We start from the raw sequence: 56255 nt of genomic DNA, 5'->3' as shown, positions 1-56255 counted from the left end.
GTGGCCCGGGTCGCCGCACCGCCGTTAGAGCTTGCGAAGTCCACTGAGCACCCTTTCGAGCAGTGTCACATCCGGCGCGCCGCCGGCCTCTCCATTGCCCGGCTGGTGGATGGCCACCATGCCGGCTTCCGCCAGGTCCGCGACGAGAATCCGCGCCACACCGAGGGGCATCGACAGCAGGGCCGAGACCTCGGCCACCGACTTGACCTCGCGGCACAGATGGCAGATCCGCTGGTGCTCGGGAAGCAGGGTCCCCAGATGCGCGGGATCGGCCGTGGTGCTGACCAGTGCTTCTATCGCTAGCTGATAGCGCGGCCGGGTGCGTCCACCGGTCATGGCGTACGGACGGACCAGCGGCTGGTCGCCCTCACCTTCGTACGACGCGTGGCTGGACGCGCCGTACGGATCGGGTGAGGCGGGTGGCGGGGTCATGAATCCTCCGGGCGTGACAGCAGGGTGTCGGCTTGCCGTCTGAAGGGGCCGGTGGGGGGCTGTAAGCGGCCGGACGGTCGAGGGTTGGTTTTCGGGTTGATCGTCTGTGTCACTGGTTCACGGCCGCCTAGTGGAGCAGGCTGCCCTGGAGCTCCGCGCGGAGGTCCGGGGTCAGGACGGTGCCTGCCCGGTCCACCAGCAGGGCCATCTCGTAGCCGACCAGACCGATGTCGGCGTCCGGGTGGGCCAGCACGGCCAGCGAGGAGCCGTCCGAGATGGACATCAGGAACAGGAAACCCCGCTCCATTTCCACGACGGTCTGGCTGACGGCGCCGCCCTCGAAGATCCGGGAGGCGCCGGCCGTCAGCGAGGTCAGCCCGGACGCGACGGCCGCCAGCTGGTCGGCGCGGTCGCGCGGGAAACCTTCGGACATCGCCAGCAGCAGCCCGTCCGCCGAGACCACCACCGTGTGCGACACCCCTGGGGTGTTGTCCACGAAATTGGTGATCAGCCAGTTCAGATTCTGTGCGGCCTGACTCATCGGGCTCAACTAACGCTCCTGCTGGTGAGTGGGGCCGAGGGGGAAACTGCCGGTCTGACCGCTGCCCGCCTGACGCCCCTGCTGGATGCCCCGGCGGAGATTGGTCAGACGCCCGCGCACATCATCGGGCGCACGCGAGACCTGCGGACCGGACTGGTTGCTCTGCTGCTGGGCGGTACCCGGCACCAGGTTGGCGCGCGGGACCCGGCGCGGCAGACCGGACGTGGTGATACCACCCGCCGCGGGCTTCTTCACCCGCTCCGCCTGCCGGACGATCTCATCGTTCGGCGACGCCCGCCAGGCGCTCTGCGCACCGCTGTCGCCGAGGGTCCGCTGCGGCGCGGGAGCCACGGGCTCCTGGGCCGGCTGCCGCGGGAAGTCCTGCGCCGGGGCCGCCGGAGGCTGTTGCGGGGCACCGGGCTGCGGACCGCGGAACCAGTTGGTCTCCAGCGTGTCGTACAGCGGGGTGCGGCCGTCGCCGGGCCCGGCCGGCGGCAGCGCCTCGGGCTGCTGCGGCTGCTCGGGCAGGACGGGGCGGTACGGAGCCTCGGGTGCCTGGCCGCCCATGGGCGGACGCGGCGCGCCGAAGTCCTGGTTGTCGCGCTGCTGGGGCGCCGGCTGCTGCGGGGCACCGAAGTCCGGACGGGCGAACTGCGAGGTGCTCGTCACGTCCGGGTTCTGCGGGCCGTTGCCGTAGGCGCCGTTGTGCTGCGGTCCGTTGTGCTGCGGTACGCCGCGCTGCGGGAGACCGGGCTGCGATCCGTTGTGCTGCGGTGCGCCGCCCTGCGGCAGACCGGGCTGCTGCGCGTGCGGCGCGGGCGCCGAGAAGTCGGGCCGGGCGAACTCCGCCGTGGAGCCGGGCCCCTGGCGGTCGTCGGCCGGAAGCTGCGGCGCCCGGGGCTGCGGGAAGCGGCCCGTGGTCTCCGACTCCTCGTGACCGCGCGGCGCGTCGAGCGGGGCGCGCCGGGGCGCGGACGGCTCGTCGGTGCCCCAGCTCGTCGTCTGCGGACGCTGCGGGGCGGGGAAGCCGCCGGGCCCACCCTGGCCCTGATTCGGGGCCGGGGAGCCACCGGGCAGCTCGGCGCGCGGACCGCCGACCGGCGGCAGCTGGCGCTCGCCGCGCCCCGGGCCGCGCGGCGGCTCGAAGGCGTTGCGCTCGCCCTGGCCGGGCTGGCCGCCCTGGCCGGGCTGGTCGAACCGGGCCTGCTGGGGCTGCGGGGCCTGCGGAGCGGCGGGGCCGTTCTGCTCGGGACGCCGCTGGTCGAAGAGGCTGGGCCGGTTCGTGTCCGTACCGCCGTCGCCCTGACCCCGGGCGCCGAGCCGGGCCCCGCCGAACGCACCGGCCAGGCCGCCGCCCTGACGGGGGCCGTCCTGGGCCGGGCGGCCCTGCGGGTTCTGGAACGCCGAGTCCTGCGCGCCGGGTCCGCCCTGCGGGTTCTGCGGGCGGTTGCCGTCGCGGGCGGGCAGCGCGGCCCGGGGACCGGAGCCGGCGCCGACCTGGCCGCGCTGGGGAGCGGGGCCCGCGGCGGGGCGTCCCGCCTGGGCCTCGTTGCCGCCGGAGAGCAGGCCGCCGGGGGACTGCTGACCGGGCGCCTGCTTCGGGGCCGGCTGCCGGCCGCCGTGCGCGACGTCCACCGGGAGCATGACCAGCGCCGTGGTGCCGCCGGAGTCCGAGGGGCGCAGCTGGATGCGGATGCCGTGGCGCAGGGAGAGCCGGCCGACCACGAACAGGCCCATGCGGCGGGAGACCGAGACGTCCACGGTGGGCGGCGAGGCGAGCCGCTCGTTGATCGCCGCCAGGTCCTCCGGGGAGAGCCCGATGCCGGTGTCGTGGATCTCGACGAGCACCCGGCCGTCGGGCAGGGCGTGGCCGGTGACCCGGACCTTCGTCTGCGGCGAGGAGAACGAGGTGGCGTTCTCCAGCAGCTCGGCGAGCAGGTGCACGAGGTCGTTGACGACCCGGCCCGCGACCTCGGTGGCGGGCACCGCGGCCAGTTCGATGCGCTCGTACTGCTCCACCTCGGACGCGGCGGCGCGGAGCACGTCGACCAGCGGCACGGGGCGGGTCCACCGGCGGCCCGGCTCCTCACCGGCGAGGACGAGGAGGTTCTCGCCGTTCCGGCGCATACGGGTCGCGAGGTGGTCGAGCTTGAAGAGCGAGGAGAGCTGGTCCGGGTCGGCCTCGCGCGACTCCAGCTCGGAGATGAGCGACAGCTGGCGCTGGATGAGGCCCTGCGAGCGGCGCGAGAGGTTGGTGAACATCGCGTTGACGTTGCCCCGCAGAAGGGCCTGCTCGGCGGCGAGACGGACCGCCTCGCGGTGCACGTCGTCGAAGGCCGCGGCCACCTTGCCGATCTCGTCACGGGAGTGCACACCGACGGACTCGACCGAGGTGTCGACGTCCTGCGGGTCGGACTCGGAGAGCTGCTTGACCAGCTCGGGCAGACGGTCCTGGGCGACGCGGGTCGCGGTGTCCTGGAGCCGGCGCAGCGAGCGGATCATGGACCGGGCGACGACGAAGGCGCCGACCAGCGAGACACCGAGCACCAGCAGGATCAGCGCACCGGAGATGATCGCCTCGCGCTGGGACTCCTCGCGCAGTTCGCGCGCCTTGCCCTCCATGTCGCTGAGGAGGGTCTCCTCGATGCGCTTCATGGTGTTGAGCTTGGTGGTGTCCTGGTCATACCAGTTCATGTACGAGCGGCGGGCCTTGGAGCCGCCCATGGCGAGCGGGTTCTCCAGGAGCTTCTGCGCGTACGTGTCCGCGGCCTTGATGTCCGGGTTGCCCTCGTCCAGCGTCGAGGTCAGCTCGGAGGCGTCGTTGCCGGTGGAGGTGTAGATCGCCTCGAACGACGTACGGGCCGCCTGCTCCTTGCTCCGGGCTGCCAGGCCGAACTGCTGGTCGTTGCGGTCGAGGTCGGGCTTCATCTCGTCGCTGGTGGGCAGCGCGGCGGCGATGATCGCGCGCTGGATCGAGGCGTACTCCTTGGCGGAGGAGAACGCCGCCAGCGCACGGGTCCGCTTGATCATCTCGGGGCTGCTGGTCGCCTGGGCCATGTCCTGGGACAGGCTCAGCAGCGAGGTGATCAGCTGGCTGTAGGCGTCGACCGTCTGGAGGGCCGGACTGCCCTTCTCATACGCGTGCTTGCGGGTGTCGCGGATGGAGCTGAGCCGCGTGGCGATCTGCTGGATGCTGGTGTGGATGCTCTCCAGCGTGTCGTCACCGGCGGTGTCGCCGATCTCGCTGGTGCTCGCGAGGAACGCCAGCTGCGCCTTGTCGGTCTTCTCCCGGGGCGTGGTGATCTTGAAGTCGGTCGCGGGCACGTTGTTCGACAGCGGACCGGCCGTCTGGTCGCGCTCCTCCTGGAGCGCCTGCGCCAGCGAGGTCGCCTGCTTCGTCATCTCGGTCAGCAGCTGCATGTGCTCCAGCTGCTGGATGTCGTTCAGGGAGTCGTTGATGCGCAGACCACCCAGCGTGGTCGCGGCGACCACGGGGAGGGCGAGCAGGGACACCAGGCGGGTGCTGATGCGCCAGTTGCGGAGAGCTACCCGCGAGCCCGTGTTGACGGGGCCCCGGGGCTTGGGCGCGGCGGCCTGCTCGGGCTCGCCGCCGGCCGGTGCGGCGCCGGGGCGCCGGTCGCGGTCGCCCTGGTCATCGGCCGCGGCCGATCCGGGGTTCTGGGCGTGCTGGGGCGAGGAACCGCGGTCGGTCCCGCCGCGCGGCTCCTGTTCCGCCGCAGCGCTGCCATCCCTCTTGAAACGTCCCTGCACTAGCGTCGCAACCTCTGGACCAGGCGTTCCTCCGTCGTGAACGGAGAAAACGGTGTCGGCGTGGTGGGGCGTTGTCCCGCCCCATGGTGGTCGTTGAGTGACCGGCGCTCTTCCCCTTCCCGCCGCCACTCGGCGCTGCGTTGCGCCCCCTGCGCGCCGGCTTGAAACCGCGGCGGTGCGTGGAATTTCAGCACAGTGCCGGATCTCCAACAAGGGCCAGGTACCGGGCTGTGACCTGCGTGACACGGTGTGATGGACGTGTAACAAGCGGTGGGGGCGGTTCGCGGACATTCCGGACCATTGGGGGTGAGTTCGAACGGGGGAAGGGGTGTCCCAGTCGCCATGATCAGGAGCGGAATGGATGGTTCAGGGGTGACATGTCCGTTTCGAAGGTTCGGACCACGTGTCCGCATTGAGGGAATTATCCCGGTGTTCGTGAGCAAACTCACATGAAGATCGCCGTCTTTTCCGGGCCGCCGGAGGGAATTGAATGTTTAGCCTGACGCTTTACTGGGATGGCAACCGAACACCGGCGCTCCCTCGTGCGGGCGGCGCCCCGACGACAGGGCCGTACGGCAGATGAACACGACTCCGCTCCGCAACCTCGCCAACCCCCGCCGCACCACGCTGGCGCACCTCAAGGACGCCGAGGCGCTGCGGACGGTGGAACTCCCGGAGCACGCGGTCCAGCTGCCGACGCAGACCGCCAACCCGCGCCGCACGATCCTGATGACCGCCCCCGCCGCCGTCACCGCCGCCGCGGAGTAATCCCGCACGGAAGCGCCCCTCACCCGCGTCAGCGCTTCGCCCGGCGGGTATTGCCCCGTCGCGCCGCCCGGCACGCGCGCTCGCTGCGTTGGCCAAAAGTCCTGGTAGCTCCGCTACAAGGACTTCCGGCCGCCTTGCGATCGCACGCACCGGACGGCGCTCCTTCTCGGGCAATACCCACCGGGCGAAGCGCTAGCCTGGAGCGTCAGTCTTTTCAGGCACCCAGCAAGCAGTGAGGGGCGACAGCAACCCGTGCGCATCGCCAGGTTCTCCATCGACGGCAATGTCGCCTTCGGCGCGGTCGAGGGCGACGGGCCCGACGGTCTCGTCCTCGACATCATCAAGGGCATCCCGTACTCCGAGTTCGAGCTCTCCGGGACCAAGGTCCCGCTGAACAAGGTGCGGCTGCTGCCGCCAGTGCTCCCCAACAAGGTCGTGGCCATCGGCCGCAACTACGCGGAGCACGCCGCCGAACTCGGCAACGAGGTCCCCGACGTCCCCGTCGCCTTCTTCAAGCCCACCACCTCGGTGATCGGCTCCGGCGACGCCATCGAGTACCCCTCCTTCTCCGACGAGGTCCACCACGAGGCCGAGCTGGCCGTGGTCATCGGCCGGATGTGCCGCGAAGTGCCGCGCGAGCGGGTCAAGGACGTCATCTTCGGCTACACCTGCGCCAACGACGTCACCGCCCGCGACGCCCAGAAGCGGGAGAAGCAGTGGGCCCGGGCCAAGGGCTTCGACACCTCCTGCCCCCTCGGCCCCTGGGTGGAGACCGACCTCGACCCCCGCGACCTCGCCATCCAGGCCACGGTCAACGGCGAGCAACGCCAGCTCGGCCGGACGAGCGACATGATCCGGTCCATCGAGGACCTGGTCGTCCACATCACGGAAGCCATGACGCTGCTCCCGGGCGATGTGATCCTCACCGGCACCCCCGCGGGGGTCGGACCCCTCCATGTCGGCGACGAGGTCGCCGTCACCATCGAAGGCATCGGCACTCTCACCAACAAGGTGATCAAGCGTGGCTAACGCAGCAGTACGTGTACGTTTCTGTCCCTCCCCGACCGGCAACCCGCACGTCGGCCTGGTCCGGACGGCTCTCTTCAACTGGGCCTTCGCCCGGCACCACCAGGGCACCCTGGTCTTCCGCATCGAGGACACCGACGCGGCGCGCGACTCCGAGGAGTCGTACGAGCAGCTCCTCGACGCGATGCGCTGGCTCGGCCTGGACTGGGACGAGGGCCCCGAGGTCGGCGGCCCGCACGCCCCGTACCGCCAGTCGCAGCGGATGGACATCTACCAGGACGTCGCGGAGAAGCTGCTCGCCGGCGGTTACGCGTACCACTGCTACTGCACCACGGAGGAGCTGGACACCCGGCGCGACGCCGCCCGCGCCGCCGGCCGCCCGTCCGGCTACGACGGCCACTGCCGTGAGCTGACCGACGAGCAGAAGGCCGCGTACGAGGCCGAGGGGCGCACGTCGATCGTCCGCTTCCGGATGCCCGACGAGGCCATCACCTTCACGGACCTGGTCCGCGGCGACATCACCGTCCAGCCGGAGAACGTCCCGGACTACGGCATCGTCCGCGCCAACGGCGCCCCGCTCTACACCCTGGTCAACCCGGTGGACGACGCGCTGATGGAGATCACCCACGTCCTGCGCGGCGAGGACCTGCTCTCCTCCACCCCGCGCCAGATCGCCCTGTACCGGGCGCTCATCGAGCTGGGCATCGCCAAGGACACCCCCGCCTTCGGGCACCTGCCGTACGTGATGGGCGAGGGCAACAAGAAGCTCTCCAAGCGTGACCCGCAGGCCTCGCTCAACCTCTACCGCGAGCGCGGCTTCGTCCGCGAGGGGCTGCTCAACTACCTCTCGCTGCTGGGCTGGTCGATCGCCGAGGACCGCGACATCTTCGACATCGAGGAGATGGTCGCCGCCTTCGACATCAAGGACGTCAACGCCAACCCGGCCCGCTTCGACCTCAAGAAGTGCGAGCACGTCAACGCGGAGCACATCCGCCGCCTCGACGTGAAGACCTTCACCGAGGCGTGCGGCCCCTGGCTCCAGGCGCCGTTCGCCCCCTGGGCCCCGGAGTCCTTCGACGCGGCGGTCTTTGCCGAGATCGCCCCGCACGCCCAGACCCGGGTCACGGTGCTCTCCGAGATCACCGCCAACGTGGACTTCCTGTTCCTGGACGAGCCGGTGCACGACGAGGCGTCCTGGGCCAAGGCGATGAAGGAGGGCTCCGACGCCCTCCTGGTCACCGCCCGTGCCCAGCTCATCGCCGCCGACTGGAACGCGGACGCCCTCAAGGCCGCCGTCCTCGCCGCCGGCGAGCAGCACGGCCTCAAGCTCGGCAAGGCCCAGGCCCCGGTCCGGGTGGCGGTCACCGGCCGGACGATCGGCCTCCCGCTCTTCGAGTCCCTGGAGATCCTGGGCCGCGAGAAGACGATCGCCCGCATCGACGCGGCCCTGGCCAGGCTGGCCGCGTAACACCGCACCGACGCACAGGACGGGCCCGGCGGCCGCACAGCGCGGCCGCCGGGCCCGTCCCGTCGTACGGGGCCGCGCGTAGAGTCGGGCCATGCCCATCAGAGCCGTCCTCTGGGACATCGATGACACGTTGTTCGATCACACGGCGGCCTCGGCCACCGGGATGACCCGGCACCTCGCGGCGGAGGGGCTGCCTCCGGGGTACGCGTCGGCCGAGGAGGCCGTCGAGGCGTGGCAGCGGGTCACGCGGCGGCACTGGGCGCGGTACTCCGCCGGGGAGACCGACTGGCAGGGGCAGCGGCGGGACCGGGCCCGGGAGTTCCTGGGGCGGGCACTGGACGACGACGAGGCCGATGCCTGGTTCGGCCGCCACGTCTCGCACTACGAGTCCGCCTGGGCGCTCTTCCCGGACGCCGTCCCGGCGCTCGACGCACTGGCGGGGACGTACCGGCACGCCGTGCTGTCCAACTCGGCCCAGGAGCCGCAGCACCGGAAGCTGACCGTGCTCGGGGTGCGCGACCGGTTCGAGTCCCTGCTGTGCGCGGCCGAGCTGGGCGTCTCCAAGCCCGACCCGGGGGCGTTCCTGGCCTCCTGCGAGGCGCTGGGGCTCGCCGCGCACGAGGTGTTGTACGTCGGGGACGAACCCGACATCGACGCCGCCGGGGCCACCGCCGCCGGCCTCGCGGGCGTCTGGCTGGACCGGCACGGCCGGGGAGGACGGCCCGAGCTGGTCCGGATCACGGGGCTCGGCCGGCTGCCGGGGCTGCTCGCGGGCCATACCCGTTTTGGAGCGTCGGACACCTTCGGGTAATGTTCTTTCTGCGCCGCCCGAGCGGGCCGAAAGATCCGGCGGGAAGCGCAGACAGGAACAAGGCCCTCAGGGGTTGCGTTTCAGTGGGCTATGGTGTAATTGGCAACACTACGGTTTCTGGTACCGTCATTCTAGGTTCGAGTCCTGGTAGCCCAGCGCAGTACAGAGCAAGTTGCAGGACAAGCCCCCGTTGTGTAGCGGCCTAGCACGCTGCCCTCTCACGGCAGTAGCGCCGGTTCGAATCCGGTCGGGGGTACAGATCCTTCCCGCGAGATCATCTGGGTCGCACCCACGGTCTCGATGCAGGATCGCTAGGGCCCCCGTTGTGTAGCGGCCTAGCACGCTGCCCTCTCACGGCAGTAGCGCCGGTTCGAATCCGGTCGGGGGTACTTGCAACACCATGGGCTATGGTGTAATTGGCAACACTACGGTTTCTGGTACCGTCATTCTAGGTTCGAGTCCTGGTAGCCCAGCGCAGTACAGAGCAAGTTGCAGGACAAGCCCCCGTTGTGTAGCGGCCTAGCACGCTGCCCTCTCACGGCAGTAGCGCCGGTTCGAATCCGGTCGGGGGTACAACAGTCAAGAGGCGAAGGCCCTTCACTCCGGTGAAGGGCCTTTCGCTTGTCCGGGGCCCGAGGACCGCTCCGCTCACTACCCGTACCGCCGGCCCAGCCCAACCGGTCGAGCGACGCGTCGACTTCAGCCCGTGCCGCCGTCTCCGGGGCCTCCTCGTCCGGCTCGGGGCGGACAGGGCCAGGGGGCTGCTCGGACGCCTCGGCGCCCGGCATGGTCCACCGGCGGGCGTGGGCGATGCTCAACAGCAAGGAGAAGAGGAGAAGAAGTCCCGGCAGCACGTGGGGCCGTGGCATGAGACCTTCCTCGTGCCCGAGGGCGGCTACGCATCCGTCCACGCCGATATGCCGGCGTACGGAGTGGCCGCGGCGACCGGGGAGCTGCCGGTCGAGGGGCGGGGACGTCGGACGGCGGACCGGCTCGCGCACCGGTCGGGCGCCACGTGACGAACGGGCTTCGAGGAGGGGGCCGCCACGACGCTGGGGCGGCCTCGGGGGAGGGGAGACGCGGTCGGCTCAGCCGTTGCGGCGCAGCGCCTCGCTCAGCCGGGCGGCCGAGTCGATGACCGCCTGGGCGTGCATCCGGCCCGGGTGGCGGGTCAGCCGCTCGATCGGTCCGGAGACCGAGACGGCGGCGACCACGCGGTTCGACGGGCCGCGCACCGGGGCGGAGACCGAGGCCACGCCCGGCTCGCGCTCACCGATCGACTGGGCCCAGCCGCGCCGCCGTACGCCGGAGAGCGCCGTCGCCGTGAAGCGGGCGCCCTGGAGGCCTCGGTGCAGCCGCTCCGGCTCCTCCCAGGCCATCAGGATCTGCGCGGAGGAGCCCGCCTTCATGGTCAGCGTGGAGCCGACCGGCACGGTGTCCCGCAGTCCGGACAGCCGTTCCGCCGCCGCCACGCAGATGCGCATGTCGCCCTGGCGCCGGTAGAGCTGGGCGCTCTCGCCGGTGATGTCGCGCAGATGCGTGAGCACCGGCCCGGCCGTGGCCAGCAGGCGGTCCTCGCCGGCCGCCGCCGCCAGCTCGGAGAGCCGGGGGCCGAGGATGAACCGGCCTTGCATGTCCCTCGCCACCATCCGGTGGTGTTCCAGTGCCACGGCCAGCCGGTGGGCCGTGGGTCGTGCGAGCCCGGTCGCCGCGACCAGCCCGGCGAGGGTGGCCGGCCCGGACTCCAGGGCGCTCAATACCAGAGCCGCCTTGTCGAGAACGCCGACGCCGCTAGAGTTGTCCATACGACGATACTCGCGTCTCACTCTGTGAAACGCAAGTTCAATTTTCCCCGGAAGTTGCGAACCTGTACCGGCGGCCCCACAACGGCCCGTAGCCACCGCCCCGTACGGGGGTCCGGACGGGGGCGCACCGAATCTCTAGTTGGGCCGGCGATGACGCCGGCCGGAGGGAAAGCGATGGGTAGGACACTCGCGGAGAAGGTTTGGGACGACCATGTCGTCCGGCGCGCCGAGGGCGAGCCCGACCTCCTCTTCATCGATCTGCACCTGCTGCACGAGGTGACCAGTCCCCAGGCGTTCGACGGCCTGCGGCAGGCCGGACGCCCGGTGCGGCGGCTCGACCTCACCATCGCCACCGAGGACCACAACACCCCGACCCTCGACATCGACAAGCCGATCGCCGACCCGGTCTCCCGCGCCCAGCTGGAGACGCTGCGGAAGAACTGCGCGGAGTTCGGCGTCCGGCTGCACCCGCTGGGCGACGTCGAGCAGGGCGTCGTGCACGTGGTCGGCCCGCAGCTGGGTCTGACCCAGCCCGGCACCACCGTGGTCTGCGGCGACTCCCACACGTCCACGCACGGCGCGTTCGGCGCCCTCGCGTTCGGCATCGGCACCAGCCAGGTCGAGCACGTGCTGGCCACCCAGACGCTGCCGATGGCCCGTCCGAAGACGATGGCGATCACCGTCGACGGCGAACTGCCCGACGGCGTCACCGCCAAGGACCTGATCCTGGCGATCATCGCCCGGATCGGCACCGGCGGCGGCCAGGGCTACATCCTCGAATACCGCGGCTCCGCCATCGAGAAGCTCTCGATGGAGGCCCGGATGACCATCTGCAACATGTCGATCGAGGCCGGTGCGCGGGCGGGCATGATCGCCCCCGACCAGACCACCTTCGACTACCTGCAGGGCCGCGACCACGCCCCGCAGGGCGAGGACTGGGACGCCGCCGTCGCGTACTGGAAGACGCTGCGCACCGACGACGACGCGGTCTTCGACGCCGAGGTGGTCATCGAGGCCGCCGAGCTGGCGCCGTTCGTCACCTGGGGCACCAACCCGGGCCAGGGCGCGCCCCTGTCGGCCAACGTCCCCGACCCGGCTTCGTACGAGGACGCATCGGAGCGCAACGCCGCCGAAAAGGCCCTGGAGTACATGGGGTTGACCGCGGGCCAGCCGCTGCGCGAGATCAGCGTCGACACCGTCTTCGTAGGCTCCTGCACCAACGGCCGCATCGAGGACCTGCGCAACGCCGCGGCGATCCTGGACGGCCGCAAAGTCGCCGACGGCGTACGGATGCTGGTCGTCCCGGGCTCCGTCCGGGTCGCCCTGCAGGCCGTCGACGAGGGCCTGGACAAGGTCTTCACCGCCGCCGGCGCCGAATGGCGGCACGCGGGCTGCTCGATGTGCCTCGGCATGAACCCCGACCAGCTGGCCCCCGGCGAGCGCTCCGCCTCCACCTCGAACCGCAACTTCGAGGGGCGGCAGGGCAAGGGCGGCCGTACGCACCTGGTCTCCCCGCAGGTGGCCGCCGCCACCGCGGTGCTGGGCCACCTGGCCTCGCCCGCCGACCTGTCCGACACCCGTACGCCCGCCGGAGTCCGATAACCATGGAAGCCTTCACCACGCACACCGGCCGGGCCGTTCCGCTGCGCCGCAGCAACGTCGACACCGACCAGATCATCCCCGCCCACTGGCTCAAGAAGGTCACCCGGGACGGCTTCGAGGACGGCCTCTTCGAGGCGTGGCGCAAGGACGAGAACTTCGTCCTCAACCGCCCCGAGCGCGAGGGCGCGTCGGTCCTGGTGGCCGGCCCCGACTTCGGCACCGGCTCCTCCCGCGAGCACGCCGTCTGGGCGCTGCAGAACTACGGCTTCAAGGCCGTCATCTCCTCCCGGTTCGCCGACATCTTCCGCGGCAACTCGCTGAAGAACGGTCTGCTGACCGTGGTCCTGGACCAGAAGACCGTCGACGCCCTCTGGGAGCTGACGGAGGCCGACCCGACGACCGAGGTGACGGTCGACCTGGAGGCCCGGCAGGTCCGCGCCGGAGGCATCACCGCCGACTTCGAGCTGGACGAGAACGCCCGCTGGCGGCTGCTGAACGGCCTGGACGACATCAGCCTCACTCTTCAGAACGAAGCCGACATCGCTGCTTACGAGGCGGCCCGGCCGGGCCACAAGCCCCGCACAATTCCGGCCTGATCAGCGCGTTTTCAGGACTGCGCCCCCTGCCTTCTGGTAGGGGGCGCAGTCGTTTGTTGGGACCCCGTCGGGCGACAACTCGCCCCAGATGGCACAATCGGTGCATGGAACGCGACAGCCAACTCAAGATTTACGGCCAAGTCGCCGACCAATTGAAGGAAGCGCACTCCCGGGTGCGCGCACTGCAAGTCCCGGACGGCGTAAGGATGGCGTTGAACCGGAAGCTGTTGGTCGTCACGGCCGCGGCGAAGCACGATCTCCCGGGCGCGGCAAGGCGTCTGGACCGGTTGATGAAGGACCTCGACGAGGGCCGATTCCCCGAAGGTGACTGACTCCGCAGAACTGCGCAGCGGTCGACTTCGTTGCGGCACTAGGGTGATTAGCCCGTTTCGTGTTTGATTTGCGGTATATATCTGCCTAACGTGCGAAAAAGCCGGACAGATTCGTTCCGGCAATGTCTCCGAAGGGGAAGACGTGAACAAGGCGCAGCTCGTAGAAGCGATTGCCGACAAGGTCGGCGGCCGGCAGCAGGCCGCGGACGCCGTCGACGCGGTGCTCGACGCGATCGTCCGTGCGGTTGTCGCGGGGGACCGGGTCTCGGTCACCGGCTTCGGCTCGTTCGAGAAGGTCGACCGCCCCGCCCGCTACGCCCGCAACCCGCAGACGGGTGAGCGCGTGCGGGTCAAGAAGACCTCGGTGCCCCGCTTCCGCGCGGGTCAGGGCTTCAAGGACCTGGTCAGCGGCTCCAAGAAGCTCCCCAAGAACGACGTGGCCGTGAAGAAGGCGCCCAAGGGCAGCCTCTCCGGCGGCTCTTCCGCCCGTACGACGGCCAAGGCCGCCGCCAAGAAGGCCACCGCCAAGAAGGCCGTGGCGAAGAAGGCCACCGCCAAGAAGGCCACCCCGGCGAAGAAGACCACCGCCGCGGCCAAGAAGACCACCGCGAAGAAGGCGTCGCCGGCGAAGAAGACGACGACGGCCGCCGCGAAGAAGGCCACCCCGGCGGCGAAGTCCACGGCGGCCAAGAAGACCACCGCCGCCAAGACCGCGCCCGCCAAGAAGACCACGGCGAAGAAGGCGCCCGCGAAGAAGACCACCGCGCGCAAGACCACGGCCAAGAAGGCCACCGCGCGCAAGAAGTGAGACCGGGCCGCACAGGCCCCCACACGCGCCGGGCCGGGCTCCCCCCGGGGAGCCCGGCCCGCGGGCTGTCCGGAGGATCCCCTGCGAGGAAGGACCCCGCGAGGGAAGACCCCCGTACGGCTCAGAACGTCTGCAGCGTCACCAGGCTGATCCGCAGCCCGGCCCCCTCGCCCTCGCCCTCGATCCGCACCCGCTGGCCCGGCCGCAGCAGCCGCAGGCCGCCCGCGTCGAAGGCCGCAGCGTCGAAGTCCACCGGGGTGCCGTCATCGAGCAGCACACTGCCGCTCCGCGTCTCGGGGTCGTACGTGTACGAGGTCGCCTGCATGGGTGCAGACTATCGGTCCGGCGCGAACGCCCCGGCGGCCCAGCGGCCCGCCGTGAACGGGCCGACGCCCAGCTCCAGCGCCACCCGCAGGTCCTCGCCGGTGTCCACGTCCCGGCGCACCGAATCGATCCCCGGCAGCGTGATTTCCACCGCGCCCGACGCCAGATGGCGCACCCGGGACGGGCCGCCGAATGCGGGCCGCAATTCCGCTCCCGGGGCAGCCGACAGAAATGTCGTCCCGATTCCCGCCGCATCGGGAACAAATGCGCGGGGAAAAGCGGCCGAGAATTCGAGGACCCGGGACAATTCCGTCGGCCGCAGCGCGGGCAGATCGGCGTTGAGCGCGGCCAGCGGCGCCCCCGGCCTGCCCGCCCGGACCGTCCGCTCACCGTGCGCGAGGGCCGCGTTGAGCCCCGACCCCGGGGCGTCGGGCACGACCAGGGCGCCGAGCGCGGCCAGCGCCGCCCCCGCCACCGTGTCGTCCGTGACGACCACCACATCCGCCACGTCCGGGCAGGACAGCGCGGCGGCCACGGTGTCACGGGCGAAGGCGAGGGCGAGCCGGGGGCGCAACAGCACGCCGGAGGCGGGCGCCAGCCTGCTCTTGGCCCGCGCCAGGGGCTTCAACGGGACGACCAGGGACCAGCGGCCGGCCGGGTCGGTGTTCGTGGCGGTCCCTCCCTCGATACGCATCGCCGCCTATTCTCGCCTGCCGGTGCGCCGACCCGGAGGGTCGCTCCCCGGGGCGAGGCGTACGGTGTTCTCGACAGAGCAGGGGCCTGGGGCGAGACTTGACCCTCGGTAGTCAGGCAGCAGACAGTTCCACGGTCTTGTTCACAGAGGAAAGGTGTCCGAGTGTCCCGCCGCAGAATCGGCTTCTGGTACCGCCTGGCGGCGGTCATCGCGAAACCGCCGCTGGTGGTTCTGTTCAAGCGCGACTGGCGGGGAACGGAACACATTCCGGCCGACGGCGGATTCATCACAGCGGTCAACCACAACTCTTACCTGGACCCGCTCTCGTACGGGCACTTCCAGTACAACACCGGCCGGGTGCCGCGCTTTCTGGCCAAGGCGGGGCTCTTCAAGGGCGCCTTCATCGGCACGATGCTGCGCGGCACCGGCCAGATCCCCGTCTACCGCGAGACCACCAACGCGATGGACGCCTTCCGGGCCGCTGTCGGTGCCATCGAGCGCGGCGAGTGCGTCTGCTTCTACCCCGAGGGCACCCTCACCCGCGACCCCGACATGTGGCCGATGGCCGGCAAGACCGGCGCCGCCCGCGTCGCGTTGATGACCCGGGCCCCCGTCATCCCGGTCGCGCAGTGGGGCGCCAACGAGGCGATGCCCCCCTACGCCACCGAGAAGAAGATCCGCCTCCTGCCCCGCAAGACCCTCCGGGTCAAGGCCGGGCCGCCCGTCGACCTCTCCCGGTTCTACGACCAGGAGCCGACGCCCGAGGTGCTGCGCGAGGCCACCGAGGTGATCATGCGGGCGGTCACCGCGCAACTGGAGGAGATCCGCGGGCAGCAGGCACCCGCCGAGCCCTACGATCACCGCAAGGCCCGGGCCGAGCAGCGGCGCAAGGCCCAAGGAGAGGGACTCACGTGACGCACCCCCCGAAGGCCGCCGTCTTCGGAACCGGCTCCTGGGGTACCGCCTTCGCCGTCGTCCTCGCGGACGCGGGCTGCGAAGTGACGCTCTGGGGCCGCCGGGCCGAGGTCGCGGAGGCCGTCAACACCACCCGTACCAACCCCGAGTACCTGCCGGGAATCGAGCTGCCCGCCTCGGTCCGGGCCACCACGGACGCGGCCGAGGCGCTGCGCGGCGCCGACTACGCGGTGCTCGTCGTGCCCTCCCAGACGCTGCGCGCCAACCTCGCCGACTGGACCCCGCACCTGGAACAGCAGACGGTCCTCGTCTCCCTCATGAAGGGCGTCGAACTCGGCACCGCCAAGCGGATGAGCGAGGTCATCGAGGACGTCACCCAGGTGTCCCCGGACCGCATCGCCGTCATCACCGGGCCCAACCTCGCCAAGGAGATCGCCGAACGCCGCCCCGCCGCGGCCGTCGTCGCCTGCCGGGACGAGTCGGTCGCCCAGCGCCTCCAGGCCGCCTGCCACACCCCGTACTTCCGCCCGTACACCAGCACCGACGTGGTCGGCTGCGAACTCGGCGGCGCCGTCAAGAACGTCATCGGCCTCGCCGTCGGCATCGCGGACGGGATGGGGCTCGGCGACAACGCCAAGGGCTCGCTCATCACCCGGGGCCTCGCCGAGACGATCCGGCTGGGCGCCGCCATGGGCGCCGACCCGCTGACGTTCTCCGGACTCGCCGGCCTCGGCGACCTGGTGGCGACGTGCTCGTCGCCGCTCTCGCGCAACCACACCTTCGGCACCAACCTCGGCCGGGGCATGACGCTCCAGGAGACCATCGCCGCCACCAAGCAGACCGCCGAGGGCGTCAAGTCCTGCGAATCGGTGCTCGACCTGGCCCGCAGGCACGGCGTGGAGATGCCGCTGACCGAGACCATCGTCGGCATCGTCCACGAGGGCAAGCCGCCGAAGGTCGCGGTCAAGGAGCTCATGTCGCGCAGCGCCAAGGCCGAACGGCACTGACGCCACCCGGGGCCCACCCGCCCCGGGCGGCCCGTGCCGCGCTGACGCGGCCGGTACCAGCAGGTACGCTCATCGCGATATGAGCAGCGAGAACCTCCCCCAGAGCCCGGAGCAGCAGCTCCGCAAGCCGCGCGTGGCCGTCGTGTTCGGCGGCCGCAGCTCCGAACACGGCATTTCGGTGGTCACGGCCGGCGCCGTCCTGAACGCCATCGACCGGACCAAGTACGACGTCCTGCCGATCGGCATCACGACGGACGGCCGCTGGGCGCTCACCGCCGACGAACCGGAACGCATGGCCATCGCGAACCGGACCATGCCGGACGTGGCGCAGCTGGCCGAGTCCGAGGAGGGCGGGGTCGTGCTCTCCGTCGACCCCGGCAGCCGCGAAGTGGTCTACACCGAGCCCGGCGCGGTGCCCAAGGCGCTCGGCGAGGTCGACGTCGTCTTCCCCGTCCTGCACGGCCCGTACGGCGAGGACGGCACCCTCCAGGGACTCCTGGAGCTGTCCGGTGTGCCGTACGTGGGCGCCGGGGTCCTCGCCTCGGCCGTCGGCCAGGACAAGGAGTACATGAAGCGGGTCTTCACCTCCTTCGGCCTCCCGGTCGGCCCGTACCTGGTGGTCCGCCCCCGCGAGTGGGAGAGCGACCCGGCCGCCGCCCGCGAGCGCATCACCGGCTTCGCCGGCGAACACGGCTGGCCGCTCTTCATCAAGCCCGCCCGGGCCGGCTCGTCCATCGGCATCACCAAGGTCGAGGACGCCTCCGGTCTCGACGCGGCCATCGAGGAGGCCCGCCGCCACGACCCGAAGTTCCTGGTCGAGTCGCTGCTGAGGGGCCGCGAGATCGAGTGCGGCGTCCTGGAGTTCGAGGACGGGCCGCGCGCCAGCGTGCCGGCCGAGATCCCGCCGGTCACCGCGCACGACTTCTACGACTTCGAGGCCAAGTACATCGACGCCGCCTCCGGGATCGTGCCCGCACCGCTCACCGAGGAGCAGACAGCCGAGGTCCAGCGGCTCGCCGTCGAAGCCTTCGACGCGTGCTCCTGCGAGGGCCTGGTGCGCGCCGACTTCTTCCTCACCGAGGACGGCGGCTTCGTCATCAACGAGATCAACACCCTGCCGGGCTTCACCCCGATCTCCATGTACCCGCGGATGTGGCAGGAGAGCGGCGTCAGCTACCAGCAGCTGGTGGACCGGCTCATCCAGGCCGCGCTGAACCGGCCGACCGGACTGCGCTGACCACACCGGGACACGGCGAAGGGTGTGCGCTCAGGACGCTCGGCGCGAGCGCACACCCTAGAACCGGTTCGGGATCGTCTTCTTCACCGCCGGGGCGAACGCCGCGAGCGGCGTCGTGTCATGCGCGTACGCCTCCGAGAGCGACACCTCGACGTACGTCTTGCGCAGGGTCGTCGTCAGCCGGGGACCATCGCCGTCGCGCTGCTCCAGCATCCAGTTGACGCCGCTCGCGGTGATGCCCTTCGACTGGTCGTCGTCCATCTTCGCGGGGCGCTCCACACCGCAGCGCAGTACGATCGCCCCGTCCCCCCACCCGGCGGTCAGTTCCGAGGCGGGTTCGGGGTCGCTCCGCTCCAGACCGCCGACGGTGTCCGGCAGTTCTCCGTCCAGCGCGCGGCAGTAGGCTGCGGCTTCCGGGGACGGGGAGGGCACCGTGACCGACGCCGTCGCCCCGCCCCCGGAACAGCCCGCCACCAGCAGCATCAGGGCGGCGGACGGACCGAGGAACACGGGGCGGAGAAGCCGGCGGCTGGAGGACGTCACCGGCCCAGCGTAGACGGGGGCTACAGGTGAACGACCGGGCAGGTCAGGGTTCGGGTGATGCCGTCCACTTGCTGGACCCGCGCCACCACCATGCGCCCGAGCTCGTCCACGGTGTCGGCCTGGGCGCGGACGATCACGTCGTAGGGGCCGGTGACGTCTTCTGCCTGGATGACTCCCGGGAGTTCGGAGATGGTCTCGGCGACGGTCGACGCCTTGCCCACCTCGGTCTGGATGAGGATGTACGCCTGTACCACGGAACCTCCAGGGCGGCCACGAGGATCATGTGGGGGAAAGGGACGCCACGTTATCGCGTCGCCGCGCGGAGCGGGGAGACCCGCGGGCCGGATGACGTCCTCAGCGTGGCGCACAGAACGCCCAAGTTGACGTAACTCTTGACAGTACCGACAGCAGAGACGGCACGCGACCGCGAGTGGGGCGGCGCGCACGGGGGACAGGCCGGAGCGTCCGGCCCGACAGATGAGAGGTGACACTCGGTGAAGGCAACCGTGGGCGAGTTGGGGGAGTTCGGGCTCATCAAGGAGCTCACGTCCCGGCTCACCACCACTCCGGCGGTCCGGCTCGGGCCGGGCGACGACGCCGCGGTCGTGACCGCCCCCGACCGCAGGGTCGTGGCCAGCACGGACATCCTGCTGGAGGGACGGCACTTCCGGCGCGACTGGTCGACGGCGTACGACGTGGGCCGCAAGGCCGCGGCGCAGAACCTCGCGGACATCGCCGCCATGGGCGCCGTGCCCACCGCGCTCCTGCTCGGCCTCGTCGTTCCCGCCGAACTCCCGGTCACCTGGGCCGCCGAGCTGATGGACGGACTGCGCGACGAGTGCCAGGTCGCGGGGGCGGCCGTGGTGGGCGGGGACGTCGTGCGCGGCGACCTCATCACCGTCTCGATCACCGCGCTCGGCGACCTGCGGAACCACGAGCCCGTCACCCGGGCCGGCGCCCAGCCCGGGGACGTCGTCGCCGTCACCGGCTGGCTCGGCTGGTCCGCCGCCGGATACGCCGTGCTCTCCCGGGGCTTCCGCTCGCCGCGCGCCTTCGTGGAGGCGCACCGCCGCCCCGAACCGCCGTACCACGCGGGCCCCGCGGCCGCCGGGCTCGGTGCCACCGCCATGACCGACGTCAGCGACGGGCTCGTCGCCGACCTCGGGCACATCGCCGAGGCCAGCAAGGTCCGCATCGATCTGCGGTCCGGGCTCATCGACGTGCCGTCCCAGATGTCGGACATCGGGCAGGCCGTCGGCGTCGACCCCATGCAGTGGGTGCTGACCGGCGGCGAGGACCACGCCATCGTCGCGACCTTCCCGTCCGACGTGAAGCTCCCGGCCCGCTGGAAGGTGATCGGCGAGGTCCTCAACCCCTCGGCGCTGCCCCAGGTGACGGTCGACGGGGCGCCCTGGACCAGCAAGAACGGCTGGGACCACTTCAGCGACATCGAGGACTCCCAGTAGATTGCGGCGTATGCCGATACCCACCTCCGTACCGCCCCGCGTGCTCACCGTCGCCGGATCCGACTCCGGCGGCGGTGCGGGCATCCAGGCCGACCTCAAGACGATGCTCGCGCTGGGCACGCACGGGATGAGCGTGCTCACCGCCGTCACCGCGCAGAACTCCCTCGGCGTCCAGGGCGCCTGGGAGCTGCCCCCCGAGGCGGTCCGCGCCCAGTACCGCAGCGTCGTGGACGACATCGGCGTCGACGCCGTCAAGACCGGGATGCTGGCGTCCGCCCCGCTCGTGGAGACCGTCGCGGAACTCCTCGCGGACACCGCGGCGCCCGTCGTCGTGGACCCTGTCGGCGTCTCCAAGCACGGCGACCCGCTCCTCGCCGCCGACGCCCTGGAGTCCGTCCGTACGAAGCTGCTCCCCGTCGCGACCGTGGCGACGCCCAACCTGGACGAGGTGGCGCAGCTCACGGGCATCACCGTCACCGACGAGGCCGGGATGCGCCGGGCCGCGGGCGCGCTGCTCGCCTTCGGGCCCCGCTGGGTCGTGGTCAAGGGCGGCCATCTGCCCGGCGAGCCCGTCGACCTGCTCACCGACGGCAGCGAGGAGCACTGGCTGCGTGCCCCCCGCCACGACAACCGGCACACCCACGGCACCGGCTGCACCCTGGCCTCCGCCATCGCGAGCCACCTGGCACGGGGGGCCGGGGTGCCGGAGGCGGTCCGGGCCGCGAAGGCATACGTCACCGGGGCGATCGAGGCGGGCTTCCCGCTGGGCGCGGGCATCGGCCCGGTCCGCCACGGCTGGCGGCCGCGCGACGCGGGCTGACGTACGGGCACAGCCGACGCGGGCTGACGTAAGGGCACAGCAAAAAGCCGGTCCACCGAGGTGGACCGGCTTTTCGGGCAACCGGTAGGGCTGCGCTACGACGGGAACGTCAGCGCGCGACCTTGCCGGCCTTGATGCACGAGGTGCAGACGTTGAGCCGCTTCGGCGTCCGACCGACCACGGCACGCACGCGCTGGATGTTGGGGTTCCAGCGACGGGACGTACGGCGGTGCGAGTGCGAAATGTTGTTGCCGAAGCTCGGCCCCTTGCCGCAAACGTCGCAGTTGGCAGCCACGGGTCACTCCAAAGACTTCAGATGCACTTACAGTGAATTCCGGTACGCCGGATTCAAGGACTGAAGTGGCGGTACCGGGGGAATGTCCCGACTTTCGTCGGGCAACCGAAGCAGCATACAACGCCTGCTCCGGAGATACGAAACTACCATGTCTTCCGCCCCCGCCCTCCCCGCCCCCGGACCGCCCGCACCCCCCGACCGGGGCTAACCTGCGGTGCAGCCAGCCGCCCCCGCCCCGTCACGAGTCCCCGTTCCGAGTCCCGTCCGAGGAGGACCCGAGGTGCCGCAGACCGCCGACGAACCGGATGCCGTCGCGGTACGGAGCTGGTGCTCCCTGGCCCTCGAAGCGCTCGGCCGGGAGCGGGAGGCGATCGACGCGATCAACGTCTATCCGGTCGCCGACGGGGACACCGGTACCAACCTCTACCTGACCGTGGAATCCGCGGCGGCCGCCGTCGAAGCGGTCTTCGCGGCCCACGAGACCGGCACCTCGGTGCCCTCCGCCGCCGACGCGGTACGGGCCATGGCACACGGCGCCCTCATCGGCGCCCGCGGCAACTCCGGCACGATCCTCGCCCAGCTCCTGCGCGGCATGGCCGGGGTCCTCGCGGAGGGCACCGGCGGCGACCGGATGCGCCTCGCCCTCGCCAGGGCCGCCGCCTGGGCCCGCGAGGCCGTCGCCCACCCCGTCGAGGGCACCGTCCTCACCGTCGCGGACCGGGCCGCGGCCGCCGCCGGACGGGCAGCCCCCGGCGCGGACACGGCCGAGGTGGCCCGGGCCGCCTACGAGGGCGCCCGCGCCGCGCTGGACGCGACGCCCGGACAGCTCCCTGCCCTCGCCAGGGCCGGGGTGGTCGACGCCGGGGGCCGCGGCCTGGTCACCCTGCTCGGCGCCCTGGTCGAAGCGGTCTCGGGACGGGGACCGGAGCGGCCGTACGAGGCCCCCGTCCCGTTCGTCCCGGAGGGCGACGACACGGAGTGCCCGGCGGGCGACGACGGGGACGGGGGCGGGCCCGCCTTCGAGGTGATCTACCTGCTGGAAGCGGGCGACGAGGCCGTCGAACGGCTGCGCGCCCGGCTGGACGCCCTCGGCGACTCCCTGGTGGTGGTCGGCGGCGACGGGCTGTGGAACGTCCACGTCCATGTGGACGACGCCGGCGCCGCGGTCGAGGCGGGCGTCGAGGCCGGCCGCCCGTACCGCATCCGCATCACCCACTTCGCCGCCGACCGCGCCCACGCCCGCCCCGAGCCCGCCCGGCGCGCGGTCGTCGTGGTCGTCCCGGGCGACGGTCTCGCCGCCCTCTGCCGGGAGGCCGGCGCGACGACGGTGCTCGCCCGGCCCGGCGAACCGCCCGCCAGCGGCGAACTGGCCGACGCGGTCCGCCGCGCCCACGCCCGCGAGGTGGTGCTCCTCCCGAACGACGCGGACCTGCGCCACACCGCGGCCGCCGCCGCCGAACAGGCCAGGTCTCAGGGGATCCGGGTCGCCGTCATCCCCACCCGGGCCGCCGTCCAGGGCATCGCGGCCCTCGCCGTCCACGAGCCGGACCGCAGCTTCGACGAGGACGTGGTCGCGATGACCTCGGCGGCCGGTGCCACCCGCTACGCGGAACTGGCCGTCGCCGAACGGCAGTCCTGGACCACGGCGGGCATCTGCCAGGCCGGGGACGTCCTCGGGCTCATCGACGGCGACGTGGCGGTCATCGGCCAGGACGTCCCCGGCACCGCGCGCAAGGTGCTGGACCGGATGCTCGCGGCCGGCGGCGAGCTGGTCACCCTGGTCCTGGGCGAGAACACCCCGCCCTCGCTGGCCGAGGCCCTGGAACAGCACGTCCGCGACGGCCACCTGGCGGTGGACACCACCACCTACCGGGGCGGCCACCAGGGCGCGCCGCTGCTGATCGGCGTCGAATAGCACCCGGCGCGACGACGGGCCCGGGTGGCGCCCGACGGACAACTGTCACTGCCGTGGTGTGCAATGGACCGCGTGTCTGCGTTCGAAGAACCCCTCAAGAAGCTGCTCGGAGGACCCACCGCGAAGGTGATGGCCGAGCACCTCGACCTGCACACCGTCGGTGATCTCCTCCATCACTACCCGCGCCGGTACGAGGAGCGCGGCCGGCTCACGGCGCTGACCGACCTCCCGCTGGACGAGCACGTCACGGTCGTCGCCCAGGTCGCCGACGCCCGCGTCCTCACCTTCAACGGCGGACGCGGCAAGCGCCTCGAAGTGACCCTCACCGACGGCCACGGCCGCCTTCAGCTCGTCTTCTTCGGCCACGGCGTCCACAAGCCGCACAAGGACCTGCTGCCCGGCCGGCGCGCGATGTTCGCCGGCAAGGTCTCCGTCTTCAACCACAAGATGCAGCTCGCCCACCCCACGTACCAGCTGCTCGACGCCGCCTCCGTGGACGACGCCGAGGCGACCGAGGCCGTGGACGCCTTCGCGGGCAAGCTGCTGCCGATCTACCCCGCCTGCAAGCAGCTCGACTCCTGGCGGATCGCCAAGGCGGTCGACGCGGTGCTGCCCAGCGCCCGGGAGGCTGTCGACCCGCTCCCCGAAGCCCTGCGCGAGGGCCGCGGCTTCACCTCGCTGCCCGAGGCCCTGCTCAAGATCCACCGCCCGGCCACCAAGGCCGACGTGGCGGCGGCCCGGGACCGGCTGAAGTGGGACGAGGCGTTCGTCCTCCAGGTCGCCCTCGCCCGCCGCAGGTACGCCGACACCCAGCTCCCGGCCGTCGCCCGCAGGCCCGTCCCCGGCGGCCTGCTCGACGCGTTCGACGCGAAGCTCCCGTTCACGCTCACCGACGGCCAGCAGAAGGTCTCCAAGGAGATCTTCGACGACCTCGCCACCGAGCACCCGATGCACCGCCTCCTCCAGGGCGAAGTCGGTTCCGGGAAGACCATGGTGGCCCTGCGCGCCATGCTCGCCGTGGTCGACGCGGGCGGCCAGGCCGCGATGCTCGCGCCCACCGAGGTCCTGGCGCAGCAGCACCACCGGTCGATCACCGAGATGATGGGGGAGCTGGCCGAGCATTGGGGCCTGTGGCGCGAAGCGCCTCTCGATGAGGGGCGGCGGTCGGGCGACGGGCGGGCGCTGGGGAGTTCCGACCAGGGCACCAAGGTCGTGCTGCTCACCGGGTCCATGGGCACCGCCGCCCGCCGGCAGGCCCTGCTCGACCTGGTCACCGGTGAGGCCGGCATCGTCATCGGGACGCACGCCCTGATCGAGGACAAGGTCAAGTTCCACGACCTGGGCCTGGTCGTCGTGGACGAACAGCACCGCTTCGGGGTCGAGCAGCGCGACGCCCTCCGGTCGAAGGGGAAGCAACCGCCCCACCTCCTCGTCATGACCGCGACGCCCATTCCCCGTACCGTCGCCATGACCGTATTCGGGGACCTGGAGACCTCCGTCCTCGACCAGCTCCCGGCCGGCCGCTCACCCATCGCCAGCCACGTCGTCCCCGCCAAGGACAAGCCGCACTTCCTCAGCCGCGCCTGGGAACGGGTCCGCGAGGAGGTCGAGAACGGCCACCAGGCCTACGTCGTCTGCCCCCGCATCGGGGACGACGAGGACGACCCCGCCAAGAAGAAGGGGAAGAAGGCCGCCGAGGAAGAGGCCGACAAGCGGCCTCCGCTCGCCGTCCTGGAGATCGCCGCCCAACTCGCGAAGGGCCCCCTGCACGGACTGCGCGTCGAGGTGCTGCACGGCCGGATGCAGCCCGACGACAAGGACGACGTCATGCGCCGCTTCGCCGCCGGCGAGGTCGACGTCCTGGTCGCCACGACCGTCATCGAGGTCGGCGTCAACGTCCCCAACGCCACCGCGATGGTCATCATGGACGCCGACCGCTTCGGCGTCTCCCAGCTGCACCAGCTGCGCGGCCGGGTCGGCCGCGGCTCCGCCCCCGGGCTCTGCCTGCTGGTCAGCGAGGCCCACGAGGCGAGCCCCGCCCGCGCCCGGCTCTCCGCCGTCGCCGCGACCCTGGACGGCTTCGAGCTCTCCCGCATCGACCTCGAACAGCGCCGCGAGGGCGACGTGCTCGGCCAGGCCCAGTCCGGGGTGCGCTCCTCGCTGCGCGTCCTGAACGTCATCGACGACGAGGAGGTCATCGCTGCCGCGCGCCAGGAGGCCGTCGCCGTCGTCGCCGCCGACCCCGGCCTGGAGCGCCTGCCCGAGCTGCGCACCGCCCTGGACGCCCTGCTCGACAAGGAGCGCGAGGAGTACCTGGACAAGGGGTGAGCCGGCCCGCCCCGGGAAGCCCGGCCCTCCCCGACGCCATATCGTGGGAGGTACGGCGCCCACGGCACCCCGCGCGCCGCCCCGACCCGAGGACCAGTCACCCATGACCCGCGTGATCGCAGGCGTGGCCGGCGGACGCCGCCTGGCCGTCCCGCCCGGCACCGGCACCCGGCCCACATCCGACCGCGCGCGCGAGGGCCTGTTCTCCACCTGGCAGGCGCTCCTGGGCACCCTCGACGGGATCCGGGTCGCCGACCTCTACGCCGGTTCGGGCGCCGTCGGCCTCGAAGCGCTCTCCCGGGGCGCCGCCCACGCCCTGCTCGTGGAGGCCGACGCCAAGGCCCTGCGCACCGTCAAGGACAACGCCCGCACCCTGGGCCTGCCCGGTGCCGAGGTCCGCGGCGGCAAAGCAGAACAGATCGTGACGGGTCCGGCGCCCTCGGAGCCGTACGACGTGGTCTTCCTGGACCCGCCGTACGCCGTCACCGACGACGATCTTGGCGAGATCCTCCTCACACTCCGTACGCAGGGGTGGCTCACGAGCGACGCACTCGTCACCGTGGAACGCAGCACCAGAGGCGGAGAATTCAGCTGGCCCAAGGGTTTCGAGCCATTGCGGGCCCGTCGCTACGGCGAGGGAACGCTTTGGTACGGTCGCGCCGCCGCCACGTGCGAAGACGCACGATGACCGGACCGGAGAGCGAGGGAATCAAGTTGCGCCGCGCCGTATGCCCGGGGTCGTTCGACCCCATCACCAACGGACATCTCGACATCATCGGCCGAGCCTCGAAGCTGTACGACGTCGTACACGTCGCGGTGATGATCAACCAGTCCAAGAAGGGCCTGTTCACGGTCGAGGAGCGGATCGAGCTCATCCGCGAGGTCACCGCCGAGTTCGGCAACGTCCAGGTCGAGTCCTTCCACGGCCTGCTCGTGGACTTCTGCAAGCAGCGCGACATCCCGGCGATCGTGAAGGGCCTGCGGGCCGTCAGCGACTTCGACTACGAACTCCAGATGGCCCAGATGAACAACGGCCTCTCCGGCGTCGAGACGCTCTTCGTGCCGACCAACCCCACCTACAGCTTCCTGTCGTCCTCCCTGGTCAAGGAGGTCGCGGCCTGGGGCGGCGACGTCTCCCACCTGCTACCGCCGGTCGTCCAGCGGGCCCTGACCGAACGCCTCGCGCAGCGCTGATCCCCTGACGGCGCGTCAGCCGTACGCACCGCAGGTGTCGGGCGGGCGCCGACTGGCCGTACAGTCGTCCCGTCCGTCTCCAACCGGCAGTAGAGAGTGGCGAGCACACGGTGGACGTGCAGAAGAAGCTGGACGAGATCGTCGCGACGGTCGGGAACGCCCGGTCCATGCCCATGTCGGCGTCCTGCGTGGTCAACCGCGCCGAACTGCTCGCGATGCTCGAAGAGGTGCGCGAGGCCCTGCCGGGCTCGCTCGCCCAGGCGGCCGAGGTCATCGGCGGCCACGAGCAGCTGGTCGAGCAGGCCCGCCAGGAGGCCGGCCGCATCATCGAGAACGCGCACGCCGAGCGCACCTCCCTGATCTCCGACACCGAGATCGCCCGGCGCTCCCAGGCCGAGGCGGACCGCATCCTCGCCGAGGCCCGCAAGGAGGCCGACGAGGTCCGCGCCGAGGCCGACGAGTACGTCGACAGCAAGCTCGCCAACTTCGAGGTCGTCCTCACCAAGACCATCGGCTCCGTCGACCGGGGCCGCGAGAAGCTCCTCGGCCGCGGCCAGGGCTTCGACGCCCAGGGCTACGAGGACCCGGACTTCGCCGAGGCCCCCGAGCGCAGCGCCGACCCGGAGACGCTGCGGCAGCGGGCCGACGAGTACGTGGACACCAAGCTCGGCGCCTTCGAGGCGGTGCTCGCCAAGACCCTGGAGGCCGTCGGCCGGGGCCGGCAGAAGCTGCACGGCCGGGTCGCCACCGACGAGCTCGGCGCGCACATCGCCGCCCAGGACGCGGCCGGCGACCAGGGACACACCAGCGACGAGGACCACTGGGCCGGACTGGCCGAGGTCGCGGCCCCGCAGCCGCTCCCGATCCCGCACCAGGCCGAGCCGCAGTACGCCCAGCCGGAACCGCAGTACGCCCAGGGCTACGGCTACCAGGACCAGCAGCAGGACGCGTACGGGGCGCAGCAGGACGCCTACGGCTACCAGCAGCAGTCCGACCCGTACGCGGCCTACCAGCAGCAGGGGTACGACCAGGGCCAGGCCCAGGACGCGATGCAGGGACAGGGCGGCTACGACGCCTGGCAGCAGCCGGCCCAGCCCCAGCAGGCCCTGCCGCAGCACGGCGACGCCGCCCTGGACGAGACCAGCCTGTTCGACACCAGCATGATCGACCTGGACCAGCTGCGCCGCTACGAACAGGAACGCTGAGCCGCTGGGAGCGGGCGGTCCGGGGTCCGGGCAGGGCCGGATTGGGAGCTGGGCGGTGTGTCCAGTATCCTGGCTCTTCGGTCGCGCGTATGTCCGCGATCCCGGCTGCCCGCTTCGACTCCGGACGGGCCGGCCCCTCCCACCACGCGTGACGCGTTCGATCCGAAAGCAGGAGAAGCCCTGAACGGCCACCTCGACCACCGAAACCCCCTCGTGTTCGACACGCACGAGCTGGGCCGGCGTCCGGGTGCCATGAGGCGGCTGACCCGCACGGCGGACGCCCCCGCCGACCTCGGCATCGCCGACGTCATCGGAGTGCCGGAAGGCGCGCCGGTGGAGCTGGATCTCCGCCTTGAGTCCGTCATGGAGGGCGTGCTCGTGACCGGGACCGCCCGTGCGACGGTCGAGGGGGAGTGCGTAAGGTGTCTGGAGCCGCTGAACCGCGAGGTCGAGGCGGACTTCCAGGAGATGTTCTCGTACCCTGACGCCGATGACCGGAACCACGGCAAGCCCGCGGATCCGGCCGACGACGCCGAGGACGACGAGGACAGGCTTTTTCTCGAGGACGGCCTGTTCGACCTCGAGCCGGTGCTGCGTGATGCGGTGGTGCTCGCACTGCCGATGCAGCCGGTGTGCAAGGAATCCTGTGCCGGTCTGTGCTCCGAGTGCGGAGTCAGGCTGGACGAGAATCCCGGCCACCACCACGATGCCGTCGACGCTCGTTGGGCGGCACTGCAAGGACTCGCCGAGACCATTCAGGACGGCGAGAAGGACAACATGGGCGGCGCCGCACCCGGCGTCGACAAGAAGCAGGAGAAGTAGCCGTGGCTGTTCCGAAGCGGAAGATGTCGCGCAGCAACACGCGCCACCGCCGGTCGCAGTGGAAGGCTGCGGTCCCCACCCTGGTTTCGTGCGAGCGCTGCCAGGAGCCGAAGCTGCAGCACATCGCGTGCCCCAGCTGCGGCACGTACAACAAGCGCCAGGTCCTCGAGGTCTGAGCGGCTGGTGAGAGGCCCGATGTCTGAGTTGTCCCACGCCAAGAAGCAGGCAGACAACGTCAACACAGCCTCGTCCCACACGCTTCTGGAAGGGCGGCTCGGGTACCAACTCGAGTCCGCCCTTCTGGTGCGTGCGCTGACCCACCGTTCGTACGCGTACGAGAACGGCGGTCTGCCCACCAACGAGCGGCTGGAGTTCCTCGGGGACTCCGTGCTCGGTCTGGTGGTCACGGACACGCTGTACCGCACCCACCCCGATCTGCCCGAAGGCCAGCTGGCCAAGCTTCGGGCCGCGGTGGTCAACTCGCGTGCGCTTGCTGAGGTGGGCCGCGGCCTCGAACTCGGCTCCTTCATCCGGCTCGGCCGCGGTGAAGAGGGCACGGGTGGCCGGGACAAGGCATCCATCCTCGCCGACACCCTGGAAGCGGTGATCGGCGCGGTCTATCTCGATCAGGGCCTCGACGCGGCGTCCGAGCTGGTTCACCGGCTCTTCGACCCGCTGATCGACAGGTCCTCGAACCTCGGTGCCGGCCTGGACTGGAAGACCAGCCTCCAGGAGCTCACCGCGAGCGAGAGCCTCGGAGTCCCCGAGTACCTCGTCACGGAGACCGGCCCGGACCACGAGAAGACCTTCACTGCTGCCGCCCGCGTCGGTGGTGTCTCGTACGGCACCGGCACCGGCCGTAGCAAGAAGGAAGCGGAGCAGCAGGCGGCCGAGTCCGCCTGGCGCGAGATCACCGCCGCCGCGGAGGCGCGGGAGGCAGCGGCGAAGGCCGCCGCCGACGGAGGGGCCGCCGACACCCCTGCCGAGCCCGCGTCGTCCACGGACGTCGCTCCGGCCTGACCTGCGGAGAACCCCCCGGCGCCGACGCGCGCCGGGGGGTTCTCCCTTTCCCTGTACGCCTTTCGCCCCAGGAGCCTCCCCGTGCCCGAACTGCCCGAGGTCGAAGTCGTCCGCCGAGGTCTGGAGCGCTGGGTCGCCGGCCGGACGGCCGGTGAGGTCGAGGTCCTGCACCCGCGCGCGGTCCGCCGCCACCTCGCGGGCGGCGTGGATTTCGCGGCCCGGCTCACCGGGGCGCGGTTCGGGACGGCGATGCGCCGGGGCAAGTACCTGTGGGTGCCGCTGGACGAGGCCGCGGGCTCGCTCCTCGGCCACCTCGGCATGAGCGGTCAGCTGCTCGTCCAGCCCGAGGGGGCGCCGGACGAGAAGCATCTGCGGGTCAGGATCAGGTTCGCCGACGCGGTCGGCACCGAGCTGCGCTTCGTGGACCAGCGCACCTTCGGCGGGCTCTCGCTCCACGAGAACACCCCGGACGGGCTGCCCGACATCATCGCGCACATCGCCCGCGACCCCCTGGACCCGGCCTTCGACGACGCCGCCTTCCACACGGCGCTGCGGCTGCGCCGTACGACGGTCAAGCGCGCGCTGCTCGACCAGTCGCTGATCAGCGGGGTCGGCAACATCTACGCGGACGAGGCGCTGTGGCGCGCCCGGCTGCACTATGACCGGCCGACCGCGACGCTCACCCGCCCCAGGTCCGCCGAACTCCTCGGCCACGTCCGCGACGTGATGAACGCCGCCCTGGCCCAGGGCGGCACCAGCTTCGACAGCCTGTACGTGAACGTGAACGGCGAGTCCGGCTACTTCGACCGCTCGCTCGACGCCTATGGCCGCGAGGACGAGCCCTGTCACCGCTGCGGTACGCCGATGGCGCGGCGCCCCTGGATGAACCGGTCCAGCTACTACTGCCCCCGCTGCCAGCGCCCGCCGCGCAACACGCCCTAGTTCTCGCGCGCCTCGTCGTAGCGGGCCCGGGCCGCCAGGACCTCGGGCATCCGGCCCTCCACGAAGTGGATCAGGGCGAGCAGCCGCTCGGCGACCTCGCGGCCGAGCGGGGTGAGCTCGTAGTCCACCCGGGGCGGGTTGGTGAGCTGGGCCTCGCGGTGCACCAGGCCGTCCCGCTCCAGCGCGTGCAGCGTCTGGGACAGCATCTTCTCGCTCACCCCGTCGACCCTGCGGCGCAGCGCGTTGAAGCGCAGGCTCTCCTCGTACAGGGCGCCGAGCGTGAGGGCGCCCCAGCGGCCGGTGGCGTGCTCAAGCAGGCCGCGCGAGGGGCACTGCTTCGAGAACACGTCGAAGGGCAGGTCGTCCGTCGGCGACGTCTCCGGTGCGGTGCTCTGGTCCATGAAACCAGCGTACGCCCGCACAGCGCTTTCCCTGAGTCAGTGTGATCCGGGGGAGGCGAGTGGGGCGTACGAGGCGATGGTGGCGGCGGTGGTGCGGGTCAGAAGCCGAAGTCCTGGGTCCACCAGGGGCCGCCGGCCCCGTAGTGGACGCCGACGCCGAGCGTCTTGTAATCGCAATTGAGAATGTTTGCGCGGTGACCGTCGCTGTTCATCCAGGCGTCCATCACGGCCTGCGCGTCGGCCTGTCCGCGGGCGATGTTCTCGCCGCCGAGGCCCGAGACGCCGGCCGCGTCCGCCCGGTCCCAGGGGCTCTTGCCGTCGGGGTCGGTGTGGTCGAAGAAGCCGCGCGCCGCCATGTCGTCGCTGAAGTCCTGGGCGAGCGAGGCGAGCGAGGCGCTCGCGGTGACCGGGCTGCATCCGACCTTGCCGCGCTCCTCGTTGACGAGGGCCAGGATCGCGGCCTGGGCCGACGCGGCAGTGCTCGTCGGCGCGCTGCTCTTCGACGGGGCCGGCGCGGGGGACTTCGCGGCCTTGACGGCGGGGGCCTTCGCCGGGGCCTTCGAGGACGAGGCGGACGGCTCGGCCGACTCCTTCTTCCGGGCCGGCGTCTTCTGTCCGGACGCGGTCTTCGACGGCGAGGCGGACTTGGCGGGCGCGGCCGGCTCCGAGGCCGAAGCGGAAGGCGAGTGGGAGGCGCTCGGCGAGGCCGAATCAGAGGGCTTCGACGTGGCGGAATGCGACTTCTTGGGCACGGTGGGGCGGTCGGACCCCCGGCTCGCCGGCGCCGAAGCGGAGGCGCGGTCGGAGGGCGATGCGGTGATGCCCCCCTGGGTGAGCAGGTCCGGGGCGGCCTGGGAGCGGACCTGCTCGGCGGTCGGGCCTCCGCTCACGGTGTGGCTGTCCCCGCCGGGCAGCAGACCCGACGCCACGGCGACGGCGCCGACGGCCACGGCCGCCGAGACACCTATGAGTCCGGTGCGCACGGGGATCGCGGACCGCTTCCTGCGGCCCGCCCCGCGGTGCCGGGCCGAGGCCCCGTCCGCCTGCTCCTCGGCGGTGGGGGCTGCGGCGCTGCGTCGATGGCGTCCCATCTGCTGTGCCCTTCTGACGACCTGGACGCCGTTTTCGACGCCCGTGCTCACCCGAACGAGTGAAGCTTTTGCGAGGGGACTGTACGCCATGGCGATTCGCCGGGACGTGCTTCGAAAACAATGGGACCGATAGCGTTCGGGCATGAACGAAGATGCACGGCTCACCGCCTGGGTACGCGGCCGAGTACAGCAAGTAGGCTTCCGCTGGTTCACCAGGGCAAACGCTTTGGAGATCGGCGGCCTCACCGGTTTCGCCCTCAATCTGGACGACGGCCGGGTGCAGGTCGTGGCCGAGGGTCCGCGTGAGAATTGCCACCGTCTTCTCGACTGGCTCCGCTCCGACGACACACCCGGCCGCGTGGACGGCGTCACTGAGATATGGGACACGCCGCGGGGCGGATACGAAGGATTCGCGATCCGCTGAGACCGCTCCGAAAGGCTCCCGAAACAGACCCGTGTTCGGCCTGTGTTCGATGCGCGGCGGGCGGTGACGGAATGCGCCCCCGTCGCGCGCACACCTGAAATGACCTGCGGAATGTCCTGATGGTTGCCAAGATTCGGTTGGCATGCCAGGCTGCCGCCCTAAGGATGATCTCCGTACCCCTGAGGGCCCCTTCGGAGAGTCGCGCCGCATGATCGTCTCGCCGCGCGCCCCGGGACGCCCGCCTCTGTGGGCTGTGATCGTGTTGACCGTCAAACTTTTTGGTGAGACTCTGAAATCCCCGCGCACCTCAGCTGTTCGGCAGAGCTGGTAGGCAGCAGGACAGCAGTGACAGTGAGCACTGCCGAACACCGCGGGTGCGATCCCTCACGACCCACACCGCATCGGTCGGTCACTCATTGTGGAGGACCATCCATCATGGCAAAGGCGCTTCTCGGTTACGTCGGCGGTTCCGACCCGCGACTCCTCGCCGAGATGCGACGGCTCCAGCAGCGCGTCCAGGACCTCGAATCCGAGCTCGTACGGATTCAGGAGGAGAACGACGCGCTCAACGCCGCCGCCCAGCACCAGTCGCTGCTCGACAGCATCGACATCGACGTACCCCAGGCGGAGCCGGCGCTCACCTGACCCGCACGGCGACCTGACCCACACGCCACGCCCGCAATCTCCGTCAGGCCGCGGGCACGCGTGCGGCACCGCCTGATCCGCAGAATCACAGGGGACGCTTCGGCGTCCCTTCTTTCTTTTCCCCCGTCTCGCGCAGGTCCCGCCCCGGACGTACACCCCTTCCCTTACCGTCTGATGTGCCCTGCACCTTCAGCGGCGAAACCGAGAGTGAAAGGTAGAGTCCGGCGGCGTGCACCTCAAGGCCCTGACCCTGCGCGGTTTCAAGTCGTTCGCCTCCGCCACGACGCTGCGGTTCGAACCCGGCATCACCTGCGTCGTCGGGCCCAACGGTTCGGGCAAATCCAATGTGGTGGACGCGCTCTCCTGGGTCATGGGTGAACAAGGCGCGAAATCCCTGCGCGGCGGCAAGATGGAGGACGTGATCTTCGCCGGGACCACCGGCCGGCCGCCGCTGGGCCGGGCCGAGGTCTCGCTGACCATCGACAATTCCGACGGCGCCCTGCCCATCGAATACGCCGAAGTCACCATTACGCGGATCATGTTCCGCAACGGCGGCAGCGAATACCAGATCAACGGCGACACCTGCCGCCTCCTGGACATCCAGGAACTCCTCTCCGACTCCGGCATCGGCCGCGAGATGCACGTCATCGTCGGCCAGGGCCAGCTGGACTCCGTCCTGCACGCCGACCCCATGGGCCGCCGCGCCTTCATCGAGGAGGCGGCCGGCGTCCTCAAGCACCGCAAGCGCAAGGAGAAGGCGCTGCGGAAGCTGGACGCGATGGGCGCCAACCTCGCCAGGGTCCAGGACCTCACCGACGAGCTGCGCAGGCAGCTGAAACCCCTCGGCCGGCAGGCGGCCGTGGCACGCCGCGCCGCCGTCATCCAGGCCGACCTGCGCGACGCCCGGCTGCGCCTCCTCGCCGACGACCTCGTGACGCTTCGCACCGCCCTGCGCAGCGAGATCGCCGACGAGGCCGCGCTCAAACAGCGCCGCGAGGCCGCCGAGGCGGAACTCAAGGCCGCCCTCGCCCGGGAGTCCGAACTGGAGGACCAGGTACGGCGGCTGACGCCCCGGCTCCAGCGCGCCCAGCAGACCTGGTACGAGCTGTCGCAGCTCGCCGAACGGGTACGCGGCACGATCTCGCTCGCCGACGCCCGGGTGAAGAGCGCCACCGCCCCGCCCGAGGAGGAGCGCAGGGGCCGCGACCCCGAGGACATGGAGCGCGAGGCCGCCCGCGTCCGCGAGCAGGAGGCCGAGCTGACCGCCGCCCTGGAAGCGGCCGAACACGCGCTGGACGACACCGCCTCCCACCGCCACGAGCTGGAACGCGAGTTGGCGGCCGAGGAGCGCCGGCTCAAGGACGCGGCCCGCGCCCTCGCCGACCGCCGCGAAGGGCTCGCCCGGCTGCACGGCCAGGTCAACGCCGCCCGCAGCCGCGCCGGTTCGGCCCAGGCGGAGATCGACCGGCTCTCCGCCGCGCGCGACGAGGCCCGGGAACGGGCCGTCGCCGCGCAGGAGGAGTACGAGGAGCTGAAGGCCGAGGTCGACGGCCTGGACGCCGGGGACACCGAGCTCGGCGAGCAGCACGAAGCGGCCCGCCGCGCCCTGAAGGAGGCCGAGGCGGCGCACTCCCGGGCCCGCGAGGAGGCCACCGCCGCCGAACGGCAGCGCGCCGCCGTCGCGGCCCGGCACGACGCGCTCGCCCTCGGGCTGCGCCGCAAGGACGGCACCGGGGCGCTGCTCGGCGCCCGCGACCGGCTCACCGGCCTGCTCGGGCCCGCCGCCGAGCTGCTGACGGTGGCCCCGGGCCACGAGGTCGCGGTGGCGGCGGCGCTGGGCGCGGCGGCGGACGCGGTCGCGGTCACCGACCCGGCGACGGCGGCCGAGGCGATCCGGCTGCTGCGCAAGCAGGACGCGGGGCGCGCGGCCCTGCTCCTGGGCGGGCCGGCCCGGGCCGCCGCCGGGGACGGCGACGCGACCGGGCACGTACCCGGCCAGGGCACCTCGGCACACCCGCCGCACCACGGGGGCGGCACGCACGTCGGGCTTCCCGCCCGGAGCACGGAGGGCGGGGGCGCGGCGGAGGCCGTACCGGCGACGCGGGCGCCGGACCCCGTGCACACCGTGCGGGCCCTCGCCCCCGCCGGCTCCGCCGCTCACGTCGCCGATCTCGTCAGCGGCCCCGTCGAACTGGTGGCCGCCGTCCGCAGGCTGGTCCGGGACATGGTGGTCGTCGCGACCCTGGAGGACGCCGAGGACCTGGTCGCCGCGCATCCGGAGCTGACCGCGGTGACCGGCGAGGGTGACCTGCTCTCCGCCCACTTCGCGCACGGCGGCTCCGCCGGGGCGCCCAGCCTCCTCGAAGTGCAGGCGTCCGTGGACGAGGCCGCCGCCGAACTCGCGGGGCTCGCCGTACGGTGCACCGAACTGGCCGAGGCCCAGCGGCTGGCTGCCGGGCGGCGGACCGGGGCGGCGGCGCTGGTCGAGGAGCTGGGGGAGCGGCGCCGCGCCGCCGAGCGGGAGCGGGCGGGCGTGGCCCAGCAGCTCGGGCGGCTCGCCGGACAGGCGCGGGGCGCCGCCGGTGAGGCGGAGCGCATGGACGCTTCCGCCGCCCGGGCCCAGGAGGCGCTGGAGCGGGCCACCGAGGAGGCGGAGGAGCTGGCCGAGCGGCTGCTCGTCGCGGAGGAGGCGGCCGGGGACGGTGCCGACGACGAACCGGACACCGGCGTGCGCGACCGGCTCGCGGCCGACGGTGCCAACGCCCGCCAGACCGAGATGGAGGCCCGCCTCCAGGTCCGTACGCACGAGGAACGCGTCAAGGCACTCGCCGGGCGCGCGGACTCGCTGGACCGGGCCGCGCGCGCCGAGCGTGAGGCGCGGGCCCGGGCCGAGCGGCGGCGGGCCCGGCTGCGCCACGAGGCGGAGGTGGCGGCGGCCGTGGCGTCGGGCGCCCGGCAGCTCCTGGCGCACGTCGAGGTGTCCGTCGTACGGGCGGAGCGGGAGCGGGCGGCGGCGGAGGCGTCCAAAGGGGAGCGGGAGCGCGAGCTGGCCGCGGAGCGGCTGCGGGGCCGGGACCTCAAGGGGGAGCTGGACAAGCTGACGGACTCGGTGCACCGGGGCGAGGTGCTGGGGGCCGAGAAACGGCTGCGGGTGGAGCAGCTGGAGACCAGGGCGCTGGAGGAGCTGGGCGTCGAGCCGGCCGGTCTGGTGGCGGAGTACGGACCCGACCAGCCGGTGCCGCCGTCGCCGCCCGCCGAGGGCGAGGAGCTGCCGGAGGACCCGGAGCATCCGCGTAACCGGCCCAGGCCGTTCGTCAGGGCCGAGCAGGAGAAGCGGCTCCGGTCGGCCGAACGGGCGTACCAGCAACTCGGGAAGGTGAATCCGCTCGCCCTGGAGGAGTTCTCCGCGCTGGAGGAGCGGCACAAGTTCCTCTCCGAGCAGCTGGAGGACCTGAAGAAGACCCGGGCCGACCTGCTCCAGGTCGTCAAGGAGGTCGACGAGCGGGTCGAGCAGGTGTTCACCGAGGCGTACCGGGACACCGCGCGCGAATTCGAGGGTGTCTTCTCGCGCCTCTTCCCGGGTGGTGAGGGGCGGCTGATCCTGACCGATCCCGACAACATGCTCGCCACCGGCGTCGACGTCGAGGCCCGGCCGCCGGGCAAGAAGGTCAAGCGGCTCTCCCTGCTGTCGGGCGGTGAACGGTCCCTGACGGCGGTGGCGTTGCTGGTCTCGATCTTCAAGGCGAGGCCCAGCCCGTTCTACGTGATGGACGAGGTCGAGGCGGCGCTGGACGACACCAATCTCCAGCGGCTGATCCGGATCATGGAGGAGCTCCAAGAGAGCTCGCAGCTCATCGTCATCACGCACCAGAAGCGGACGATGGAGGTCGCCGACGCGCTGTACGGCGTCTCGATGCAGGGCGACGGCGTCTCGAAGGTGATCAGCCAGCGTCTTCGCTGAGCGCGGGGGTAGCCGAGTGGTGGCGGGGCCGAAGTTGTGCGCCACTTGAGATCAGTTCGCCCATGTCCGATGCCGCGGCCCCGCGCCAGGGAGGCCTTACGTGACCAGTACATCGCCAGGAACAGGACCGGAGTCCGGGGCCCGTTCGGCCCACCCGGACCACCTCGGCCATGTCATCTTCATCACCGCCGCGGCCGCGATGGGTGGTTTCCTCTTCGGCTACGACAGCTCCGTGATCAACGGCGCCGTCGAGGCGATCCGCCACCGTTACGACATCGGCTCCGGCACACTCGCCCAGGTCATCGCCATCGCGCTCATCGGCTGCGCGATCGGCGCCGCCACGGCCGGCCGGATCGCCGACCGCATCGGGCGCATCCGCTGCATGCAGATCGCGGCCGTCCTGTTCACCATCAGCGCCGTGGGCTCCGCGCTCCCCTTCGCCCTCTGGGACCTGGCGATGTGGCGCATCATCGGCGGCTTCGCGATCGGCATGGCCTCGGTGATCGGCCCCGCCTACATCGCCGAGGTCTCGCCGCCCGCCTACCGGGGCCGCCTCGGCTCGTTCCAGCAGGCCGCGATCGTCATCGGCATCGCCATCTCCCAGCTCGTCAACTACGGCATCCTGCAGATCGCCGACGGCGACCAGCGCGGCAAGATCGGCGGCCTCGAAGCCTGGCAGTGGATGCTCGGTGTGATGGTCGTGCCCGCCGTCCTCTACGGGCTGCTCTCGTTCGCGATCCCCGAGTCGCCGCGCTTCCTGCTCTCCATCGGCAAGCGGGAGCGGGCCCGGAAGATCCTCGAAGAGGTCGAGGGCAAGAACGTCGACCTCGACGCGCGGGTCGAGGAGATCGAGACGGCGATGCGCCGTGAGCACAAGTCCACCTTCAGGGACCTGCTGGGCAGCCGCTTCGGCTTCCTGCCGATCGTCTGGGTCGGCATCGGCCTCTCGGTGTTCCAGCAGCTCGTCGGCATCAACGTGGCGTTCTACTACTCGGCGACGCTGTGGCAGTCCGTCGGCATCGACCCGACCGACTCCTTCTTCTGGTCGTTCACCACGTCGATCGTCAACATCATCGGTACCGTCATCGCGATGATCCTGGTGGACCGCGTCGGCCGCCGCCCCCTCGCTCTCGTCGGCTCCTGCGGCATGGCCGTCGCCCTCGCCTTCGAGGCGTGGGCCTTCTCCGCCGACCTGGTAGACGGCAAGCTCCCGACCGTCGAGGGCGCGGTCGCCCTCACCGCCGCCCACGTCTTCGTGCTCTTCTTCGCCCTGTCGTGGGGTGTGGTGGTCTGGGTCTTCCTCGGCGAGATGTTCCCCAACCGCATCCGCGCCGCCGCGCTCGGCGTCGCCGCGTCCGCGCAGTGGATCGCCAACTGGGCGATCACCGCCAGCTTCCCGAGCCTCTCGGACTGGAACCTCTCGGGCACGTACATCATCTACGCCTGCTTCGCCACGCTCTCGATCCCCTTCGTCATCAAGTTCGTGAAGGAGACCAAGGGCAAGGCGCTGGAAGAGATGGGCTAAACCGTTTCGTCAGGGCGGCCCGGACGCGGCAGTACCGCGTACAGGCCGCCCGAGACGAGCGCCGTGACCGCCCAGCCCAGGCCGCTGCGGCCGGGCCAGGAACCGGCGAGCGGGCCGGTGAACCACTCCACGCCGGTGAACAGCAGCCCCACCGCGAGCCCCGCGCCCCACGCGGCGACGGCGGGCCACGCGACTCCGCCCGTGTACCAGTACGCACTGCCCCGGCCGGTGTCCATGAGCGCCACCGGGTCGTAGGCGCGGCCGCGCAGTATGTCCGTGGCGAAGACCCCGATCCACGCCGAGAACGTCACCGCGAGCAGCCGCAGGAACGATACGAAGGCGTCGATGAAGCTGCTCGCCACCATCATCAGGAGCGCGCCCAGGAACAGGCTGATCGCCGCGTTCACCCCGACGGCCCAGGCGCGAGGCACGGTGAAGCCGAGGGTCTGCGCGGTGAACCCGGCCGAGTACATCGACAGCGCGTTGATCAGCACCATGCCCGTGACCGCGACGACCAGATACGGGACGGAGAGCCAAGTCGGCAGCATGACCCCGATGAAGGAGACCGGATCACCGGTCAGTGCCAGCTCCGGCGTCCGCACCGCCATCACCGCCCCCAGCACCACCAGCGGCACCAGCACCACCAGCGCCCCGCCCACCGTCGCCGCGACCATCGCCCGGCCCGGCGAGGCGCGCGGCAGATAGCGGGCGAAGTCCGGACCGGACGGCGCCCAGCTGATCCCCCCGGCCGTCAGCGTGCCGATGCCCGCGATCACCGCCGACACCGCGCCGGGCGGCCGGTCCAGCACCGCGTGCCACGGCACCGTCACGGCCAGACGCACCAGCACCAGGACGCTGAAGGCGCCGAAGAGATACGCCGCCCAGGTGCAGCACACCCGCAGCGCCCGCAGCCCGAGCCCCGACAGCAGAAAGCTGCCCGCCACGAAAGCGAGCAGCGTTCCCATGATCAGCGCGGGCGTGGCCCGGGCCCCGAACAGCACATCGCCCACGGTCAGCAGCGCGTACGCGCCGGTGACCGCGTTCATCGTCTCCCAGCCCCACCGGGCCACCCAGATCAGCGCGCCCGGCGCCAGATTGCCCCGTACGCCGAAGACCGCCCGCGACAGCGCCATGCCGGGGGCGCCGCCCCGCTTCCCGGCCAGCGAGACGAAGCCGACCAGGCCGAACGAGACCAGGGGCGCCACCACGGCCGCCACCAGCACCTGCCAGAGGTTCAGCCCGCCCAGCACGACGAGCCCGGCGCCCACGGTGACGAGCAGGACGGTCATGTTGGCCGTGGCCCAGGTGGGGAAGAGGGCGCGGACCCGGCCGGTGCGCTCCTCGTCGGGCACGGGGTCCAGGCCACGGGTCTCCACGGCCAGGATCGTACCTTTCCGGCATACCGGCCGAAGTGAACATAAGGCCGCAGGAGCCCGCGATCCTGCGCCGAACCCGTCCCTCCCTCGATTGCCGTCCCGGGTGACCGATACTGGGAGGGTTATGGAATTCGTCATCCTTGCTGTAGTCATCGCCCTGGTCGCGGTCGGCGTGATCAGCGGGCTCGTGGTCAGCAGCCGCAAGAAGAAGCAGCTGCCCCCGGCACCGTCGAGCACGCCGACCATCACACCTCCCGCCGAGCCCCGTGTCGGCGAGGAGGCCGAAGAGCCGCGCGAGGAATCGCGCCGCACCATCGAGGACGTCGCGGCCCCGCCCGCCGAGGCCGAGCCGGAGACGGTGGAGCCGGAAGCCCCCGCGCTCGACGTCCCGGAGCCCACCGCCGGCCGGCTCGTCCGGCTGCGCGCCCGCCTCGCCCGCTCCCAGAACACCCTCGGCAAGGGGCTCCTCGCCCTCCTGTCCCGGGACAACCTGGACGAGGACACCTGGGAGGAGATCGAGGACACCCTCCTCACCGCCGACGTCGGCGTCGCCCCCACCCAGGAGCTGGTCGAGCGCCTGCGCGAGCGCGTCCGGGTGCTCGGCACCCGCACCCCCGAGGAGCTGCGCGCCCTGCTCCGCGAGGAGCTGCTCGCCCAGCTCGGCACCGACTTCGACCGCGCCGTGAAGACGGAGGGCGGTCTGGAGACCCCCGGCGTCGTGATGGTCGTCGGCGTCAACGGCACCGGCAAGACCACCACCACCGGCAAGCTGGCCCGGGTGCTCGTGGCCGACGGCCGCAGCGTGGTGCTCGGCGCGGCCGACACGTTCCGTGCCGCCGCCGCCGACCAGCTCCAGACCTGGGGCGAGCGCGTCGGCGCCCGCACCGTGCGCGGCCCGGAGGGCGGCGACCCGGCCTCCATCGCCTTCGACGCGGTCAAGGAGGGCATCGCCGAGGGCGCCGACGTGGTGCTCATCGACACCGCCGGCCGGCTGCACACCAAGACCGGGCTCATGGACGAGCTGGGCAAGGTCAAGCGCGTCGTGGAGAAGCACGGCCCGCTGGACGAGGTGCTGCTGGTCCTGGACGCCACCACCGGTCAGAACGGCCTGGTGCAGGCGCGGGTCTTCGCCGAGGTGGTCGACATCACCGGCATCGTCCTCACCAAGCTGGACGGCACCGCCAAGGGCGGCATCGTCATCGCCGTCCAGCGCGAGCTGGGCGTCCCGGTCAAGCTCGTCGGACTCGGCGAGGGCCCGGACGACCTGGCCCCCTTCGAGCCGGAGGCGTTCGTGGACGCGCTCATCGGGGACTGAGCCCCACCGGACAGCGAGAAGCCCGGCCGTCTCGCGCGGCCGGGCTTCTCGCTGTCCGGAAGGTACGCGGCTCAGCCGCAGGGCGCCGTCCACCGGTGACAGAGGTACGCCAGCGTGCCCAGCAGCAGCCGGGCCTCCGGCGGCGTCGCGCTGTCGGGCCCGGGTGCCCGCAGCCAGCGGACCGGACCCAGCCCGCCCCGGTCCGAGGGCGGCGCGGTGATGTGGCTGCCCGGGCCGAGCGCCCGCAGATCGAGCCCCGCGTCGTCCCAGCCCATCCGGTACAGCAGCCGGGGCAGCTCGGCGGCGGCGCCCGGCGCCACGAAGAACTGTGCCCGGCCCTGCGGGGTCACCGCGACAGGGCCCAGCGGCAGGCCCATCCGCTCCATCCGCACCAGGGCCCGGCGCCCTGCCCCCTCCGCCACGTCGAGCACGTCGAAGCTCCGGCCCACGGGGAGCATCATCGAGGCGCCGGGCACCTCGGCCCAGGCGCGCGCCGCCGCGTCGAGCGTCGCCCCGGCGGGCACCTCGCGGGCGAACTCCAGCGGATGCGCGCCCGGGGCGGCGCAGCCGGGGTCCCCGCAGGAGCAGGCGCCGCCCGCCGCGCGCGCCCCGGGCACCACGGCCCAGCCCCACAGCCCGGTGTACTCGGCCACCTCCGTACCGCCGGCGGCGGCACGGGCGCGACGCCGTGCGCCGGTGCGCATCTCGCGGATTCCGATCGTGAAGCCCATGCCCCCTCCAACGGGTCCGGTTCGCCAGTGGTTACGAAGAGGAGCGTGCAACCGCCCGCGCGCCCCCGGGCGCTTCCTCGCGCCCGTGCGAATCGTCCTGTCAAGTGAATCGCGGCCCATGGGGGTGGCGTTCAATCGAAGGGGTGGCGAATGGTGGCGATTACGCAAAGGGCCTCGCGAGTGCGGTGATCACAGGATTACCGTCGGTACACGAACCATGGAAGTATGTGCGCCCGTGGGTATGCCGCAGGCAACCCGGTTTTCTGTTCGATCGGGCCCAACGCCCGTACGGGCAACACGAGTTCGAGGCATCCTGGTGGTGCTTCGCACGACAGGTATTCGGCGGGATGGGGGCGTATCCGTGAGTGGCAGCGGCGCAGGCGAGACGCATGCGGGAAAGCGGCCGAACGGGCAACTGGGGTCGTGGTTCGTGCGCAGCGGCTGGTCCAAGGGCGAGCTGGCACGGCAGGTGAACCGCCGGGCGCGCCAGATGGGCGCCCACCACATCAGCACCGACACCTCCCGGGTGCGGCGCTGGCTGGACGGCGAGCAGCCGCGCGAGCCGATCCCGCGCATCCTGTCCGAGCTGTTCTCGGAGCGTTTCGGCAGCGTCGTCGCCGTCGAGGACCTGGGGCTGCGCACCCCGCACCAGGCGCCCTCCGTGGCCGGTGTGGACCTCCCGTGGGCGGGCCCGCAGACCGTCGCCCTGCTCAGCGAGTTCTCGCGGAGCGATCTGATGCTCGCCCGCCGGGGCTTCCTCGGCAGCTCCCTCGCCCTCGCCGCCGGTCCCGCGCTCATCGAGCCCATGCAGCGCTGGCTGGTACCGGTCGCGGCCGCCCCCGCCGCCGAACCGGAACCGTCCGCCGCCCGCCGCCCGTCCAGGCTCTCCGGCCCCGAGCTGGACCTGCTGGAATCGACCACCATGATGTTCCGGCAGTGGGACGCGCAGTGCGGCGGCGGGCTGCGCCGCAAGGCCGTCGTCGGCCAGCTCCACGAGGTCACCGACCTGCTCCAGGAGCCCCAGCCCGCCGCCACCGCCAAGCGCCTGTTCCGCTGCGCCGCCGAACTGGCCGAGCTGGCGGGCTGGATGAGTTACGACGTCGGTCTCCAGCCCACCGCCCAGAAGTACTTCGTGCTCGCCCTGCACGCCGCCAAGGAGGCGGGCGACAAGCCGCTCGGTTCGTACGTCCTGTCCAGCATGAGCCGGCAGATGATCCACCTCGGCCGCCCCGACGACGCCCTGGAGCTGATCCACCTCGCCCAGTACGGCAGCCGCGACTGCGCGACCCCGCGCACGCAGGCCATGCTGTACGCGATGGAGGCCCGCGCCTACGCGAACATGGGCCAGCCCAGCAAGTGCAAGCGGGCGGTCCGGATGGCCGAGGACACCTTCCTGGACGCGGGCGTGGACGGCGAGCCCGAGCCCGACTGGATCCGCTTCTTCTCCGAGGCCGAGCTCAACGGCGAGAACTCGCACTCGTACCGGGACCTCGCCTATGTGGCCGGCCGCAGCCCCACGTACGCCTCGCTCGCCGAGCCCGTCATGCGGCGGGCGGTCCAGCTCTTCGGCGAGGAGGACGAGCACCAGCGCTCCTACGCGCTCAATCTGATCGGCCTCGCCACCGTGCACCTCCTCAAGGGCGAGCCCGAGGCGTCCACCGTGCCGGCCGGGCAGGCGCTGCGCGTGGCCAAAAAGGTGCGCTCCGAGCGGGTCAACACCCGGCTCCGGAAGACCGTCGACACCGCCGCCAGGGACTTCGGGGACGTGCCCGAGGTCGCCGAACTCACCGAACTCCTCATCGAACAGCTGCCCGAGACCGTGGAAACCGTCTAGCGACGGCCATCGGGCCCCCAGACCCCGGCCACGACGATCACCCAGCACAGACCGACTTCGGCTCCCCCCATTGCCAGGTCAACGGGTGATCGCCGTGGCCGGTTCGTGTGGTCGTTCCCCTGTCGGAGCGTCGCAACCGCACCGTATGCGGCCCGGGCCGCAGAGTGGGCGCGAGCGTGGGTACGGCACGCGCGGTTCATGGGGACGTAACACGTCGCTTCCCTTCGTCACTGCCGCGAAACATCGCGGCGCACCGGCCGAAACGGCGCTGGGCGAACCTCGTGGCTCATAACCGGCCCGCACCTTTCCCAGTGGTCCCGCAGTGGTTGTGCCCCCACCGCCCGCACGCGGCCGCACCGACGACGAGGAGACGCCGATGCCCCCAGGCATCACGACGCTTGCCGCAGACACCCCGACGCTGTCTGCCGCCAACACCGGCTTCATGCTCATCTGCTCGGCCCTGGTGATGCTCATGACCCCGGCCCTCGCCTTCTTCTACGGAGGCATGGTCCGCGTCAAGAGCACCCTCAACATGCTGATGATGAGCTTCATCAGCCTCGGGATCGTCACGGTCCTGTGGGTGCTGTACGGCTTCAGCCTCGCCTTCGGGACCGACGCGGGATCGGTCATCGGCTGGAGCCAGGACTTCGTCGGCCTCAGCGGGATCGGCGTCACGGAACTCTGGGACGGCTACACCATCCCGGTCTACGTCTTCGCGGTGTTCCAGCTGATGTTCGCCATCCTCACGCCCGCGTTGATAAGCGGTGCCCTCGCCGACCGCGTCAAGTTCACCTCCTGGGCCCTGTTCATCACGTTGTGGGTCACCGTCGTCTACTTCCCGGTCGCGCACTGGGTGTGGGGCGCGGGCGGCTGGCTGTTCGAGCTCGGCGTCATCGACTTCGCCGGCGGTACGGCCGTCCACATCAACGCGGGTGCCGCGGCCCTCGGCGTGATCCTGGTGATCGGCAAGCGGGTCGGCTTCAAGAAGGACCCGATGCGGCCGCACAGCCTGCCGCTCGTCATGCTCGGCGCCGGTCTCCTCTGGTTCGGCTGGTTCGGCTTCAACGCCGGGTCCTGGCTCGGCAACGACGACGGCGTGGGCGCGGTCATGTTCGTCAACACCCAGGTCGCCACCGGCGCCGCCATGCTCGCCTGGCTCGCCTACGAGAAGATCCGCCACGGCGCCTTCACCACCCTGGGCGCCGCCTCCGGCGCGGTCGCCGGACTCGTCGCCATCACCCCGGCAGGCGGCGCGGTCAGCCCCCTCGGAGCCATCGCGGTCGGTGCCATCGCCGGTGTGGTGTGCGCCATGGCCGTCGGCCTCAAGTACAAGTTCGGCTACGACGACTCCCTCGACGTCGTCGGCGTCCACCTCGTCGGCGGCATCATCGGCTCCCTGCTCATCGGTTTCTTCGCCACCGGCGGCGTCCAGTCCGACGCCAAGGGCCTCTTCTACGGCGGCGGGCTCGACCAGCTCGGCAAGCAGGCCGTCGGCGTCTTCGCGGTCCTCGCGTACTCTCTCGTCGTCTCCGCGCTCCTCGCCTTCGTGGTCGACAAGATCCTCGGGATGCGCGTGGACGAGGACGCCGAGATCTCCGGCATCGACCAGGTCGAACACGCCGAGACCGCGTACGACTTCAGCGGCGCCGGCGGCGGCGCGGCCTCCCGTACCGCCGCCCCCGCCCCCGGACCGGCCGCCCCGACGAACAAGAAGGTGGACGCATGAAGCTCATCACCGCAGTCGTGAAGCCCCACCGCCTCGACGAGATCAAGGAAGCCCTCCAGGCGTTCGGCGTCCAGGGCCTCACCGTCACCGAGGCCAGCGGCTACGGTCGTCAGCGCGGCCACACCGAGGTCTACCGGGGCGCCGAGTACACCGTCGACCTCGTCCCCAAGATCCGCATCGAGGTCCTGGTCGAGGACGAGGACGCCGAACAGCTCCTCGACGTCGTCGTCAAGGCCGCCCGCACCGGAAAGATCGGCGACGGCAAGGTCTGGACCGTCCCCGTCGAGACGGCCGTCAGGGTCCGTACCGGCGAACGCGGCCCGGACGCCCTCTGACCGGCCCCCGCCGACTGTTTCGCACGGTTCCGCACACGGAAAGGGCAGCTGGGTGACGAGCATCGAAGCGACCACCGGATCCGAGGACTCGCGCCCCAGCGGCTACGCGGCGGCCCGGCTGCGCCTTCTCCAGGAGAAGGAGCGGCCCGGGCCGCCGCGCCGTGCGGCCCTCGCCGCCCTCACCGACGACTGGCTCACCGCCCTGTTCACCGGCGCCGCCCAGCACGCCGGGGTCCGGGGCGCCGCCCTCGTCGCCGTCGGCGGCTACGGCCGGTCGGAGCTCTCCCCGCGCAGCGACCTCGACCTCCTCCTGCTGCACGACGGCAGCGCCGACCCCGCGGCCGTCGCCGCCCTCGCGGACCGGATCTGGTACCCCGTCTGGGACCTGGGCCTCGCCCTCGACCACTCCGTGCGCACCCCCGCCGAAGCCCGGAAGACCGCCGCCGACGACCTCAAGGTCCAGCTCGGACTGCTCGACGCCCGCCCCGTCGCCGGCGACCTCGGCCTCGTCGCGGCCCTGCGCACCGCGATCCTCGCCGACTGGCGCAACCAGGCACCGAAACGCCTCCCCGGCCTCCACGAGCTCTGCCGCGAACGCGCCGAACGCCACGGCGAACTGCGGTTCCTCCTCGAACCCGACCTCAAGGAGGCCCGGGGCGGCCTGCGCGACGTCACCGCCCTGCGCGCCGTCGCCGCCTCCTGGGTCGCCGACGCCCCCCGCGAAGGACTCGCCGAGGCCCGCCGCACGCTCCTCGACGCCCGCGACGCCCTGCACCTCACCACCGGGCGGGCCACCGACCGGCTCGCCCTCCAGGAACAGGACCAGGTCGCCCAGGCCCTCGGCCTCCTCGACGCCGACGCCCTGCTCCGCCAGGTCTACGAGGCCGCCCGCACCGTCTCGTACGCCACCGACGTCACCTGGCGCGAGGTCAACCGGGTCCTGCGCGCCCGCTCCGCCCGGCCCCGGCTGCGCGCCCTGCTCGGCGGCGGCCGGACCCCCGCCCCGGACCGCACCCCGCTCGCCGACGGCGTCGTGGAGGCCGACGGCGAGGCCGTCCTCGCCCGCACCGCCCGGCCCGAACGCGACCCGGTGCTCGTCCTGCGCGCCGCCGCCGCGGCCGCCCAGTCCGGACTGCCGCTCTCCCGCCACGTCGTACGCCACCTCGCCACCACCGCCCAGCCGCTCCCCGTGCCCTGGCCCGCCGAGGCCCGCGAGGAGCTGGTGACGCTGCTCGGCGCGGGCGAGGCCACGATCCCCGTCTGGGAGGCCCTGGAGGCGGAAGGGCTGATCACCCGCCTCCTGCCCGACTGGGAACGCGTCCACTGCCGTCCCCAGCGCAACCCCGTCCACACCTGGACCGTCGACCGCCACCTGGTCGAGGCCGCCGTCCGCGCCGCCTCGCTCACCCGCCGCGTCGGCCGCCCCGACCTCCTCCTCGTCGCCGCCCTGCTGCACGACATCGGCAAGGGCTGGCCCGGTGACCACTCCGTCGCCGGGGAGGTCATCGCCCGCGACATGGCCGCCCGCATCGGCTTCGACCAGCACGACGTGGGCGTCATCGCCACCCTCGTACGCCACCACCTGCTGCTCATCGAGACCGCCACCCGGCGCGACCTGGACGACCCGGCCACCGTCCGCGCCGTCGCCGACGCCGTGGGCAGCGCCGCGACCCTGGAGCTGCTGCACGCGCTCACCGAGGCCGACGCCTTGGCCACCGGGCCCGCGGCCTGGTCCGCCTGGCGCGCCTCCCTCGTCACCGAACTCGTCAAACGGGTCGCCCAGGTCCTGGCCGGGGAGGCCCCCGAGGACCCCGAGCCCGTCGCCCCGAGCGCCGAGCAGGAACGCCTCGCGATCGAGGCCCTGCGCACCGGCACCCCCGTCCTCGCCCTGCACACCCGGCCCGAGACCCCGCAGGAGGGGGACGCCCCGGAACCGGTCGGCGTCGAACTCCTCATCGCCCTGCGCGACCGGCCCGGCGTGCTGCCCGCCGCCGCGGGCGTCCTCGCCCTGCACCGCCTCACCGTCCGCGCCGCGGACCTGCGCGCCGTGGAACTGCCCACGGAGCTGGGGGACTCCGCGGACCTGCTGCTGCTCAGCTGGCGCGTCGCCGCCGAATACGGCTCGCTGCCCCGGGCCGACCGGCTCCGCGCCGACCTCGTACGGGCCCTGGACGGCACCCTGGACATCCCCGCCCGCCTCGCCGAGCGGGAGGCCGCCTACCCCCGGCGGCGCGGTGTGAAGGCGCCGCCGCCCCGGGTGACGGTGGCCCCGGCGGGCTCCCGGCTCGCCACGGTGATCGAGGTCCGCGCACAGGACGTGCCCGGGCTGCTGCACCGCATCGGGCACGCACTGGAGCGGAGCGCGGTACGGGTGCGGAGCGCGCACGTGTCGACGCTGGGGGCGAACGCCGTCGACGCCTTCTACGTCACGGACACCGACGGGGCGCCGCTGTCGGCGCAGCGGGCGGCGGAGCTGGCCCAGAAGGTCGAGAAGGCGCTCGGCTGAGGCCGGAACCGGGCGAGGTCTTGGCGTTCTCCGGCGTCCGGATACCCTGGGAACCTACTGACCCGACCCGCCCCCGACCCTGAGGACCGACGAGCGCCGTGTTCGATACTCTCTCCGACCGCCTTGCCGCGACTTTCAAGAACCTCCGGGGCAAGGGCCGCTTGTCCGAGGCGGACATCGACGCCACGGCTCGCGAGATCCGTATCGCCCTGCTCGAAGCGGACGTGGCGCTGCCCGTCGTCCGGTCCTTCATCGCCAACGTCAAGGAGCGGGCGCGCGGCGTAGAGGTCTCCCAGGCCCTCAACCCCGCCCAGCAGGTCGTCAAGATCGTCAACGAGGAGCTCATCTCCATCCTCGGCGGCGAGACCCGGCGGCTGCGGTTCGCCAAGAACCCGCCCACCGTGATCATGCTCGCCGGTCTCCAGGGTGCCGGTAAGACGACCCTCGCCGGAAAGCTCGGCCTCTGGCTCAAGGGCCAGGGCCACTCCCCGCTGCTCGTCGCCTGTGACCTCCAGCGCCCCAACGCCGTCAACCAGCTGAGCGTCGTCGCCGACCGCGCCGGTGTCGCGGTGTACGCCCCCGAGCCGGGCAACGGCGTCGGCGACCCGGTCCAGGTCGCCAAGGACTCCATCGAGCACGCCCGGACCAAGCAGTACGACGTCGTGATCGTGGACACCGCCGGCCGTCTCGGCATCGACCAGGAGCTGATGCAGCAGGCCGCGGACATCCGCGACGCGGTCAGCCCGGACGAGATCCTGTTCGTGGTCGACGCGATGATCGGTCAGGACGCGGTCAACACCGCGGAGGCGTTCCGCGACGGCGTCGGCTTCGACGGCGTGGTGCTCTCCAAGCTCGACGGTGACGCCCGCGGCGGTGCCGCCCTGTCGATCGCCCACGTCACGGGCAAGCAGATCATGTTCGCGTCGAACGGCGAGAAGCTGGACGACTTCGACGCGTTCCACCCGGACCGCATGGCGTCCCGGATCCTCGACATGGGTGACCTGCTCACCCTGATCGAGCAGGCGGAGAAGACCTTCAGCCAGGAAGAGGCCGCCAAAATGGCCTCCAAGCTGGCGTCCAGCAAGGGCAAGGACTTCACGTTCGACGACTTCCTGGCCCAGATGGAGCAGGTCAGGAAGATGGGCTCCATCTCCAAGCTGCTCGGCATGCTGCCCGGCATGGGGCAGATCAAGGACCAGATCAACAACATCGACGAGCGCGACATCGACCGCATGGCCGCGATCATCAAGTCGATGACCCCCAAGGAGCGGGCCGACCCGACGATCATCAACGGCTCGCGCCGGGCCCGTATCGCCAAGGGCTCCGGTTCCGAGGTCTCCGCCGTCAAGGGCCTGGTCGAGCGGTTCTTCGAGGCCCGCAAGATGATGTCGAAGATGGCGCAGGGCGGCGGCATGCCGGGGATGCCCGGGATGCCGGGCATGGGCGGCGGTCCGGGCCGGCAGAAGAAGCAGGTCAAGCAGGCCAAGGGGAAGCGCAAGAGCGGCAACCCGATGAAGCGCAAGGCCGAGGAGCAGGCCGCGGCCGCCCGCCGCGAGGCCGCGCAGAACGGCAACGTCCCGGGGCTGCCCGCCGGCCAGGGCGATCAGAACTTCGAGCTGCCGGACGAGTTCAAGAAGTTCATGGGCTGACGATCACGCCACGTCATGCCGGAGGGGCGCGCACCGTACACGGTGGGCGCCCCTCCGGCGTACGTTCACGTCGTGCAGACCAGGTACCGGAACACGTTGGACATCCACACCGTGCCGTCCGGCCGCCGGTGCGGGTGCAGGGCCTCGGCGAGCTCCTTCTCCACCTGCCACCGGTCCGTCGCCCGGACCGCCGCTTCGAACAGCCGGGTCGACAGCAGGCCGCGGACCGCGCTGTCCATGTCCGCGTAACCGAACGGGCAGGCCACCCGGCCGGAGCCGTCCGGCCGCAGCTCGGACCGGAAGGCCACGTCCTCCAGATCGTCGCGGCGCGGCCCCCGCCAGCCGCCGCCCGGTCCGCGCCCGTCGTCGGCGAGCCGCCCGGCCACCCGGAGCACCGCCGCCGTGGCGCACCGCTCCGGCGGGCCCCAGCCGGTCAGGACGACCGTGGCGCGCCGGTCCGCCGACGGCACGGCGGTCTCCAGCGCCCGCACCAGTTCCTCGCCGTCGCCCGCCTCGCAGCCGATCGGGGTGAACGCGGTGATCAGGTGGTGCGGCCCGTCCTCCGCCGCCTCGGCGACGCTGTCCGTGAGCAGCGGTGCGGAGGCCGGTGCGGCGTGATCGTCCGGTGCGGGCAGCAGCCGGGTCCGGGCGAGGGCGAGGCGGTCCGGGTCGGTGTCCACTCCGGTGACCGCGGCGCCCCGGCCCACGGCCATCAGCAGCGCCAGGCCGGAGCCGCAGCCGAGCGAGAGCATCCGCGTGGCGGGCCCCACCTCCAGCCGCGTGTACACCGCTTCGTACAGCGGTGCCAGCATCCGTTCCTGGATCTCCGCCCAGTCGCGGGCGCGGGAGGCGCCGTCCGCGGGGGCGGACGACTCCGTGTGCCGGTGGTGCCGAACGAGCGTTGGTGTCATGGAATGCGCCCCAATCCGCCGAGGTTGCCGGTTCTGCCGATCGGTCGTGCCCGAGTGGACGGCCGTCCCGTCCTGGTGACGCGCGCTTCCCCCGTATGCCAGAGAACTGCGCATCCGCCGCCGCGTCCAGAGGTCTGCGGGGCGTGGTTGTCCGCACTGCCGTCCGGCGCACGACGGCACCGGCGCACCCGGACGGCGGGGACGCCCCGGGGGTCCGTCCCGTCCTCTGCCGGTCCCAGTCTGACCCGACACGCCGGTGCGGGCACGTCGAGCACGTCACGGCGGTGCGGGTACCCTCGCCCCTGCCGTCCGCCCCCGGAGGGGGCGCGTACCGCGTCTACGCGCGCAGGCGTACGCGTCGCTACGTACCGGCTTGGTGCGAGCTGTGAGGCTTCTCCGCAGATCAGCGCACCCGGCCCTCGTCGCGACGCATGAAGGTCAACCGACTGGTACGTGCAAAATATTTGGGATGGCCCGGAATCGGAACACCGAGGGCCCCGCGCTCGTTGGTCACGACGTGAGCACGACACCACCTGTACTTGCCGCAGAGCTGGCGCAGGCGTGGGCCGACATTCAGCGGTACCACCCCGAGCTGCCCGATCTCGCCGCACCCGAGTCCCTGATCGGAGAGTCCTCGTCCGCCTGTGGCGCCGAGCTCTCCTTCGAGCGACTGCTCCACGAGGCAGTCCACGGCATCGCCGCCGCCAGAGGTGTCCGCGACACCTCGCGCGCCGGCCGCTATCACAACCGACGATTCCTGGCGATCGCCGAGGAGCTGGGCCTCGACCATGCCGAGGAGCCCCATCCCAGCAGCGGCTTCTCGCTGGTCACGCTCAACCCCGAGGCCAAGCGCCGCTACCGGCCGACGACGGAACGGCTCCAGCGCGCCCTCAAGGCGCACACCGTGGCCACCGCCGCCGACACCAAGCGCTCCTTCCGCGGCCCGGCCGCCCGGCACGGCTCCTCCGGAGGGGGCGTGCGGGTCAAGGCCGTCTGCGACTGCGGCCGCAACGTGCGCGTGGTCCCCTCGGTCCTCGCCCAGGCGCCGATCGTCTGCGGCGGCTGCGGAAAGCCGTTCAGAATCCCGGAGACCGCGGTCGCGGTGGGGTGAGCCGACGGGGTGTGGCACAATGGCTAGCTGTACTCGACAGTCGCACAGGACCCCTCTCTCCTCCGGCTGACGCGTCCATCGGGCACCCGAGTACCGCAACCCCACGTGGCATCTTCGTTGTGCCCAACCACGTCATAGACCAGGAGACACCACTTCCGTGGCAGTCAAGATCAAGCTGAAGCGTCTGGGCAAGATCCGTTCGCCTCACTACCGCATCGTCGTCGCCGACTCCCGTACCCGCCGTGACGGCCGGGCCATCGAGGAGATCGGTCTGTACCACCCGGTGCAGAACCCGTCGCGCATCGAGGTCAACTCGGAGCGTGCGCAGTACTGGCTGTCCGTCGGCGCCCAGCCGACCGAGCCGGTTCTCGCGATCCTGAAGCTCACCGGCGACTGGCAGGCGCACAAGGGCCTCCCGGCCCCCGCGCCGCTGCTGCAGCCGGAGCCCAAGGCCGACAAGCGCGCCCTGTTCGAGGCCCTCTCCGGCGACGGTGAGGAGTCGAAGGGCGAGGCCATCACGCCGAAGGCGAAGAAGGCCGACAAGAAGGCGGACGAGGCTGCTGCCTCCTCCGCCGAGTCGACCGAGGCCTGAGCATGCTCGAGGAGGCTCTCGAGCACCTCGTGAAAGGCATCGTCGACAACCCCGACGATGTGCAGGTCGCCTCGCGCAACCTGCGCCGTGGCCGTGTGCTTGAGGTCCGGGTCCACCCCGACGACCTCGGCAAGGTGATCGGCCGCAACGGCCGCACCGCACGCGCGCTGCGTACCGTCGTGGGCGCCATCGGCGGCCGTGGCATCCGTGTCGACCTCGTCGATGTGGACCAGGTTCGCTGACAGAAGTTGAACACCGGCACGGGCCGGGGAGGGCCAAGCGCCCGCCCCGGCCCGTCGTCGTACGACAGGAGAGACATAAGGTGCAGTTGGTAGTCGCGCGGATCGGTCGCGCCCACGGCATCAAGGGCGAGGTCACCGTCGAGGTGCGCACGGACGAGCCCGAGCTGCGGCTCGCGCCCGGCGCCGTCCTGGCCACCGACCCCGCCACGGCGGGCCCGCTGACGATCGAGACCGGCCGGGTGCACAGCGGCAGGCTGCTGCTGCGCTTCGAGGGTGTGAAGGACCGTACGGCCGCCGAGGCGCTGCGCAACACCCTGCTGATCGCCGACGTCGACCCGGCGGAGCTCCCGGAGGACCCCGAGGAGTTCTACGACCACCAGCTGATGGACCTGGACGTGGTCCTCGCCGACGGCACCGGGATCGGGCGGATCACCGAGATCACGCACCTGCCCTCGCAGGACCTCTTCATCGTGGAGCGGCCGGACGGCAGCGAGGTGATGATCCCGTTCGTGGAGGAGATCGTCACCGAGATCGATCTGGAGGAGCAGCGCGCGGTGATCACCCCGCCGCCCGGCCTGATCGACGCGAGCGAGGCGGTCGTGGCCTCCGCGCGCGAGGAAGAGGAGTCCGCGTCGAAGGCCGAGGACGCCTGATGCGGCTCGACGTCGTCACGATCTTCCCCGAGTACCTGGAACCGCTGAACGTCTCCCTGGTCGGCAAGGCCCGTGCCTCCGGCCGCCTCGATGTCCATGTGCACGACCTCCGCGACTGGACGTACGACCGGCACAACACCGTGGACGACACCCCGTACGGCGGCGGCCCCGGGATGGTCATGAAGACCGAGCCCTGGGGCGAGGCCCTGGACGAGGCCCTCGCGGACGGTTACGAGGCCGGCGCGCACGCCCCGGTCCTCGTGGTGCCCACGCCGAGCGGACGGCCGTTCACACAGGAGCTCGCCGTCGAGCTCTCCGGGTGCCCCTGGCTGGTCTTCACCCCGGCCCGCTACGAGGGCATCGACCGGCGCGTGACCGAGGAGTACGCCACCCGGATGCGGGTGGTCGAGGTGTCCATCGGCGATTACGTGCTGGCCGGCGGGGAAGCCGCTGTGCTGGTGATCACCGAGGCGGTGGCCCGGCTGCTGCCCGGCGTCCTCGGCAACGCGGCCTCCCACCAGGACGACTCCTTCGCCCCCGGCGCGATGGCCAATCTGCTGGAGGGGCCCGTCTACACCAAGCCGCCCGAGTGGCGCGGCCGGTCCATCCCCGATGTGCTGCTCAGCGGCCACCACGGGCGGATCGCGCGCTGGCGGCGGGACGAGGCGCTGCGCCGTACGGCCGCCAACCGGCCCGATCTGATCGAGCGGTGGGAGGCGTCCGGCTTCGACAAGAAGGACCGGGAGATGCTGTCCATCCTCGGCTGGTCACCGGAGCCGGGTGGCCGATTTTGGCGCAGGCCCGAGGCCGTGGAAGAATAGGCCGCTGCTGTCCGTCCGGCGTGCGCCCCTGCCACAGGGGGACACGACGCCCGTCCGACGCGACCGGCCCCTAGCATTCATCACTCTCCCGTCGATGACCTGTGGCATCGGCGAAGAAAGCAGACAACATGGCTTCCCTGCTCGACGACGTCAACGCCGCGTCGCTGCGTACCGACCTCCCGGCCTTCCGCCCGGGTGACACGGTCAACGTTCACGTCCGCGTGATCGAGGGCAACCGCTCCCGTGTCCAGCAGTTCAAGGGCGTCGTCATCCGCCGCCAGGGCGCGGGCGTCAGCGAGACCTTCACGGTCCGCAAGGTCTCCTTCAGCGTCGGCGTCGAGCGCACCTTCCCGGTGCACAGCCCGATCTTCGAGAAGATCGAGCTCGTGACCCGCGGTGACGTCCGTCGCGCCAAGCTGTACTTCCTCCGTGAGCTGCGCGGCAAGGCCGCGAAGATCAAGGAGAAGCGCGACCGCTGAGCTGACTGCCTCGTCCACAGGGTGTCCGGTTAAGCTCTGGCCCCGATGGACACGCAAGCAGAACTCCAGGAGCGCGATCTCTCCTCCGCACCCGATACGGGTCCGGGGGAGGGGTCGCGCTCTTCGCGTGTCCGCGACCGGATCGCCGGACTGAGGTCCTGGCGGGGCGTGCTCGCGCTCGGCGCGGTCTGCGCGGTGTTCGTGCTCCTCTTCAGCACCTTCGTGGTGCAGCCCTTCCTGATCCCTAGCGGTTCGATGGAGCGGACGCTCCGGGTGGGCGACCGGGTGCTCGTCAACAAACTGGCGTACCGCTTCGGCGACGTCCCCCGCCGCGGTGACGTGGTGGTCTTCGACGGCACCGGCTCGTTCGTGCGCGAGGGGGCGGAGCAGAACCCCGTCACCGCGCTGCTGCGCGGGGCCGCGGCGTCCCTCGGGCTCGCCGAGCCCGCCGAGACCGACTTCGTGAAGCGGGTGGTGGGCGTGGGGGGCGACCGGGTGGTCTGCTGCGACGCGCGGGGCCGGATCGAGGTGAACGGCCGGCCGCTGGACGAGGACTACCTCTTCCCCGGGGACGCGCCCTCGAAGGTGCCATTCGACATCGTGGTGCCGGAGGGCACCCTGTGGATGATGGGCGACCACCGCGCCCGTTCCCGGGACTCCAGGGACCACCTGGGGGAGCCGGGCGGCGGCATGGTGCCGGTGGACCGGGTGATCGGGCGGGTCGACTGGTTCGGCTGGCCGCTGGGCCGGGTGGGCTCGCTGCCGGGGACCGCCGCCTTCGACTCCGTACCGGCACCCGGCCCGTCGCATGGGTAGCCACGGGCGCCACGGTGCCCCGGCGGCGGACGGAGGGGCGCGCTCCCTGCCCACCCGGGCCGAGCGGCGCAAGCTGGCCCGCAAGGTGAAACGGAAGCGCCGCGGATCGGCGCTCCGGGAGATCCCGCTGCTGATCACGGTGGCGTTGCTGATCGCGCTGGTCCTCAAGACCTTCCTCGTGCAGGCGTTCGTGATCCCGTCCGGATCGATGGAGCAGACCATCCGGATCGGTGACCGGGTGCTCGTGGACAAGCTGACGCCCTGGTTCGGTTCGAAGCCGCGGCGCGGCGATGTCGTCGTGTTCCGCAACCCCTCGGACTGGCCGCCGCCGACCCAGGAGAGCCCCGGGGAGTCACCCGTCGTCGTCAAGCAGGTGAAGCAGGTGCTCACCTTCGTCGGGCTGCTGCCGTCGGACGACGAGCAG

The 56255-nt window shown here is 71.8% G+C and carries 55 protein-coding genes, 5 tRNA genes and 1 pseudogene (2 of these 61 running past the window's edge); 46 read left to right on the top strand and 15 right to left on the bottom strand.

What is annotated here, in order from left to right:
- The 4 genes from ACZ6C6_RS32820 to ACZ6C6_RS32805 all read right to left on the bottom strand — a co-directional run.
- Nucleotides 1-44, bottom strand: the beginning of a protein-coding gene (locus ACZ6C6_RS32820; RefSeq protein ID WP_383745723.1) for a GTP-binding protein. The gene continues 541 nt to the left of window position 1, outside the view; only the first 44 of its 585 coding nucleotides appear in the window; the start codon lies at nt 42-44; its stop codon lies beyond the left edge, outside the window.
- On the bottom strand, nt 25-432 hold the full coding sequence (locus ACZ6C6_RS32815; RefSeq protein WP_018521347.1) for a DUF742 domain-containing protein: 408 nt from the start codon (nt 430-432) through the stop codon (nt 25-27). Before ACZ6C6_RS32815 ends, ACZ6C6_RS32820 begins: the two co-directional genes overlap by 20 nt.
- 127 nt (nt 433-559) lie before the next feature.
- Nucleotides 560-973 (bottom strand): roadblock/LC7 domain-containing protein, encoded by a 414-nt coding sequence (locus tag ACZ6C6_RS32810; RefSeq protein WP_006127850.1) that lies wholly within the window; start codon nt 971-973, stop codon nt 560-562.
- Between the two features lie 9 nt (nt 974-982).
- The gene (locus ACZ6C6_RS32805) at nt 983-4744 is read right to left on the bottom strand and encodes a sensor histidine kinase (protein ID WP_469208184.1); all 3762 of its coding nucleotides are present in this window, start codon (nt 4742-4744) and stop codon (nt 983-985) included.
- A gap of 579 nt (nt 4745-5323) precedes the next feature.
- Here ACZ6C6_RS32805 and ACZ6C6_RS32800 point away from each other — a divergent pair.
- From ACZ6C6_RS32800 to ACZ6C6_RS32755, 10 genes and pseudogenes are all read left to right on the top strand, one after another.
- Entirely contained in the window at nt 5324-5512 is a 189-nt protein-coding gene (locus ACZ6C6_RS32800) for a hypothetical protein (protein ID WP_469208182.1), read from the top strand.
- A 252-nt stretch (nt 5513-5764) separates the two neighbouring features.
- A complete protein-coding gene (locus tag ACZ6C6_RS32795) occupies nt 5765-6541 on the top strand; it encodes a fumarylacetoacetate hydrolase family protein (RefSeq protein WP_073863131.1) in 777 nt (258 codons plus the stop codon).
- Nucleotides 6534-8006 (top strand): glutamate--tRNA ligase, encoded by a 1473-nt coding sequence (gene gltX / locus ACZ6C6_RS32790; protein WP_469208180.1) that lies wholly within the window; start codon nt 6534-6536, stop codon nt 8004-8006. The genes ACZ6C6_RS32795 and gltX overlap by 8 nt, the downstream gene beginning before the upstream one ends.
- Before the next feature lie 91 nt (nt 8007-8097).
- Nucleotides 8098-8817, top strand: a complete 720-nt coding sequence (locus ACZ6C6_RS32785) for an HAD family hydrolase (protein ID WP_469208178.1) — start codon at nt 8098-8100, stop codon at nt 8815-8817.
- 84 nt (nt 8818-8901) lie between these two features.
- A tRNA-Gln gene (locus ACZ6C6_RS32780) sits at nt 8902-8973 on the top strand.
- Between the two features lie 27 nt (nt 8974-9000).
- Nucleotides 9001-9073: transfer RNA gene (locus tag ACZ6C6_RS32775), tRNA-Glu, on the top strand.
- Between the two features lie 60 nt (nt 9074-9133).
- Nucleotides 9134-9206, top strand: a tRNA-Glu gene (locus ACZ6C6_RS32770).
- A gap of 12 nt (nt 9207-9218) precedes the next feature.
- A tRNA-Gln gene (locus tag ACZ6C6_RS32765) sits at nt 9219-9290 on the top strand.
- 27 nt (nt 9291-9317) lie between these two features.
- A tRNA-Glu gene (locus ACZ6C6_RS32760) sits at nt 9318-9390 on the top strand.
- 198 nt (nt 9391-9588) lie between these two features.
- Nucleotides 9589-9836: pseudogene (locus ACZ6C6_RS32755) on the top strand (monooxygenase family protein); the annotation flags it as partial.
- A gap of 69 nt (nt 9837-9905) precedes the next feature.
- Here the strand turns inward: ACZ6C6_RS32755 and ndgR are convergent.
- A complete protein-coding gene (gene ndgR, locus ACZ6C6_RS32750) occupies nt 9906-10622 on the bottom strand; it encodes an IclR family transcriptional regulator NdgR (protein ID WP_018521358.1) in 717 nt (238 codons plus the stop codon).
- A gap of 174 nt (nt 10623-10796) precedes the next feature.
- On the opposite strand from ndgR, the gene leuC reads away from it, so the two are divergent.
- From leuC to ACZ6C6_RS32730, 4 genes are all read left to right on the top strand, one after another.
- Nucleotides 10797-12224 carry a 3-isopropylmalate dehydratase large subunit gene (gene leuC, locus ACZ6C6_RS32745; protein ID WP_469208175.1) on the top strand — a complete coding sequence of 476 codons (1428 nt, stop codon included), beginning with the start codon at nt 10797-10799 and terminating at the stop codon, nt 12222-12224.
- Between the two features lie 2 nt (nt 12225-12226).
- Nucleotides 12227-12820 carry a 3-isopropylmalate dehydratase small subunit gene (gene leuD / locus ACZ6C6_RS32740; RefSeq protein ID WP_469208173.1) on the top strand — a complete coding sequence of 198 codons (594 nt, stop codon included), beginning with the start codon at nt 12227-12229 and terminating at the stop codon, nt 12818-12820.
- 104 nt (nt 12821-12924) lie between these two features.
- Nucleotides 12925-13152: an SCO5555 family protein gene (locus ACZ6C6_RS32735; RefSeq protein WP_451340130.1), complete on the top strand. Its 228-nt coding sequence runs from the start codon at nt 12925-12927 to the stop codon at nt 13150-13152.
- A gap of 142 nt (nt 13153-13294) precedes the next feature.
- Nucleotides 13295-13960, top strand: coding sequence for an HU family DNA-binding protein (locus ACZ6C6_RS32730; protein ID WP_469208171.1), 666 nt, complete (start codon nt 13295-13297; stop codon nt 13958-13960).
- A gap of 121 nt (nt 13961-14081) precedes the next feature.
- On the opposite strand, the gene ACZ6C6_RS32725 is transcribed toward ACZ6C6_RS32730, so the two are convergent.
- Together ACZ6C6_RS32725 and cofC are read right to left on the bottom strand one after the other, a co-directional pair.
- Nucleotides 14082-14285, bottom strand: coding sequence for a hypothetical protein (locus ACZ6C6_RS32725; RefSeq protein WP_018102423.1), 204 nt, complete (start codon nt 14283-14285; stop codon nt 14082-14084).
- 9 nt (nt 14286-14294) lie between these two features.
- The gene (gene cofC, locus ACZ6C6_RS32720) at nt 14295-14978 is read right to left on the bottom strand and encodes a 2-phospho-L-lactate guanylyltransferase (RefSeq protein WP_469208169.1); all 684 of its coding nucleotides are present in this window, start codon (nt 14976-14978) and stop codon (nt 14295-14297) included.
- Between the two features lie 162 nt (nt 14979-15140).
- On the opposite strand from cofC, the gene ACZ6C6_RS32715 reads away from it, so the two are divergent.
- The 3 genes from ACZ6C6_RS32715 to ACZ6C6_RS32705 all read left to right on the top strand — a co-directional run bounded on the left by ACZ6C6_RS32715 (nt 15141) and on the right by ACZ6C6_RS32705 (nt 18137).
- Nucleotides 15141-15893 (top strand): lysophospholipid acyltransferase family protein, encoded by a 753-nt coding sequence (locus ACZ6C6_RS32715; protein ID WP_018102421.1) that lies wholly within the window; start codon nt 15141-15143, stop codon nt 15891-15893.
- Nucleotides 15890-16900, top strand: coding sequence for an NAD(P)H-dependent glycerol-3-phosphate dehydrogenase (locus tag ACZ6C6_RS32710; RefSeq protein ID WP_469208167.1), 1011 nt, complete (start codon nt 15890-15892; stop codon nt 16898-16900). The genes ACZ6C6_RS32715 and ACZ6C6_RS32710 overlap by 4 nt, the downstream gene beginning before the upstream one ends.
- 79 nt (nt 16901-16979) lie before the next feature.
- On the top strand, nt 16980-18137 hold the full coding sequence (locus ACZ6C6_RS32705) for a D-alanine--D-alanine ligase family protein (RefSeq protein WP_469208165.1): 1158 nt from the start codon (nt 16980-16982) through the stop codon (nt 18135-18137).
- A 57-nt stretch (nt 18138-18194) separates the two neighbouring features.
- Here ACZ6C6_RS32705 and ACZ6C6_RS32700 read toward each other — a convergent pair whose 3' ends face one another.
- Both ACZ6C6_RS32700 and ACZ6C6_RS32695 read right to left on the bottom strand, forming a co-directional pair.
- The gene (locus ACZ6C6_RS32700) at nt 18195-18680 is read right to left on the bottom strand and encodes a DUF3515 domain-containing protein (RefSeq protein ID WP_469208163.1); all 486 of its coding nucleotides are present in this window, start codon (nt 18678-18680) and stop codon (nt 18195-18197) included.
- 20 nt (nt 18681-18700) lie between these two features.
- Complete coding sequence (locus ACZ6C6_RS32695; protein ID WP_469208161.1) at nt 18701-18934, bottom strand: Lrp/AsnC family transcriptional regulator; 234 nt, start codon at nt 18932-18934, stop codon at nt 18701-18703.
- Nucleotides 18935-19174: 240 nt separating this feature from the next.
- On the opposite strand from ACZ6C6_RS32695, the gene ACZ6C6_RS32690 reads away from it, so the two are divergent.
- Both ACZ6C6_RS32690 and thiD read left to right on the top strand, forming a co-directional pair.
- Nucleotides 19175-20146, top strand: coding sequence for a thiamine-phosphate kinase (locus tag ACZ6C6_RS32690; protein WP_469208159.1), 972 nt, complete (start codon nt 19175-19177; stop codon nt 20144-20146).
- 10 nt (nt 20147-20156) lie between these two features.
- Nucleotides 20157-20966: a bifunctional hydroxymethylpyrimidine kinase/phosphomethylpyrimidine kinase gene (gene thiD, locus ACZ6C6_RS32685; RefSeq protein WP_469208157.1), complete on the top strand. Its 810-nt coding sequence runs from the start codon at nt 20157-20159 to the stop codon at nt 20964-20966.
- Between the two features lie 109 nt (nt 20967-21075).
- Here the strand turns inward: thiD and rpmB are convergent, their stop codons facing one another.
- Nucleotides 21076-21261 (bottom strand): 50S ribosomal protein L28, encoded by a 186-nt coding sequence (gene rpmB / locus ACZ6C6_RS32680; protein WP_026171429.1) that lies wholly within the window; start codon nt 21259-21261, stop codon nt 21076-21078.
- 280 nt (nt 21262-21541) lie between these two features.
- Between rpmB and ACZ6C6_RS32675 the strand changes: the two genes are divergently transcribed.
- From ACZ6C6_RS32675 to mutM, 9 genes are all read left to right on the top strand, one after another.
- Complete coding sequence (locus ACZ6C6_RS32675; protein ID WP_469208155.1) at nt 21542-23176, top strand: DAK2 domain-containing protein; 1635 nt, start codon at nt 21542-21544, stop codon at nt 23174-23176.
- 63 nt (nt 23177-23239) lie between these two features.
- Complete coding sequence (gene recG / locus ACZ6C6_RS32670) at nt 23240-25504, top strand: ATP-dependent DNA helicase RecG (protein ID WP_469208153.1); 2265 nt, start codon at nt 23240-23242, stop codon at nt 25502-25504.
- A gap of 103 nt (nt 25505-25607) precedes the next feature.
- Complete coding sequence (gene rsmD, locus ACZ6C6_RS32665; protein ID WP_469208151.1) at nt 25608-26192, top strand: 16S rRNA (guanine(966)-N(2))-methyltransferase RsmD; 585 nt, start codon at nt 25608-25610, stop codon at nt 26190-26192.
- 26 nt (nt 26193-26218) lie between these two features.
- Nucleotides 26219-26698: a pantetheine-phosphate adenylyltransferase gene (gene coaD / locus ACZ6C6_RS32660; RefSeq protein ID WP_328904471.1), complete on the top strand. Its 480-nt coding sequence runs from the start codon at nt 26219-26221 to the stop codon at nt 26696-26698.
- Nucleotides 26699-26808: 110 nt separating this feature from the next.
- Nucleotides 26809-27903: an ATP synthase subunit B family protein gene (locus ACZ6C6_RS32655; protein WP_469208149.1), complete on the top strand. Its 1095-nt coding sequence runs from the start codon at nt 26809-26811 to the stop codon at nt 27901-27903.
- 213 nt (nt 27904-28116) lie between these two features.
- On the top strand, nt 28117-28725 hold the full coding sequence (locus tag ACZ6C6_RS32650; protein WP_469208147.1) for a YceD family protein: 609 nt from the start codon (nt 28117-28119) through the stop codon (nt 28723-28725).
- Nucleotides 28726-28727: 2 nt separating this feature from the next.
- Complete coding sequence (gene rpmF / locus ACZ6C6_RS32645; RefSeq protein ID WP_003965982.1) at nt 28728-28901, top strand: 50S ribosomal protein L32; 174 nt, start codon at nt 28728-28730, stop codon at nt 28899-28901.
- Between the two features lie 19 nt (nt 28902-28920).
- Nucleotides 28921-29745: a ribonuclease III gene (gene rnc / locus ACZ6C6_RS32640; RefSeq protein WP_469208145.1), complete on the top strand. Its 825-nt coding sequence runs from the start codon at nt 28921-28923 to the stop codon at nt 29743-29745.
- An 81-nt stretch (nt 29746-29826) separates the two neighbouring features.
- Entirely contained in the window at nt 29827-30687 is an 861-nt protein-coding gene (mutM, locus tag ACZ6C6_RS32635) for a bifunctional DNA-formamidopyrimidine glycosylase/DNA-(apurinic or apyrimidinic site) lyase (protein ID WP_469208144.1), read from the top strand.
- Here the strand turns inward: mutM and ACZ6C6_RS32630 are convergent.
- Both ACZ6C6_RS32630 and ACZ6C6_RS32625 read right to left on the bottom strand, forming a co-directional pair.
- On the bottom strand, nt 30684-31088 hold the full coding sequence (locus ACZ6C6_RS32630; RefSeq protein WP_469208142.1) for a winged helix-turn-helix transcriptional regulator: 405 nt from the start codon (nt 31086-31088) through the stop codon (nt 30684-30686). The genes mutM and ACZ6C6_RS32630 overlap by 4 nt on opposite strands.
- Before the next feature lie 98 nt (nt 31089-31186).
- A complete protein-coding gene (locus tag ACZ6C6_RS32625) occupies nt 31187-32179 on the bottom strand; it encodes a CAP domain-containing protein (RefSeq protein WP_469208140.1) in 993 nt (330 codons plus the stop codon).
- A gap of 142 nt (nt 32180-32321) precedes the next feature.
- On the opposite strand from ACZ6C6_RS32625, the gene ACZ6C6_RS32620 reads away from it, so the two are divergent.
- The 4 genes from ACZ6C6_RS32620 (at nt 32322) to ACZ6C6_RS32605 (ending at nt 38734) form a co-directional block, all read left to right on the top strand.
- Nucleotides 32322-32603 carry an acylphosphatase gene (locus ACZ6C6_RS32620; RefSeq protein ID WP_051093064.1) on the top strand — a complete coding sequence of 94 codons (282 nt, stop codon included), beginning with the start codon at nt 32322-32324 and terminating at the stop codon, nt 32601-32603.
- A 435-nt stretch (nt 32604-33038) separates the two neighbouring features.
- Entirely contained in the window at nt 33039-33248 is a 210-nt protein-coding gene (locus tag ACZ6C6_RS32615; protein ID WP_018102403.1) for a hypothetical protein, read from the top strand.
- A gap of 229 nt (nt 33249-33477) precedes the next feature.
- The gene (locus ACZ6C6_RS32610) at nt 33478-37209 is read left to right on the top strand and encodes an AAA family ATPase (protein ID WP_469208138.1); all 3732 of its coding nucleotides are present in this window, start codon (nt 33478-33480) and stop codon (nt 37207-37209) included.
- Between the two features lie 100 nt (nt 37210-37309).
- Nucleotides 37310-38734: a sugar porter family MFS transporter gene (locus ACZ6C6_RS32605; protein ID WP_469208136.1), complete on the top strand. Its 1425-nt coding sequence runs from the start codon at nt 37310-37312 to the stop codon at nt 38732-38734.
- On the opposite strand, the gene ACZ6C6_RS32600 is transcribed toward ACZ6C6_RS32605, so the two are convergent.
- Nucleotides 38731-40110 (bottom strand): purine-cytosine permease family protein, encoded by a 1380-nt coding sequence (locus ACZ6C6_RS32600; protein ID WP_469208134.1) that lies wholly within the window; start codon nt 40108-40110, stop codon nt 38731-38733. The two genes, ACZ6C6_RS32605 and ACZ6C6_RS32600, sit on opposite strands and share 4 nt — an antisense overlap.
- Nucleotides 40111-40234: 124 nt before the next feature.
- Here ACZ6C6_RS32600 and ftsY point away from each other — a divergent pair, with 124 nt between their 5' ends.
- Nucleotides 40235-41425 carry a signal recognition particle-docking protein FtsY gene (gene ftsY / locus ACZ6C6_RS32595; RefSeq protein WP_469208132.1) on the top strand — a complete coding sequence of 397 codons (1191 nt, stop codon included), beginning with the start codon at nt 40235-40237 and terminating at the stop codon, nt 41423-41425.
- Nucleotides 41426-41496: 71 nt separating this feature from the next.
- Here ftsY and ACZ6C6_RS32590 read toward each other — a convergent pair whose 3' ends face one another.
- Nucleotides 41497-42156 carry a bifunctional DNA primase/polymerase gene (locus ACZ6C6_RS32590; RefSeq protein ID WP_469208130.1) on the bottom strand — a complete coding sequence of 220 codons (660 nt, stop codon included), beginning with the start codon at nt 42154-42156 and terminating at the stop codon, nt 41497-41499.
- A 361-nt stretch (nt 42157-42517) separates the two neighbouring features.
- Between ACZ6C6_RS32590 and nsdA the strand changes: the two genes are divergently transcribed.
- The 5 genes from nsdA to ffh all read left to right on the top strand — a co-directional run bounded on the left by nsdA (nt 42518) and on the right by ffh (nt 50206).
- A complete protein-coding gene (nsdA, locus tag ACZ6C6_RS32585) occupies nt 42518-43990 on the top strand; it encodes a transcriptional repressor NsdA (protein ID WP_469208128.1) in 1473 nt (490 codons plus the stop codon).
- Nucleotides 43991-44366: 376 nt separating this feature from the next.
- A complete protein-coding gene (locus ACZ6C6_RS32580; RefSeq protein WP_469208126.1) occupies nt 44367-45716 on the top strand; it encodes an ammonium transporter in 1350 nt (449 codons plus the stop codon).
- On the top strand, nt 45713-46051 hold the full coding sequence (locus ACZ6C6_RS32575; RefSeq protein WP_018102395.1) for a P-II family nitrogen regulator: 339 nt from the start codon (nt 45713-45715) through the stop codon (nt 46049-46051). The genes ACZ6C6_RS32580 and ACZ6C6_RS32575 overlap by 4 nt, the downstream gene beginning before the upstream one ends.
- A gap of 52 nt (nt 46052-46103) precedes the next feature.
- The gene (locus ACZ6C6_RS32570; RefSeq protein ID WP_469208123.1) at nt 46104-48557 is read left to right on the top strand and encodes a [protein-PII] uridylyltransferase; all 2454 of its coding nucleotides are present in this window, start codon (nt 46104-46106) and stop codon (nt 48555-48557) included.
- Nucleotides 48558-48655: 98 nt separating this feature from the next.
- Nucleotides 48656-50206 carry a signal recognition particle protein gene (gene ffh / locus ACZ6C6_RS32565; RefSeq protein WP_469208121.1) on the top strand — a complete coding sequence of 517 codons (1551 nt, stop codon included), beginning with the start codon at nt 48656-48658 and terminating at the stop codon, nt 50204-50206.
- A 65-nt stretch (nt 50207-50271) separates the two neighbouring features.
- Here ffh and ACZ6C6_RS32560 read toward each other — a convergent pair whose 3' ends face one another.
- Nucleotides 50272-51117 carry an SAM-dependent methyltransferase gene (locus ACZ6C6_RS32560; RefSeq protein ID WP_469208119.1) on the bottom strand — a complete coding sequence of 282 codons (846 nt, stop codon included), beginning with the start codon at nt 51115-51117 and terminating at the stop codon, nt 50272-50274.
- Between the two features lie 517 nt (nt 51118-51634).
- Here ACZ6C6_RS32560 and ACZ6C6_RS32555 point away from each other — a divergent pair.
- The 8 genes from ACZ6C6_RS32555 to lepB (ACZ6C6_RS32520) all read left to right on the top strand — a co-directional run.
- On the top strand, nt 51635-52228 hold the full coding sequence (locus ACZ6C6_RS32555; protein ID WP_018521397.1) for a hypothetical protein: 594 nt from the start codon (nt 51635-51637) through the stop codon (nt 52226-52228).
- Between the two features lie 157 nt (nt 52229-52385).
- The gene (rpsP, locus tag ACZ6C6_RS32550) at nt 52386-52820 is read left to right on the top strand and encodes a 30S ribosomal protein S16 (protein ID WP_469208117.1); all 435 of its coding nucleotides are present in this window, start codon (nt 52386-52388) and stop codon (nt 52818-52820) included.
- 2 nt (nt 52821-52822) lie between these two features.
- Nucleotides 52823-53062: an RNA-binding protein gene (locus ACZ6C6_RS32545; RefSeq protein ID WP_005311361.1), complete on the top strand. Its 240-nt coding sequence runs from the start codon at nt 52823-52825 to the stop codon at nt 53060-53062.
- Nucleotides 53063-53142: 80 nt separating this feature from the next.
- Complete coding sequence (gene rimM / locus ACZ6C6_RS32540) at nt 53143-53715, top strand: ribosome maturation factor RimM (RefSeq protein ID WP_469208115.1); 573 nt, start codon at nt 53143-53145, stop codon at nt 53713-53715.
- Nucleotides 53715-54536, top strand: a complete 822-nt coding sequence (trmD, locus tag ACZ6C6_RS32535) for a tRNA (guanosine(37)-N1)-methyltransferase TrmD (RefSeq protein ID WP_469208113.1) — start codon at nt 53715-53717, stop codon at nt 54534-54536. The genes rimM and trmD overlap by 1 nt, the downstream gene beginning before the upstream one ends.
- 128 nt (nt 54537-54664) lie before the next feature.
- Complete coding sequence (rplS, locus tag ACZ6C6_RS32530) at nt 54665-55015, top strand: 50S ribosomal protein L19 (RefSeq protein WP_469208111.1); 351 nt, start codon at nt 54665-54667, stop codon at nt 55013-55015.
- A gap of 45 nt (nt 55016-55060) precedes the next feature.
- Nucleotides 55061-55831, top strand: coding sequence for a signal peptidase I (gene lepB / locus ACZ6C6_RS32525; protein WP_469208109.1), 771 nt, complete (start codon nt 55061-55063; stop codon nt 55829-55831).
- Nucleotides 55824-56255 carry the 5' portion of a signal peptidase I gene (lepB, locus tag ACZ6C6_RS32520; RefSeq protein ID WP_469208107.1) on the top strand. 630 nt of this gene lie beyond the right edge of the window, so the window shows 432 of its 1062 coding nt (coding positions 1-432); the start codon lies at nt 55824-55826; its stop codon lies off the right edge, out of view. The genes lepB (ACZ6C6_RS32525) and lepB (ACZ6C6_RS32520) overlap by 8 nt, the downstream gene beginning before the upstream one ends.

Source organism: Streptomyces sp. NPDC041814 (assembly GCF_055590565.1).
Note: the sequence above shows the minus strand (reverse complement) of the source record. Positions and strands in the feature narration are given on the sequence as shown.

Bases quoted from the DNA above. Each gene is read 5' to 3' on its own strand.
- ACZ6C6_RS32560 (WP_469208119.1), bottom strand. From the start codon at position 51,117: ATGACACCAACGCTCGTTCGGCACCACCGGCACACGGAGTCGTCCGCC.
- ACZ6C6_RS32575 (WP_018102395.1), top strand. From the start codon at position 45,713: ATGAAGCTCATCACCGCAGTCGTGAAGCCCCACCGCCTCGACGAGATC.
- ACZ6C6_RS32735 (WP_451340130.1), top strand. From the start codon at position 12,925: ATGGAACGCGACAGCCAACTCAAGATTTACGGCCAAGTCGCCGACCAA.
- lepB (WP_469208109.1), top strand. From the start codon at position 55,061: ATGGACACGCAAGCAGAACTCCAGGAGCGCGATCTCTCCTCCGCACCC.
- ACZ6C6_RS32800 (WP_469208182.1), top strand. From the start codon at position 5,324: ATGAACACGACTCCGCTCCGCAACCTCGCCAACCCCCGCCGCACCACG.
- ACZ6C6_RS32615 (WP_018102403.1), top strand. From the start codon at position 33,039: ATGGCAAAGGCGCTTCTCGGTTACGTCGGCGGTTCCGACCCGCGACTC.
- ACZ6C6_RS32580 (WP_469208126.1), top strand. From the start codon at position 44,367: ATGCCCCCAGGCATCACGACGCTTGCCGCAGACACCCCGACGCTGTCT.
- ACZ6C6_RS32785 (WP_469208178.1), top strand. From the start codon at position 8,098: ATGCCCATCAGAGCCGTCCTCTGGGACATCGATGACACGTTGTTCGAT.
- rsmD (WP_469208151.1), top strand. From the start codon at position 25,608: ATGACCCGCGTGATCGCAGGCGTGGCCGGCGGACGCCGCCTGGCCGTC.
- cofC (WP_469208169.1), bottom strand. From the start codon at position 14,978: ATGCGTATCGAGGGAGGGACCGCCACGAACACCGACCCGGCCGGCCGC.
- ndgR (WP_018521358.1), bottom strand. From the start codon at position 10,622: ATGGACAACTCTAGCGGCGTCGGCGTTCTCGACAAGGCGGCTCTGGTA.
- ACZ6C6_RS32590 (WP_469208130.1), bottom strand. From the start codon at position 42,156: ATGGGCTTCACGATCGGAATCCGCGAGATGCGCACCGGCGCACGGCGT.
- leuD (WP_469208173.1), top strand. From the start codon at position 12,227: ATGGAAGCCTTCACCACGCACACCGGCCGGGCCGTTCCGCTGCGCCGC.
- trmD (WP_469208113.1), top strand. From the start codon at position 53,715: ATGCGGCTCGACGTCGTCACGATCTTCCCCGAGTACCTGGAACCGCTG.
- rnc (WP_469208145.1), top strand. From the start codon at position 28,921: ATGTCTGAGTTGTCCCACGCCAAGAAGCAGGCAGACAACGTCAACACA.
- ACZ6C6_RS32630 (WP_469208142.1), bottom strand. From the start codon at position 31,088: ATGGACCAGAGCACCGCACCGGAGACGTCGCCGACGGACGACCTGCCC.
- leuC (WP_469208175.1), top strand. From the start codon at position 10,797: ATGGGTAGGACACTCGCGGAGAAGGTTTGGGACGACCATGTCGTCCGG.
- ACZ6C6_RS32815 (WP_018521347.1), bottom strand. From the start codon at position 432: ATGACCCCGCCACCCGCCTCACCCGATCCGTACGGCGCGTCCAGCCAC.
- ACZ6C6_RS32625 (WP_469208140.1), bottom strand. From the start codon at position 32,179: ATGGGACGCCATCGACGCAGCGCCGCAGCCCCCACCGCCGAGGAGCAG.
- ACZ6C6_RS32810 (WP_006127850.1), bottom strand. From the start codon at position 973: ATGAGTCAGGCCGCACAGAATCTGAACTGGCTGATCACCAATTTCGTG.
- thiD (WP_469208157.1), top strand. From the start codon at position 20,157: ATGCCGATACCCACCTCCGTACCGCCCCGCGTGCTCACCGTCGCCGGA.
- ftsY (WP_469208132.1), top strand. From the start codon at position 40,235: ATGGAATTCGTCATCCTTGCTGTAGTCATCGCCCTGGTCGCGGTCGGC.
- ACZ6C6_RS32620 (WP_051093064.1), top strand. From the start codon at position 32,322: ATGAACGAAGATGCACGGCTCACCGCCTGGGTACGCGGCCGAGTACAG.
- ACZ6C6_RS32725 (WP_018102423.1), bottom strand. From the start codon at position 14,285: ATGCAGGCGACCTCGTACACGTACGACCCCGAGACGCGGAGCGGCAGT.
- rplS (WP_469208111.1), top strand. From the start codon at position 54,665: ATGGCTTCCCTGCTCGACGACGTCAACGCCGCGTCGCTGCGTACCGAC.
- recG (WP_469208153.1), top strand. From the start codon at position 23,240: ATGGACCGCGTGTCTGCGTTCGAAGAACCCCTCAAGAAGCTGCTCGGA.
- ACZ6C6_RS32545 (WP_005311361.1), top strand. From the start codon at position 52,823: ATGCTCGAGGAGGCTCTCGAGCACCTCGTGAAAGGCATCGTCGACAAC.
- ACZ6C6_RS32705 (WP_469208165.1), top strand. From the start codon at position 16,980: ATGAGCAGCGAGAACCTCCCCCAGAGCCCGGAGCAGCAGCTCCGCAAG.